Raw genomic sequence first — 47,671 nt, forward strand, 5'->3', positions numbered from 1 at the left:
GCAGGGGGGACCCTGTGGGAGAGTAGGACGCCGCCGAACAATTATTCAGAAAAGCCCCTGATCCACTCGGATCAGGGGCTTTTCGCATTTCCGGTGACGTATCGTCTGGGCATGGACGATCAGACAGCGGTCATTGCGGACGATGTGCTCCGGCCCGAGCAGCGCGACGGTTCCCTGCGTGTTCTGGCGGCGGCCCAGGCGGTGGACGGCCGGGCCGCCGTGTCCGAGCAGGGCCGGCTTCGGTTGCGGAACGCGGAGATCCCGCGGCCGGGTGTGATCCACCTCGTCGAGACCGGGACCGACACCGACACCGACACCGACACCAAGACCGAATCCGGGACCGGGAGCGGCGCCGTCCTCGGCTACGGCCAGCTCGAGGTGCCGGAGAACCCGGCGGCCAACCCCGCCGCCGAGCTGGTGGTCGACCCGGCCGCCCGCGGTCGCGGCCTGGCCCGCCCGCTGGTGGACGCGGTCCTGGAGCAGGCCCACCGGGCGGGGCGCGACGCGGTGGACTTCTGGGTGCACGGCGGCCACCCGGCGGCCCGGCACCTGGCCGGGGCGTACGGCGCCGAGCTGGTCCGCGAGCTGCGGCAGATGCGCCGCACCGGTCGGCAGACCGAGGAGGTGGCCGTTCCCGAGGGCATCGAGCTCCGGACCTTCCGCCCGGGGGAGGACGACGCCGAGTGGCTGCGGCTGAACGCCCTGGCCTTCGCCCACCACCCCGAGCAGGGCGCCTGGACCGGGCAGGACCTGGCCGAGCGGATCGCCGAGCCGTGGTTCGACCCGGCCGGCTTCTTCCTCGCGACCCGCGACGGCAGGGTGGTCGGCTTCCACTGGACCAAGGTGCACCCGGCCACCGCCACCGAGCCCGAGCTCGGCGAGGTGTACGTGGTCGGGGTGGACCCGGCCGAGCAGGGCAGCGGTCTCGGCCGTGCGCTGACCGCGGCGGGCCTGCGCCACCTGACCGGCACCGGCACCGGGGAGCGCGGGCTGGACACCGTGCTTCTCTACGTCGACGCCGACAATCCGGCCGCCGTGCGGGTATATGAACGATTGGGATTCGCCGTTCACGAGGTGGACCTCATGTACCGAGCCCAGTACCGGACGAACCGGTCGGCCTAGTCGGGCCCCCGGGGCGTCCGCGCACCGGACTCCCCGGTCCTCCGGCGGCGTCGAACGCGGCCGGGACGGCCCCGCGAGCGGTCGCGGGCGAGGGACGGGACGGCGACGCCCCTTGCTCCGACCGACTCAGCTTTCCTCCTGGCCATGCGGTGTTTACCGTGGATTCAATTGCTGCCGCGAAGATCACAGGATGAAGTCCGTAGTGTCTCGCTCGTGCAGAGTCGACCGCCACGCACCGGCCGGTCCTGTACGGACCGCACCGGGAGGGTGGGTGCTGTCCCCGGGTCCGGCCCGGGGCGAGGGCGACGGCCCGCAGAGCCATTCGCGTCCGGACGCCGTCCTGCTGCTGGAGGAGCTGGAGCCCATGAGCATCCCCCGCCCCGTCTCTGCCCCGCTGTCACCTACGGCCCGGATGTCCGGCGCGCTGGGTATTCCGCCGGAGCTGCCGGCCACGGACGAGGAGGAGTTCGAAGCACTGCCGCAGGGCCGCTTCCTGGACCGCGAGCGCAGTTGGCTGGCGTTCAACGAACGGGTCCTGGAACTGGCCGAGGACCCGGGCATCCCGTTGCTGGAGCGGGCGAAGTTCCTGGCGATCTTCGCGAGCAACCTGGACGAGTTCTTCATGGTCCGGGTGGCCGGCCTCAAGCGCCGGATCGCCACCGGAGTCGCCCAGCGCAGCGCGTCCGGCCTCCAGCCGCGCGAGGTGCTGGACCTGATCTGGACCCGCTCGCGCGAGCTGATGGCGCGCCACGCCGCGGCCTTCCAGCAGGAGGTGCTGCCGGACCTCGCCGGCGAGGGGATCGAGGTGGTCCGCTGGTCGGAGCTGGCGGAGAAGGAGCAAGCCCGGCTGCACACGCTGTTCCGGCAGAAGATCTTTCCCGTCCTGACCCCGCTGGCCGTCGACCCGGCGCACCCCTTCCCGTACATATCGGGACTCTCGCTCAACCTGGCCGTCGTGGTGCGCAACCCGGTGTCCGGCCACAAGCACTTCGCGCGCGTCAAGGTGCCGCAGTCGCTGGCCCGCTTCCTGGAGGCCTCGCCCCAGCGGTACGTCCCGCTGGAGGACGTCATGGGCGCCCACCTGGAGGAACTCTTCCCGGGGATGGAGGTGCTGGCCCACCACGCCTTCCGCGTCACCCGCAACGAGGACCTGGAGGTGGAGGAGGACGACACCGAGAACATCCTCAAGGCCCTGGAGAAGGAGCTGATGCGGCGGCGCTTCGGCCCGCCGGTCCGGCTGGAGGTCGAGGAGTCGATCGACCCGTACATCCTGGACCTGCTGGTGCGGGAGCTGAACATCACCGAGGCCGAGGTCTTCCCGCTGCCCGGGCCGCTGGACCTGACCGGGCTGTTCGGGATCGCCGAGCTGGACCGCCCGGAGCTCAAGTACCCGAAGTTCGTGGCCGGCACGGCCCGGGGGCTGACCGACGTCGAGTCGGCCTCCCAGCCGGACATCTTCGCCGCGATGCGCGAGCGCGACGTCCTGCTGCACCACCCCTACGACAGCTTCTCCACCTCGGTTCAGGCCTTCCTGGAGCAGGCCGCCGGGGACCCGGACGTGCTGGCGATCAAGCAGACCCTGTACCGCACCTCCGGCGACTCGCCGATCGTCGACGCGCTGATCGACGCGGCCGAGTCCGGCAAGCAGGTGCTGGTGCTGGTGGAGATCAAGGCGCGCTTCGACGAGCAGGCCAACATCAAGTGGGCCCGCAAGCTGGAGGAGGCCGGCTGTCACGTGGTGTACGGCCTGGTCGGGCTGAAGACGCACTGCAAGCTCTCGCTGGTGGTCCGGCAGGAGGGCGACACCCTGCGCCGCTACTCGCACGTCGGCACCGGCAACTACCACCCGAAGACGGCCCGGCTGTACGAGGACCTCGGCCTGCTCACCTCCGACCCGCAGGTCGGCGCGGACCTCTCGGACCTGTTCAACCGGCTCTCCGGCTACTCGCGCCGCGAGTCCTACCGCCGCCTGCTGACCGCCCCGCGCGGCCTGCGCGACGGGCTGGTCTCACGGATCCACAACGAGATCGCCCACCACCGGGCGGGCCGCCCGGCCTACGTGAAGCTCAAGGTCAACTCGATCGTCGACGAGGCCGTGATCGACGCGCTGTACCGGGCCTCCCAGGCCGGTGTGCCGGTGGACGTCTGGGTGCGCGGGATCTGCGCGATCCGCCCGGGCGTGCCGGGGCTGAGCGAGAACATCCGGGTCCGCAGCATCCTGGGCCGCTTCCTGGAGCACTCCCGGATCTTCGTGTTCGGCAACAACGGCGATCCGGAGGTCTGGATCGGCAGCGCCGACATGATGCACCGCAACCTGGACCGCCGGATCGAGGCGCTGATGCGGATCACCGATCCGGCGCACCGCGCCGAGCTGTCCGGGCTGATCGACCTCGGGGTGTCGGACGAGACCGAGTCCTGGCACCTGGGGCCGGACGGCGCGTGGACCCGCCACTCGCAGGACGTCGAGGACCGTCCGCTGCGACACGTCCAGGACCTGCTGATCGACTCGCGCCAGCGCCGCCGGGCCGCGACCTCGCGCTGACGCGTCCACTGATGCGAAGCCGCCGGGACGGCAAGGGGACCTGTCCCGGCGGTCGGCCACCAGCTCCGGGGGAGCACCTCGGAGGAACGGGGATCTACCACGCCATGACCGAAGCGCCGATGACGGCCCAGGCGGCCTCCACAGCGACCGCCGGGGACATCCTTTCCCACCACCTCACCGCCCAGGCCGGCGCCTTCCTGCGCGCGCTGCCGCTGGCGGTGGGCGAGGTCGGCGCCAGACCCGGGACGGCCTCGGTCGTCCCGTCGGCCGGCACCTCGGACCTGCTGCGGGCCGTCCGGCGGGTCGGCGGGCTGCTGCACACCTTCGGCTCGGTCTTCGAGCAGACCTGGGCGCAGGAGTCGCGCACCGAGCTGCGCTGGCTGCTCAACCTGCTGGCGCTGGAGCCCGGCTACGTCCGCCGCTCGGCCCGGCTGCTGGGCGCGCTGGACTCGCTGAGCGGCACCGACCCGGACGGGACGGGCATGCTGGCCGGCCACGTGGGCGCCCCCAAGGCGCGGGCGCTGCTGGACCGGCAGCTGACCCTGGCCCGGACCAGGGCGCACTCCACGGTGCTCCAGGAGCTCCGCTCCGCCCGGCTGCACGCGCTGGCGGACCGGATGACCCTGCTGGTCGGCGACGCCCCGCTGCTGGAGTCGGCGGGCGGCCGGGCCCCCGCGGTGCTGCTGCCGCAGGCCGCCGCCGCCTTCGCCGCGCTGACCGCGGGCGCCCAGCAGCTGCCGCTGCGGCGGGCCGCGACGCCGTACGGCGGGGACGGGCTGCGCCGGCTGGGCACGGTTCCGGCGTCCCGCGGGGCGACCGACGCGGACACCGCGCTGGCGGCCGACGACGCGCCCTGGGCCCGGATGCGGATCCTGGTGAAGCGGGCCCGGTACGCACTGGAGGTGTGCGGCCGCGCCTCCTCCGAGCTGGACGGGCTGGACCTGGTGCTGGCCCGGCAGCAGGAGGCGGCGGACGCCGCCGTCACCGCCGCCACCGCGGCGCGCACCCCGCGGATCACCCCGGCGACCGCGTACGTGCTGGGGGTGGTGCACGCCGACCAGCGGCTGGAGGTGGAGTCCGCGCGGTACGCCGTCGGCCTCCGCTGGCCCGACCTGCCGCCCGGCCCGGACGGCTGGCTGGAGCTCGTCCCGACCGACGCCTGGGGGCACTCCGCCGCGGCCGGGACGGTCTGAGATGGGCGAGCGCCCGCCCGCCGGCCGGGCGGCGACGGGGGCCGTGACCGGGGCGGGGCACGCCCCGGTGGTGCTGGCGGCGGGCGCGGTGCTGTGGCTGCCGGGACGGCCGAAGAAGAGCGGCCGGCTGGGGCGGCCGCGGATCGCGGTGATCCACCGGCCCAAGTACGACGACTGGAGCCTGCCGAAGGGCAAGCTCGAAGCCGGTGAGGGCGTGGTCGACGCGGCGCTGCGCGAGGTCCGGGAGGAGACCGGGTTCCGCTGCCTGCTGGGCCCGGAGCTGCCCACCCGGCACTACCGGGTGCAGGGCCGTCCCAAGGAGGTCCGCTACTGGGCGGCGGTGCCCTCCAGCGGCTCCTTCCGGCCCAACCGGGAGGTGGACCGGCTGGAGTGGCTGCCGGCCGGGAAGGCGCGGGCCCGGCTCACCCACGACCACGACCGGTCGCTGATCGACGCGCTGCTGGCGCTCCTGGGGGCGAAGCCGGTGCGGGCGGCCGGGGCGGCACCGGTGAAGGAACGGTGGAAGTGATCTTCCCGCGCCCTTGCCGTGACGCAACCGTTACTACCTGACGTAGTTTCCTGTCATCCGTTCGAGGTTCACTCCCCGTTCACTTGCGACCGGCTGTCGTGTCACTTACCCGGCCTAACTTCGGGACCACCGGAGGGCCGAACGGGCCCCGGACCACAGCAAAACCCGTGCTGGGCCGCCGTAGCCGTACGGCCCGCGCAAGGGCAATGCCACAGAAAGGGACACCCCTGTGAAGCTCCAGCGGAACGGCCGCTCCAAGGCCCTCGCGATCGGTGCCATGGCGCTCGTCAGCTCGCTGTCGCTCGCCGCCTGCGGGTCGGACAACAACAACAACACGACCGCGTCCGGTGGCTCCGGCGGTTCCGCCGCGCCCGCCGCCGCGATCAACTGTGGCAAGGCCGGTTCGCTGATCGCCGCCGGTTCGACCGCGCAGGGCGCGGCGATGGACGTCTGGAAGACCAGCTTCGCCGCCGCCTGCTCCGGCAGCACCATCAACTACCAGGGTGGCGGCTCCGGTGCCGGCATCCAGCAGTTCAACCAGGGCAAGATCCAGTTCGCCGGCTCCGACTCGGCCCTGAAGCCGGCCGAGGTCGACGCCTCCAAGGCGGTCTGCACCGGCGGCCAGGGCATCGACCTGCCGATGGTCGGCGGTCTGATCTCGCTGGTCTACAACGTCGACGGTGTCGACAACCTGGTCCTGGACGGCCCGACCTCCGCCAAGATCTTCGACTCGCAGATCACCAAGTGGAACGACCCGGCGATCGCGGCCCTGAACCCGGGCGCCAAGCTGCCGGACACCGAGATCCAGACCTTCCACCGCTCGGACGACGCCGGCACCACCGAGAACCTGACCAAGTACTTCGCCGCCGCCGGCGGCGGCGCCTGGTCCTACCCGGCCGGCAAGGCCTGGGCGGGCAAGGGCGGCCAGTCGGCCAACGGCAGCGCCGGTGTCTCGGCCCAGGTGAAGCAGGTCAAGAATTCGATCAGCTACGTCGAGCTGGCCTACGCCCAGACCAACAGCCTGAAGAGCGCCGCGATCAACACGGGCGCCGCCAAGCCGGTCGAGGCCACCGCCGAGAACGCCGCCTCCACGATCGCCAAGGCGCAGGCCGCCGGCACCGGCAGCGACCTCGCGCTGAAGCTCGACTACGCGACCAAGGAAGAGGGTTCCTACCCGCTGGTCCTGGTCACCTACGAGATCGTCTGCGACAAGGGCAACAAGGCCGAGACCCTCGACACCCTGAAGTCCTTCCTGACCTACACCGCCAGCGACGCGGGTCAGAAGGCCATCGGCGAGAAGGGCTACGTCCCGCTGCCGAAGGCCGTGACCGACAAGGTCAACGGCGTCATCGCCACTCTGGCCTGACCCGACAGGACCCCCGGTGGAGCGGCCCCGTGAGCGAGGGGGGCCGGGGCCGCCCCACCGGAACGGACCACACCCAGCACCACGTCCGGGGCACCGCCGCCATGGTGCCGTCCCCCTTCCGGGGCGGCACCACCAGACCGGAGTAGACCAATGACTTCATCCTCCCCTGCCGCCCCGCGAGGCAGGGAACGCCGGCCGCGCGACAGCCGGGTCGGCGACAAGATCTTCATGAACCTCGCCCGGGGCTCGGGCATCCTCCTGCTGGTCGTCATGGCCGCCATCGCCGCGTTCCTGACCTGGCGGTCGGTCCTGGCCCTGACCACCAACGAGGGCAACTTCCTCACCAGCTTCGAGTGGACGCCGGACGCCCCGAAGCCCGTCTTCGGCATCGCCGTCCTGGCCTTCGGCACCATCGTCAGTGCCGTCATCGCGATGGCGATCGCCGTCCCGGTGGCCATCGGGATCGCGCTGTTCATCTCGCACTACGCGCCGCGCAGGATCGCCCAGCCGTTCGCCTACCTGGTCGACCTGCTCGCCGCCGTCCCCAGCATCGTCTACGGCCTCTGGGGCGCGCTCTTCCTGGTCCCGCACATGGACGGCCTGACCAGCTGGCTCAACGAGTACCTGGGCTGGACGTACATCTTCGACCAGACCAGGACCGGCACCCCGCGCAACCTGTTCACCGTCGGCATCCTGCTGGCGATCATGGTCCTGCCGATCATCACCGCGGTCTCCCGCGAGGTGTTCCGCCAGGTGCCGCGGATGCACGAGGAGGCGGCGCTCGCCCTCGGCGCGACCCGCTGGGAGATGATCCGCACCGCGGTGCTGCCGTTCGGCCGCCCCGGCATCATCTCGGCCTCGATGCTCGGCCTCGGCCGCGCGCTCGGCGAGACCATCGCGGTCGCGGTGGTGCTCTCCGCCAGCAACGTCCTGTCGCCGCACATCCTCGACGCGGGCGGCGGCACCTTCGCGCAGAACATCGCGCTGAAGTTCGCCGAGGCCGGTGACAACGGCCGCAACGCGCTGATGGCCTCCGGCCTCGTCCTGTTCGTCATCACCCTGCTGGTGAACGGTGCCGCGCGACTGATCATCGCCCGCCGCAAGGAGTACTCGGGGGCCAACGCATGACCGTCACCGCCGTCATCGAGGACGCCCGGCCGGTCGGCCGTCCGCTGACCGCCAACCGACTGCCCAAGTGGGCCCCGGCCGCCGTGGCCGTCGGCTCGATCGCCCTCGGCTGCGGGATCGGCGCGGCCGGCGGGCTGGCCAGCCACCTCCAGTGGGGCCTGATCTCGGCCCTGCTCTTCGTCCTGATCAGCTACGTCCTCTCGGCCCGGGTCGAGGGCCGCCGGCAGGCCAAGGACCGCTTCGCCACCTCGGTGGTCTGGGTCGCCTTCATCCTGGCCGTCGTCCCCCTGGTCGCCCTGACCTTCTACACCGTCCAGCAGGGCATCGGGGTGGTCGACGGGAACTTCCTGAGCCACTCCATGAAGGGCGTGATCCAGTCCGGGCCCGGCGGCGGCATCTACCACGCGCTGATCGGCACCCTGGAGCAGGTCGCCCTGGCCACCGCGATCGCGGCCCCGATCGGGCTGCTGACCGCCGTCTACCTGGTCGAGTACGGCCGTGGCACGCTCGCCAAGGCGGTCACCTTCTTCGTCGACGTCATGACGGGCATCCCGTCGATCGTCGCCGGTCTGTTCATCCTCTCGCTCTGGAACCTCGCCCTGGGCTTCAGCTACTCCGGCTTCTCGGGCAGCCTCGCGCTGGCGATCCTGATGATGCCGGTCGTGGTCCGGTCCACCGAGGAGATGCTGAAGCTCGTCCCGAACGAGCTGCGCGAAGCCTCGTACGCGCTCGGCGTGCCGAAGTGGAAGACCATCCTGCGGATCGTCATCCCCACCGCGATCGGCGGCATCACCACCGGTGTGATGCTCGCGGTCGCCCGCATCACGGGCGAGACCGCCCCGGTGATGATGCTGGTGTTCGGCGCCGACTACATCAACAACAACCCGTTCGACGGACCGCAGCAGTCCCTGCCGATGTACATCTGGACCCAGTACTCGCAGGTCAACAACGACTTCGGCTACGCCCGTGCCTGGGGCGCGGCGCTGGTGCTGATCGCCTTCGTGATGGGGCTCAACCTCGTCGCCCGGGGCATCGCACGCTGGCGCTCGCCCAAGGGCGGGCACTGAGCGACCGACTGACGTACGAGACAGACGAGAGAAGCAACGATCATGGCCAAGCGCATCGACGTCAGCGGACTGTCGGCCTACTACGGCACCACCAAGGCCATCGAGGACATCTCGATGAGCATCGAGCCCCGCTCGGTGACCGCCTTCATCGGCCCGTCCGGCTGCGGCAAGTCCACCTTCCTCCGGACCCTGAACCGGATGCACGAGGTGATCCCGGGCGCCCGGGTCGAGGGCAAGGTCCTCCTGGACGACGAGAACCTCTACGCCTCCAACGTCGACCCGGTCGCCGTGCGCCGCTCGGTCGGCATGGTCTTCCAGCGCCCGAACCCCTTCCCGACCATGTCGATCTACGACAACGTGATCGCGGGTCTGCGGCTCTCCGGCGTGAAGAAGAAGTCCGTGCTGGACGAGGTGGTGGAGCGTTCGCTGAAGGGCGCCAACCTCTGGAAGGAGGTCCACAACCGGCTGAACAAGCCGGGGGCCGGCCTCTCCGGCGGTCAGCAGCAGCGCCTGTGCATCGCCCGCGCCATCGCGGTCGAGCCCCAGGTCCTGCTGATGGACGAGCCCTGCTCCGCGCTCGACCCGATCTCCACCCTCGCCATCGAGGACCTGATCGGCGAGCTCAAGGAGCAGTTCACCATCGTCATCGTGACCCACAACATGCAGCAGGCGGCCCGCGTCAGCGACCGCACCGCCTTCTTCAACCTGGCCGGCGTCGGCCAGCCGGGCAAGCTGGTCGAGCTGGACGACACCCAGCGGATCTTCTCCAACCCGCAGGTCCAGGCCACCGAGGACTACATCTCCGGCCGCTTCGGCTAGACCGGAGCCCCGTCACGGGCGGCGCCGAGGCGCCGGGACGCGTGACGGACCGCGAGCTGTCCCGCGGTGCTGCATGGCGGTGCCGCCGCGGGACATGGAAAAGGGCCCGCCCCCGAGATGTGGGGGCGGGCCCTGTCCGTTCGCGCGTCCTGCGGGGCCGTCAGCCCCAGAACAGGTGGACGAACCAGTACATCAGCGCTGCGACGACGGCGGCCGCCGGCATCGTGATGAACCAGCCGAGCACGATGTTCTTCGCGACGCCCCAGCGCACCGCGCGGATCCGCTTGGTGGCCCCCGCGCCCATGATCGCCGCGGTGATCACGTGGGTGGTGGAGATCGGCGCCTTGAAGACGAACGACGAGATGTACATGACCGTCGCGGAGGTGGCCTCGGCGGCGAAGCCCTGCGGCGGGTCCAGCTCGATGATCTTCCGGCCGAGCGTCCGCATGATCCGCCAGCCGCCCGCGTAGGTGCCCAGCGAGAGCATCGTCGCGCAGGAGATCTTCACCCAGACCGGAATGCCGTTGCCGGACTGGTGGCCGGAGATGGTCAGTGCCATGACCACGATGCCCATGGTCTTCTGGGCGTCCTGGAGGCCGTGCGCCAGGGCCATCGCGGCGGCCGAGGCGGTCTGGGCGACCCGGAAGTTGCGCTTGGCCCGGTGCGGGTTGGCCCGGCGGAAGATCCACAGGATCGCCAGCATCACCAGGAAGCCGCCGACCAGGCCGACCACCGGCGAGACGAACATCGGGATGACGATCTTGTCGAGGACCCCGCTCCAGATCACCTCGGTGCCGCCGGCCAGGGCCGCGCCCACCATGCCGCCGAACAGCGCGTGCGAGGAGGAGGACGGGAGGCCGAAGTACCAGGTGACCAGGTTCCAGGCGATCGCCCCGACCAGGGCCGCGAACAGGATCGCCATCCCCTGGTTGCCGGTGGGGGTCTCGATGATCCCCTGGGAGACGGTGTGCGCCACGCCGCTGCCGAGGAACGCGCCCGCCAGGTTCATCACCGCGGCCATCGCCAGCGCCGCCCGGGGAGTGAGCGCCCGGGTGGAGACCGACGTGGCGATCGCGTTCGCCGAGTCGTGGAAGCCGTTGGTGTACGTGAAGAAGAACGCAACGCCGATGACGGCGATGAGTGCTGCCATGTCCACGGGGGTCAGGACTCCTTGACGGCGATGGTCTCCACCGTGTTGGCGACGTGCTCGAACGCGTCCGCCGCCTCCTCAAGGACGTCCACGACCTGCTTGAGCTTGAGGACCTCGATGGCGTCGTACTGACCGGAGAACAGGTGGGCGAGCAGCTTGCGGTGGATCTGGTCGGCCTGGTTCTCCAGGCGGTTGACCTCGATCCAGTACTCGGTGAGGTTCGACATGCTGCGCAGGTTCGGCATCGCCTCGGCGGTGAGCTCCGCGGCGCGCGCCAGCACCTCGATCTGCTGCTCGACGCCCTTCGGCAGGGTCTGGATGTCGTAGAGGACGACCAGGTCGACGGCTTCCTCCATGAAGTCCATGATGTCGTCCAGCGACGAGGCGAGGCTGTAGATGTCCTCGCGGTCGAAGGGCGTGATGAAGGACGAGTTCAGCTGGTGGAAGACGGCATGGGTGGTGTCGTCCCCGGCGTGCTCGGCGGCGCGCATGCGCTCGACGATCTCCGCACGGGCCGACACGTCTGATCCCAGCAGCTCCAAAAGGAGCTTTGATCCGACGACAAGGTTCTCCGCCGCGGCGGCGAACATGTCGTAGAAGCTCGTCTCCTTCGGGGTCAGGCTAAAACGCACGGAAATCTCCGATGTGCGGGGTAGGGACTGAACGATGCTAGGTGCAACCGAACGCAATCACGCAAACGGGGTGTCGGGGAAGGAGCCGGAACCTCCCCTTCCGTTCGGCCGCCGCACCGGCTGATCCGGGCGCACCACCACACGTGGACGCGAGCCCCAGTCTGACGGAACCTCGCCCGGATTGTCCCCGTCGTGCGCACCGGAGAACGGGGCGCCGCTCAGACGGGTGAACCGCCGGGAGCCCCCTCCAGCGCCCCCGCGGCACATGCCGGGACGGCCGTCGGAACACCACGGAGGGCCCCGGTGTTGGACACTTGTGGCCGACGCAGCCACCAGGCACTGAGACGAAGGCGGGGCCGATGACCACGACGCAAGCGCGCAGCGAGCCGGAGCACGCGCAGGGGACCGAGCCGCCCGCCGGCCAGGCCCCGGCCGGGCACCACGGCCCGCACGGCTACAGCGCGCAGAAGGACGCCCACCTCAAGCGGCTGCGCCGGATCGAGGGCCAGATCCGCGGCCTCCAGCGCATGGTCGACGAGGACGTCTACTGCATCGACGTGCTCACCCAGGTCTCGGCCGGCACCAAGGCGCTGCAGTCCTTCGCGCTCTCCCTGCTGGAGGAGCACCTGCGGCACTGCGTCGCCGCGGCCGCCGAGGAGGGCGGCGCCGAACTGGACGCCAAGGTGGCGGAGGCCACCGCCGCGATCAGCCGCCTGCTGCGCAGCTGAGCCGCCGGGCCGACCGCTTCGCTCCGGGGGCGCGTCGCTCCCGGAGCGGGCCCGCCCGCGTCGCGCCCGGAGCCCGTGTCGCGCCCGGAGTCCGTGTCGCACCCGGAGCCCGCGTAGCGCCCGGAGCCCGCTAGCCGTCGGCCTCCCGGTCGCACTGCCCGGGTTCGGACCGGTCCAGCAGCACCTCGTCGATCCGCTCGGTCGGCAGCCGGTCGCCGGAGCTGGCCGTCGCGGCGATCATCAGCTCGCCGGCCAGATCGATCTCGTCGAGGGCCGCGTCGTCGTGGCCGCCGCTGCGGCCGCCCGTGGACGACACCACCTGCACCACCCCTTCAGTGCCTCGCCAGCCCGGGCGGCAGCCACCCGGAGTCCAGCCTAGGCACTTCGGGGCCCGTCCACATGGCACGGACGGGCCATCTCGGCGCCGCCGAAACGGGTGGCAGTCGCTCCCCGGACGGCCACCCGCCCCGGCGGCACCCCGTCTCGCCCCGGCGCCGGAGCGCTGCCCCGGCGGCCCGGGGCGTGTCGGACCAGCCCTACTTCGGGCTCTCCGTGGGCTTCATCCGGTAGATGTCCGAGGCCGAGGGCTCGGCCGCCTCCACCGGCTTGCCGAAGTCCGACAGCGAGGTCGTCGACGTCACCTTCACCTGGTCCTTGGGCTCCTTCGACCCGGCCACCCCGGCGAAGGTGAACACCTCGACCACCTTGCGCAGCCGGCCCTGGTCGTCCAGCCAGGCGTCGTACGGGACCTCCTTGACGGTGAAGGTCTGCGCGCCCGTCCGCAGGCCGTCCCCGCCCCTGCCGCCCGTCGCGTCGGCCGCCTTCACCAGGTCCAGGGTGCCCCGGAAATGGTGCAGCGCCACCCCGTCGACGGTCTCGGTGCCCACCGCCTCCGCCTTCTGCGCCCCGCGCAGCGCCCCCGCCGCCGAGGCCGGGTCGGTGGCCCCGCTGCTGACCAGGTTGCCGTCCGGCAGCTGGCGCACGTCCAGCTTGACCCACTTGCCCGCGGGGACCTTGGCACCGCTGTTCTGGAGGTAGACGGTGCCCGGCAGGACCACCTCGACGATCTTCCCGGTGGTCGCCGCACCCGGCGGCACCTGGACCTCCAGCCGGCCGATCCGCTTGACGTAGTCGTAGCCGCCGGTGCCGCTGAACGAGGCCTTCTTCTCGGTCGACTCGGTGACCAGCTCGGTCGCGGCGTGCGCGGAGCCGGTGCGGCCCGTGATGTCGGGGGCGTTGCGCACCGCCGTCAGCGCGTCCGCGGCGAGCTGGTCGGGGGCGCCCGACTGCTGGTCGGAGGAGCCGTCGACGGGGCCGCCGGAGCAGCCGGCGGCCCCCGCCGCCAGGACGGCGGCGAGCAGGGCGGCCCCGGCCGCCGAGCGCAGGTGCGGACCCGGACGGCGTGCCGACCGTCCGGTGCGCTGCTGGTCGGTCATCTTCATCCTCGCGACAACCCCCTCGGGCCCGACTGCCCCGCCGGCCACCACCGGGCGGGCAGAGCTCTTTCCGGGCAAACGAGTTGAGACGCCAAGGGTTACGGGGGCCGGCGCGGGCGCTACCGTGAACCACGTGCACAGTGAGCTGCCGACGGCACCCGGCACCGCCCGGATGCCCGAACACCGCCTCGCGGTCGGCGAGCGCGGATCCTTCGCCTTCGCGACCTGCAGCTGCGGCTGGTACTCCCCGGCCCGCCGCTCGCGCGATCTGGCCCGCCGCGAGGGGGCCGACCACCTCGCCGAGAACGGCGCCGGACCGGACTGATCCCACCGGGCCCGGGACACCTCCGCGGCGCCGGGCCCGGGACACTTGCGCGGCGCCGGGCCCTGGACACCTCCGCCGCGCCGGGCCCGGGAGACGGCGTCAGGCCGCGAGGTCGGACTCCGGCGGCTGCTCCCCGGCCCGCACCGCCCCGCGCCCGCGGCGACGGCCACGCGGACCGGCCCCGACGCGGGCCGCACCGCCGCGCTCGGGCGCCCGGATCAGCGGGGCGACCGCCGTGCGGCTCAGCGCGTGGCAGAACGGCACCAGCACCGCCATCGCGATCGGCGCCAGCAGCAGCACCACGGCGACGGCGAGCGCGAAGCCGCCGATCACGTCGGTCGGGTAGTGGACGCCCATGAACATCCGGCAGAAGCCCTGGAGGAGCGCCAGCCCGCCGGCGATCCAGCCCAGCCTGCGGTTCACCAGGAACAGCGCCACCGCGACACCCATGGTCATGGTCGAGTGGTCGCTGACGAAGGAGTGGGTGCCGGCCTTGCCGTCCACCAGCACCAGCAGCCCGGGATGGTCGACGAAGGGACGCGGGCGGTTCACGATCGCGGCGATCGGCAGGTTGGCCAGTTCGGCGACGGCCACCGAGAGCGGCACCCAGAGCAGCCCGGCCACCGCCACCGGCGCGTCCGGCCGGCGTCTGGCCTGGAGCCAGGCCACCAGACCGAGCATCGCCAGGCCGATCAGGATGCCGTACTCGCCGATCCACGAGACCAGGTGGTCCAGCCACTGCGGGGAGCGCTTGGCCAGGCCGTTGACGGCGTAGAGCAGGTCGAGGTCGGGGTTGGTCGTGTCGGCAAGCGGCGTCGACACGCCGCACCTCCTTCTGGTCCGCTGCACCTGTACGTTCCCGCCGGGGCCCGCCCGGCGCCGAAAGCTGACGAGGGACCACCGGACCCAACGTCATCACCGGGACACAGCGTTCCACGGAAACGCGCGGTTATGGAAACTTGACTCAGCGTCCACAGCGCGCACACAGCTCCCCGCCGTCCCGGCCCCACCGCACCTACCGACCCGCCCCGGCGGGAGCCGGCCCGGCAGGTGCGGGCGGGGCGGCGACGGCCGACCGGGCGGGGGTCGCCGGGGCGCTTCCCGGCGCGCCGCCCTGGGGGAGGCCCTGGGTGCCGCCCTGGTTCCCCGCGGGGGCGGTGGGCTCCGTCCCGCCCGGGCGGGACGGAGCGTTGACCGCGCCGTCGTTGTTGCGGGTCGGCAGCGCCTGGGCCCCGTCCGAGGTGACCCGGGTCGCGCCGATGTACTCCCGGGTGTCGATCTTGTCGTAGCGGATCACCGCGCCGGTGTGCGGGGCGTTGATCATGTACCCGCCGCCCACGTAGATCCCGACGTGGTGGATGCTCCGCGGATCGCTCAGGTCCGTCGCCCAGAACACCAGGTCGCCCGGCCGCAGCTGATCGCGCGACGGGTGCGGCCCGGCGTACCACTGGTCGTTGGCCACCCGGGGCAGGGTGATGCCCACACTGGCGAACGCGGCCTGGGTCAGGCCCGAACAGTCGAACCGCCCGCTCTGCGAGGGCAGGCCCTCACCGCCCCACAGGTACGGGGTGCCGAGCTTGGTCTGCGCGAAGTAGATCGCGGCCGACGACTGCGGGGACACCTCCAGCGGCGCGGTCGGCGAGGCGGGCGCCGTGAAGCTGCGGGCCATCGCCTGGATGTTCCGCACGTAGCCCTGGGTCTCCTTGTACGGCGGCACCCCGTTGTACTTCTCCACCGCGCCCTCGCCGGCGTTGTAGGCCGCCAGCAGGTTGGCCTGGGGGTCGCCCGGGACCTTCGCGACCCGCTTGGCGATCGCGCAGTCGTAGGTCGCCGCCGAGGCGATCGCGTCCAGCGGGTCCCAGACGTCCGCCCTGCCGTCCCCGTTGCCGTCGGTGGCGTAGTCGGGCCAGGTGCTGGGCATGAACTGCGCCATGCCCTGCGCCCCGACCCCGGAGCGCGCCCTGGGGTCGAAACCGCTCTCCTGGTACAGCTGCGCCGCGAGCATCGGAGGGGAGATCTCCGCGCAGAGCGCGCCCCACTTCTGGATCGGGTCCTGGTAGGCCGCGGGGACCGTTCCGGGGGAGAGGGCGGAACGATTCGCCGCCTGCTGCGGCGTCCCACTTGCCGCATAAGTCCCCATCGTCACCAGCCCGATGAACCCGAACGCAACAACTCCCGCAGCGGCGGCGGCCGTACCGGCCTTCCGGAGTACCATCAGCACCATCCCGACGAATCGTCAGTCGAAGTGTCCCGGAAGGCGTTGCTCACCGCAATCATCAGAGATACGAACAGTGAGCGCTATCCTTCGTACGGTGTACATCCTCGCGTACGTGTCCGATGCCTCACGACCGATTCGCGAGAAGTAGCCAAGTCGACATCAGATCTGGCCAAGAATAGGTACCGACCCTTCGCGCGGGCCGGGTCCGGGCCCTTGAATTTGCCTGATCGGGCGGTGAGATGGAAATGAACCTGAGCAGCGTGCACACCAATGCGGTCGGCCACCTGGCCGAGGACCCCCCCAAGAAGCCGAACATCGACACCATCATCGGCGGAATCGCCCCGGACTGGGGGCCGTTCGCGACCCTCGGGTCGGAGGCGCGGGTGATGGTCGAGGTCATCATGGCCGTCGCCATCCTCCTCTGCCTCGGCATCGCGGTCTGGGGCGCGGCCAAGCAGCGGATCGGTGCGACCGCGATGCGCGACAGCTTCGGCGCCGAACAGGGCAAGGGACTGATCGTCGCCGGACTGACCGGCGTGTTCATCATCGGATCACTGGGCACCCTGTTCACCATTGTCTACGGCATGGCGATCTGACGATCGGACAGCAGTAGTCCGACCTGCCTGAGACCGGGCCCCCGCCCGGACCCCCTCCGACAGCCGACCCGCCAGGAATCCACCCCCGTTCCCACCCCCCGTCCGCGCCCGCCCCCGGACGGAGGGCCCCCGGAGCCGCCCCGGCTCCCCGCACCAGGAGGGCCGCCGTGCCGTTGTCCGACGACCAGCCGCGCACCCGTACGCGCCTGCCGGTCGGCGAACAGTCCTCCCCCCCGTCGAACCACCGTCAGACCCGCCCGCTGCGCGCCCTGCTGGCCGTCCTGGCCGTCGTCACCCTGCTCGTGGTGGCCATCGCCGTCGCCAACCGCGTCGCACCCGGCACCGGTACCGGCAGCGACGGCTCCTCCGCCGACCGCGCCGGCGCCGGATCCGGCTCTGGCGCCGGCCCCGCCCCCAGCGGCGACCAGCCCGCCGGCACCACCGTCAACGGCATCCCGACCGGCTACCCGCACACCGAACCGGGCGCCCAGTCGGCCGCCACCAACTACGCGGTGGCGATCGGCTCCGCGGACATGTTCCGCACCGACAGCCGGCACGGCATCGTCGCCACCATCACCGACCCGGGCGCCCTGGCCGGGCTCCAGAGCCGGCTGGACCAGGGCTTCGGCGGCGACACCGCCACCCGCTACGGCCTCGAGGCCCAGGGCCGCGCGCCCAAGGGCCTCACCTTCGTCAGCCGCACCGTCCCGGTCGGCACCAAATCGACGGGCTACAGCGAGGGCGACGCCAAGATCGAGGTGTGGTGCACCGGCCTCACCGGCCTCGCCGGCGAACGCTCCGTCCAGCCGGTGACCACCAACTGGTTCACCCTCACGCTCTCGCTGCACTGGACGGGCAGCGACTGGAAGCTCACCGACTACACCAGCAGGCAGGGCCCCGCGCCGGTGCCCGCAGACCAGCAGGCCGCCACCGCCGATGAGATCACCGGCGCCGTCCAGCAGTTCGGGGGGTTCCGTTTTGCGCGTTGACCAGACCTCACGCCGTTCCGGCACACGGCGCCGTGTGGGCACCCTCGCCGGTGTGCTGGCCACCTTGCAGGTGGCGGCACTGTCGGCGGCCCAGCGGGTGTTCGCAGAGCCTTCGCCGACGGCCACTCCGACCTGTCAGAAGGTCGATCTTCCGATCCCCGGCAGTGATGCGGGCTGTGCCCCGGGGGGAGCAGTCGTCATCCCCGGGAGCGGCACCGTCGGGGCCGTGACCGACCCCCTCGGGTCGTTGGCCAAGAGCTGTGCGCAGGCCGCGGCGTGGGTGGTGCGGAAGTTGTCGGGGGCGATCGACGGGACGACGCAGGTGGACTTCACCAATGCGTCGTTCCTGCAGCAGTACGCCGTGGTGTTCGCCGTGTCGACGGTGATCACGCTGGTGCTGTGGCTGCTGGCGGTGGCGAAGCGGGCGGTGCGGGGGGCGCCGTTGACGACGGCGTTCTCGGAGGCGATCGGCTTCCTGTGGCTGACGGTGGTGGCGTCCGCGTTCACGCCGTTGATCCTGTTCACCGTGGTGAGCGTGACGGACGGGCTGACCAAGGCGATAGCGGTCGGGACGAAGACGGACACCGGGTCGTACCTGGGCGGGTTCGCCGACACGCTGGAGAAGGGTGACGTGGGCGGCGGTCCGCTGATCCTGGTGATCGTGTCGCTGGTCGCGGTGCTGGCGGCGGCGGTGCTCTGGATCGAGCTGCTGATCCGGGCGGCGATGCTGTACGTCGGCGCGCTGCTGGGGACGGCGGTGTACGCGGGGCTGGTGGACCGGCAGCTGTGGAAGCACGTGCGGCGCTGGGCGGGCGTGATGCTGGCGGTGGATCTGGCGAAGCCGATCATCGTGGTCATCCTGGGCCTGGCGGGGGCGGTGGCGACGGGGTCCGGGGCCGACGACGATTTCGCCCGGGTGCTGTCCGGGTTGGCGATCCTGTTCCTGTCGATCTTCGCGAGTGCCGCGGTGTACCGCTTCGTGCCGGGTTTCGGCGACGAGCTGCTGAATATGCGCGGGGCCCGGGCCAACGCCGTGCAGGCCGGTTCGGCGATGATCAACGGCACCGCGAACCTGATGAAGCAGGGCATCACCACCCACGGCGACCGCGGTCCGCAGGGGGCCGGCACGGGTGGCGGGGGTGCGGGCGGCGGTTCGGTCGCGCCGGGCATCGCCGCCCACGCGGGCCGGACGCCGGCCCCGCCGCCGCAGGGCGGGCCGCCGCAGGCCCCGGTTCCGATCCGCGACAGCAATCCAGCGAAGGGAGGGTGACGGGTAAGTGAGCAGTGAACCGCTCGGCCAGTACGGTGCCCAGTACGCCCAGCCGTACGTGCACCAGCGCCGCACCTACCTGATCGGCAAGGCCCGCCCGAACGCGCCGATCGGCCGGAACCGGGAGTCCGGCGAGATCGTGCTGATCATCTTCGGGGCCTTCCTCGGCATGCTCTGGGGCCTGCTGATGCCGGTCCTGCCGCTGCGGATCGGTGGTCTGGTCGGTCTGCCGGCGCTCGCCATCGCGGCGGTGTACGTGCCGTACCGCAAGAGGACGTTCTACAAGTGGGTGGAGATCAACCGCACCTACCGTCGGACGGTCCGCAGCGGGCGGGCGGTGTGGCGTTCGGACGTGATGGACGCCGGCACCCGGCTGGACGGCCGGGAGGTGGAGGTTGGCCCGCCGCCCGGGGTGGGGCGGCTGCGCTGGCTGGCGGCGCCGTTCGGGCCGGACGAGGTCGGGGTGCTGATGCACCTGGAGCGGCGTACGGTGACGGCCGCGATCGAGATCGAGGGCCCGGGCGTCGGTCTGCGCGACTCGGAGGACCAGGAGGCCCTGGTCGACCGGTTCGGGACGCTGCTGAAGCACGTCGCCAACGGGGACGGTTTCGTGACCCGGTTGCAGATCCTGGCCCGGACTCTGCCGGCGGACCCGGACGCGCACGCCAAGGACGTCGAGCGGCGCGGTGACCCGTCCTCGCCGCGCTGGCTGCAGGACTCGTACGACCAGCTCCAGTCGATGGTGTCGACCTCCTCGGAGCAGCACCGGGCGTACCTGGTGGCCTGCATGCACTACACCCGTGACCTGGCGGCCGAGGCGCACGCGATGGGCCGGACGGCCACCGGGCGGCGGGCGCGGGACGACGAGGGGCTGGCGGCCGTGATGGCGCGCGAGCTGACGGACATCTGCGCCCGGCTGGCCGAGGCGGACATCCGGGTGCGCCAGCCGCTGGGCCAGGCCCGGCTGTCCTCGCTGCTGCACTCGATGTACGACCCGGACCACCCGATCGACCACATCCAGGCGATGTCCCGGCGCAACGCCTGGCCGGCCGAGCTGGACGCGACCCAGCCGCAGTACCTGCAGGCGAAGACCCGCGAGTCGGCGACCCGGGAGCCGTGGTGCCACGCCACCGCGTGGATCAAGGAGTGGCCGCTCACCCCGGTGGGCGTCAACTTCCTGGCGCCGCTGCTGGTGCACACCCCGGACGTGATCCGGACGGTGGCGGTGACGATGGACCTGGAGCCCACCGACGTCGCGATCGAGCGGATGCTGACCGAGAAGACCAACGACGAGGCCGAGGCCAGCCGTGCGGCCAAGATGAACCGCACGGTGGACCCGCGCGACCTGGCCCACACCGGCCGGGTGGACCAGCGCGGCGACGACCTGGCCTCCGGCGCGGCCGGGGTGAACCTGGTCGGCTACATCACGGTCTCCTCGCGCAACCCCGACGCGCTGGCCCGCGACAAGCGGACCATCCGGGCCTCGGCCGGCAAGAGCTACCTCAAGCTGGAGTGGTGCGACCGCGAGCACCACCGGGCCTTCGTCAACACCCTCCCGTTCGCCACCGGCATCCGCCGCTGAGCGCACCGGCCGACCCGCGCACCCGCGCACCCGCAACCCGCGCACCCGCACGTCCGTCCACCGCTGACCCGTCAGGAGACCGCCCATGGCGCTCGGCAACCTCACCGATGCGTTCACCAGCCTGATGTTCGGCAAGGTGGAGACCACCCGCCTGCCGGTGCGCACCTCCACCGGCCAGGCGCAGGCCGTCTACCTGCCCACCGCCGCCCCGGGGCTGGGGGACTCGGGTGTGATCATCGGCCGCGAGGTGTACAGCGGCAAGGGGTACGTGTACGACCCCTTCCAGCTGTACGGGCAGCAGCTGCCCGCCCCGCACTGGCTGGTGCTCGGGGAGTCCGGCAACGGCAAGTCGGCGCTGGAGAAGACGTACGTGCTGCGGCAGCTGAGGTTCCGTGACCGCCAGGTCGTGGTGCTGGACGCGCAGGGCGAGGACGGCGTGGGCGAGTGGAACCTGATCGCCAACGCGCTGGGCATAAAGCCGGTCCGGCTGGACCCGATGGCGGCCCGGGACGGCGGGGTGAAGCTCAATCCGCTGGACCCGGCGATCACCCAGACCGGCCAGCTGTCGCTGCTGCGCACCATCGTCGAGGTGGCGATGGGGCGCGGGCTGGAGGAGCGGGCGGGCTTCGCGCTGAAGGCCGCGCACGCCCATGTGGTGGCCTCGGTGCAGGACCGCCAGCCGGTGCTGAACGACATCATCGACACCCTGCGCAGCCCCGAGCTGTCCTCGGTGGAGTCGCTGGGCGTGGCGGTGGACGAGGTGCAGTCCTGGGGCCTGGACGTGGCGCTGGTGCTGGACCGGCTGGTCGACGGTGACCTGCGCGGCATGTTCGACGGGTCGACCACCGACGGCATCGACCTGGACGCGCCGCTGATCGTCTTCGACCTCTCGCACATCGACCGCAACTCGATCGCGATGCCGATCCTGATGGCGATCGTCGGGGTGTGGCTGGAGCACACCTGGATCAGGCCGGACCGGAAGAAGCGCATCTTCCTGGTCGAGGAGGCCTGGCACATCATCAACAGCCCCTTCGTGGCCCAGCTGTTCCAGCGGCTGCTGAAGTTCGGCCGCCGGCTCGGCCTGTCCTTCGTGGCGGTGGTGCACCACCTGTCCGACGTGGTGGACGGCGCGGCCGCGAAGGAGGCCTCGGCGATCCTGAAGATGGCCTCCACCCGGACGATCTACATGCAGAAGGCCGAGGAGGCGCGGGCCACCGGCCGGGTGCTGGGCCTGCCGCGCTGGGCGGTGGAGATCATCCCCACCCTGTCGCCGGGCATCGCGGTCTGGGACGTCAACGGCAACGTCCAGGTGGTCAAGCACATCATCACCGAGGCCGAGCGTCCGCTGGTCTACACAGACCGCGCGATGACCGAGGACGCGGTGGCCGAACGGGTGCGTGCGGAAAGGCAGTTGGCTTCCGAGCCGGGAGTCTGAGCGGGGTCGTCGGGGCTCTTCCGCACGGTCTCCGCATCCGGCGGACGGCGACGGTTCGTCAGTAGGTAATCCTCTCGTTACGTTCGACGTCCTGACAGCTACGCGCGTTGACCCTAGGCTTCGCAGTCGCAACACATGTTCGAACGCCGATGCTGTCCACAGCCGGTGCTCCTTCCAAGGTGCAGGGGAACCCTTCATGCTCACCGTCAGATCCCGACGGACGGCGCTCGCCGTCGTCGCCGCCGCAGGTCTGTTCGGCACGGTGGTCGTGCCGACGGCCGCCCAGGCCGCCGACGCCGACGCCAAGCGCCACAAGACCGTCAACCTCCAGCTGCTGGCGATCAACGACTTCCACGGCAACCTGGAGCCCCCGGCCGGTTCGTCCGGCACGATCAAGGAGATCGACCCGGCCACCGGCAAGGAGGTCGCCACCCCGGCCGGCGGCATCGAGTACCTGGCCACCGAGCTGCGCAAGGCGCGCATCCCGGCCGACGACTCGATCACCGTCGCGGCCGGCGACATCCTCGGCGCCAGCCCGCTCACCTCGGCGCTCTTCCACGACGAGCCGACCATCGAGGCGATGGACAAGCTCGGCCTGGACGTCACCTCCGTGGGCAACCACGAGTTCGACGAGGGCGCGCAGGAGCTGCGCCGCATGCAGGACGGCGGCTGCCACCCGACCGACGGCTGCTACGAGCCCGGCCGCACCTTCAAGGGCGCCAACTTCAACTACCTGTCGGCCAACGTCACCGACGAGAAGACCGGCAAGCCGCTGCTGGCCCCGTACTGGATCACCAAGTCCCAGGGCGTGAAGGTCGGCTTCATCGGCGTCACCCTGGAGGGCACGCCGAACATCGTGACCGCCGAGGGCGTCAAGGGCCTGAAGTTCGCCAACGAGGTCACCACGATCAACAAGTACGCCGCCGAGCTCAAGGCCAAGGGCGTCAACTCGATCGTCGCGCTGATCCACGAGGGCGGGTACCCGGCCAGCAGCGTCTACAACTACGACTGCGGCGCGGCCGGCCAGGGCATCTCCGGCCCGATCGTCGACATCGCCAAGAAGATCGACCCGGCGGTCGGCGCCATCGTCACCGGCCACACCCACAACGCGTACGCCTGCAGCATCCCCGACCCCAACGGCGTCCCGCGCTCGGTGACCAGTGCCGCCTCCTTCGGCCGGCTCTTCACCGAGATCGACATGAAGCTGGACAAGACCACCGGCGAGATCGTGCGCCCCTCGGTCAAGGCCGAGAACCACGTGGTGCGCCGCACGGTCGAGAAGGCGCCCGACATGACGGCGCTGGTCGACCGCTACTCCAAGCTGGCCGCCCCGATCGCCAACCGTCCGATCGGCTACATCGCCTCGGACATCAACGGCCGCGGCAACAGCGACCTGGAGAAGCCGCTCGGTGACGTGATCGCCGACGCGCAGCTCGCCGGGCTCGCCCCGGCCGACAAGGGCGGCGCGCAGGTCGCCTTCATGAACCCCGGCGGCATCCGCTCCGACCTGGTCTACAAGGCCTCCGGCGGCGAGGGCGACGGCGTGGTGACCTACGGCGAGGCGTTCACCGTCCAGCCGTTCACCAACATGATGCAGGTCAAGACGCTGACCGGCGCCCAGCTGATCCAGCTGCTCCAGCAGCAGGTGAGCGGCTCCAACACCGCCGCGCCGAAGGTCCTCCAGGTGTCCTCGAACCTGCACTACACCCTGGACATGCGCAAGACCGGCGCGGACCGGGTGGTCCTGGACTCGGTCCGGCTGAACGGCGCCCCGGTCGACCCGGCCGCCACCTACCGGGTCGCGGCCAACGAGTTCCTGGCCGGCGGCGGCGACGGCTTCCCGGCCTTCGCGGCCGGCACCGACAAGCTGGTCGGCGCCTCGGACCTGGACCTCTTCGCGACCTACCTGAGCGCCCACAGCTCGGCGGCCTCGCCGCTCCAGGCCCCGGCGCAGGACCGGATCAAGATCATCGGCCCGGGCAGCGACATCGACTGACCGTGAGCCGGCCCGGGAGGGGCGGGGCCGCCGGGCAGCCGGACGGTGGCCAGCGCGCCCGGGCCGCCGTCGGCCGCCGGACCGAGGGTGACCTCGCCGCCCGCCTCCCGGACGCTCTGAGCGACGATCGACAGCCCGAGGCCGGAGCCGGGCAGCTGGCGTGAGGAGGGCGAGCGCCAGAACCGGTCGAAGACGTACTGGAGCTCGTCCGGAGGGATCCCGGGGCCGTGGTCGCGGACGGTCAGCACGCCCTGGTGCAGCCGGACCTCGATGGTGCCGCCGGGCGGGCTGTACTTGACCGCGTTGTCCAACAGGTTGATCACCGCGCGTTCCAGCCCGGCCGCGTCGCCGTGCACGTACCAGGGCTCGGTGTCGGTCTCGAACACCAGCCCCGGGCCGCGCAGTTCGGCCCGCTCGACGGCCCGTCCGGCGATCTCGTGCAGGGCGACCACGGTGAGGGCCGGGCCGCTCTTCGGCGTGTCCGGGCGGGAGAGCTGGAGCAGGTCGCCGATCAGCAGGGTGAGCTCCTGCATCTGCGCCTTCATGTTGCCGAGCAGCTTGGTCTTGGTCGCGGCGGGCAGCGGGCGGCCGGTGTCGTTGCTGCGGATCAGCAGGTCGACGTTGGTGCGCAGGGAGGTCAGCGGGGTGCGGAGCTCGTGCCCGGCGTCGGCTATCAGCCGGGTCTGCCGCTCGCGGGAGTTGGCGAGGGCGGTGCTCATCGAGTTGAAGGAGGTGGAGAGCCGGGCGATCTCGTCGTCCCCGTGGACCGGGATGGTGGTGCCGACCTCCTCGGTCCGGGCGATGTGCTCGACGGCGTCGGTGAGCTGGTCGACGGGCTTCAGGGCGGAGCGGGCGACCAGGCGGCCGGCCACGGCGGCGAGCAGGATGCCGCCGACGGAGACCGAGCCGAGGAGGATGGCGAGGCCCTGGAGGGAGTCCTCGACGGGCTGGGTGGAGGTGGCCACCATGACGACGACCGGCACGGTGTACCTGGGGTCCATCGTCAGCCGGACCAGCGCGGGATCCCCGTTGGTGTACTGGCCTTCCCGGATGATCGACTGGCCGGGTTTGAGTGTGAAGGCCACCGAGTCCTTGGGCTCGGTCACGATCGCCTTGGTCGCGGTGGGAGGCAGACAGACCCCCTTGCCGAGCGCGAGGAACTGGGTGTCCCGAGTGGCGGCTCCGCTGGTCTCCGGCAGTCCGCTGACGGGTTGGCGCTCCAGCGCGTGTTCCGGGGTGTCGTAGCAGGTGAGGTTCCTTCCGACCATGCCCGGGGGCGCGCTCGCCAGGTCGGCCCGTACCTGCCCGTACAGCTGCTTCTCCACGATGAACCAGCACGCCAGTGCCGACAGCGCGATCGCCACCGCCACCGCCGCCGCGCTCAGGAAGATGAGGCGGCTGCGCAGGGAGCGGGAGCGGAACCAGTGGAGGAGGCGCTGTCGGCGGTCGGGCGTGCGGGTCCGGGCCTGCGGAGGGGTCAGCGGAGGGGGCGGAACGTTGTTCACGCGCTCGTGCCGGCGGCCTGGCGCAGGGCGTAGCCGACGCCGCGCACGGTCTGGATCAGGCGGGGCATGCCGCCCTGCTCGGTCTTGCGGCGCAGGTACATCACGTACACGTCCAGGGAGTTGGAGGAGGGCTCGAAGTCGAAGCCCCAGACCGCCTTGAGGATCTGTTCGCGGGTGAGGACCTGGCGGGGGTGGGCGAGGAACATCTCCAGCAGCATGAACTCGGTGCGGGTGAGCTCGATCGGCTTGCCGGCCCGGGTGACCTCGCGGGTGGCGGTGTTCATCCGCAGGTCGGCGAAGGAGAGGACCTCGCTCTCGTCCTCGACGGCGGCGCGGGCGGCGGCCTCGGCGGCGAGGGCGTTGCGGCGCAGCAGGGCGCGGACGCGGGCGAGCAGTTCGTCGAGCTCGAAGGGCTTGGCGAGGTAGTCGTCGGCGCCGACGTCGAGGCCGGTGACGCGGTCGCCGACGGCGTCGCGGGCGGTCAGCATCAGGACCGGGACGGTGTCGCCGCGCGAGCGCATCCGGCGGACGGCGGTGAGGCCGTCCATCCGGGGCATCATGATGTCCAGCAGGACGAGGTCGGGCCGGTCGCGTTCGACGGATTCCAGGGCCTCGTAGCCGTCGGTGGCGGTGGCGACCTCGTACCCCTCGAAGGCGAGGCTGCTCTCCAGGGCGTCCCGGAGGGCGGGTTCGTCGTCGACCACGAGGAGCCGGGCGGAGGGGTGGCCGGCCTCGGCGGTGGTGCGGTCGTCGGCGGACGGGGTCATGGGCGGGTGCCCTTTCTCGTCGGGTGGAGGGCCTGCTGGGAGCAATTGTCCGTCTCAGCGAGTGTGGCTCACAGGTTCTGGCCGGCTTCGAGTTTCGGCAGGACCTGCTTGATGTCGTTGATCGGGATGGCGAAGCCGAGGCCGACGCTGCCGGCCGAGCCGCCGCCGGAGGAGCCGGAGCCGCCGGGCGCGTACATCGCCGAGTTGACGGCGATGACCTGGCCGTTGGCGTTGATCAGCGGGCCGCCGGAGTTTCCGGGGTTGAGCGCGGCGTCGGTCTGGAAGGCCTTGTAGGTGGTGCTGCTGCCGCCGGTGGGCTGCGGGGTGGTGCCGCGCAGGCCGGGGACGCCGGGGAGGAAGGGGAGGCCGAAGCCGCCGTTGTTGCTGGTGCTGCCCTCGTCGAGCTGGACGGTGACGTCGCGGTTCTCGGCGCTGATGATGCCGGAGGTGACGGTGCCGGTGAGTCCGTCGGGGTTGCCGATGGCGACGACCGGGTCGCCGACGGCCACGGCGGAGGAGTCGCCGAGGACGGCGGGGGTGAGGTTCTTGGCGCCGGTCGCGGTGATCACGGCGACGTCGAGGGCCTTGTCGGTGCCGGTGACGGTGGCCTGGGCGGTGGAGCCGTCCTTGAAGGTGACGGTGATCCGGCCGCCGGCGGTCGCGGTGTCGATCACGTGGTAGTTGGTGAGGATCCGGCCGTCGGTGTCGAGGACGACGCCGGTGCCGGTGGCGGTGCCGTTGCCGTTCTTGACGGTGATCTGGACGGTGCTGGGCGAGACGGCGGCGGCGATGGCGGCCACGTCGGCGCTGCCGTCGGAGCGGGCGGAGACCGGGCTGGCGACGGTGCCGACGCGGTTGTCGGCACCCTGCCGGTCACCGGCGACCAGGCCGCCGGTGACCCCGCCGAGGACGGCGGCGATCGCGGCGACGGCGGTGACCAGGGCGAGCCGCCCGCGCAGCAGTCCGCGCCGGGCCCGGTTGCCGTGGTCGCCGGGGCCCTCGGGGGAGCCCGGCCCGAGGATCGTGGGCGGCTCGGGCGGGGTGGGCGGGGGCGGCGGCGGGCCGTCGAAGACGCCGCCGGAGTGGTCCTCGCGGTAGCCGTACCCGGCCGGGCCGGTGGTGCCGTGGGCGTCGGCGGTCCGGCCGGCGCCGAGCACGGTGCCCTCGATCACCCGGGGTTCCGGGGCCCGGTCCGGGCCCTGCTGCTCGTACTGGCCGTACGGGCCGTACTGCTCGTACTGGCCGTACTGGTCGTGCTGCGGGTGGGACGCGTGGGGCTCGTACGGGCCGTACTGCTCGCCGGGGTACCGCTGCTGTTCGCTCATGCCGACCAAGCTCGTCCCGCTGCATGAGGAGTGCATGAGAACCGGCTCAGAACGGGGAGAGAAGCCCGTTGGGTTCTCATAAAGCCTGGTCAGGCGGCCTGCCGAGCGGAATCGGCTACTCCGGTACGGATCGGCCCGGGGCGGAGCCGCCGCAGCCGCAGGAGCGGCGGATGACCAGCCGGGACGGGAAGGTGCGGACCCGCTCGGTGTCCGAGCCGGGCACCATCAGCGAGTCGTCCAGCACCAGGTCCACGGCGGCCCGGGCCATCGCGTCGCGGTCGGAGGCGACGGTGGTCAGCGGCGGGTCGGCGAGCGCGGCCTCCGGCACGTCGTCGAAGCCGGCCACCGCGAGGTCCTCCGGGACCCGCAGGCCGACCTCGCGGGCGGCCCGCAGCACGCCGATCGCCTGGTCGTCGGTGGAGCAGAAGATCGCCCGCGGCCGGTCCGGCGAGCGGAGCAGGCCGAGCGCGACGTCGTAGGCGCCGTAGCGGTGGAAGGGCGCGTCGATCAGGTGCGGCTCGGTGGGGATGCCGTGCGCGTCCATGGCGCGCTGCCAGCCCTCGACGTGGTCGATGACCGGGTCGCCGGGGGCGGGGGACTCGACCGGGCCGCCGAAGCAGGCCACGTACGGGTGCCCGTGCACCTCCAGCAGGTGGCGCACCACGGCCTCGGCGCCCGCCACGTCGTCGGTGACCACCGCGACGTCGTCGATCGCCTCGGGCCGGCGGTGCAGCAGCACCACCTTGGCGCCCTCCATCGCGGCGAACTCCTCGGCGGCGCGCTGCGAGGGGCCCTGGCTGACCAGGATCAGACCGGAGACGCGCATCCCGAGGAACGCGCGGACGTAGTGCACCTCGCGGTCGTCCACGTAGTCGGAGTTGCCGATCAGCACGAGCTTGCCGCGGTCGGAGGCGGCCCGTTCCACGGCGTGCGCCATCTCGGCGAAGAAGGGCTGGCGGGCGTCCGGGACGACCATGCCGATCAGGTTGGTGCGGCGGGAGGCCATCGCCTGGGCGACGCTGTTCGGCCGGTAGCCGAGCTGATCGATCGCCGCGAGGACCTTCTCCCGGGTCGCGGGCGCGACCGGGCGCGGCCCGTTGTTGATGACGTAGCTGACGACCGCGGTCGAGGTACCAGCCAGCCGGGCTACATCGTCGCGCGTCACTTTGGCCACGGGGGGAGTCTACGCGTGTGGCCTCCGGGGCGGCAGTGGGGTCCGGGGCCTTGTTCGGCAGGCCGACGGGCCTCTCCGGGAGGAACCGGACAAGCCGGGCGGGGCGCGGCCCGCCCGGCTCCGGAGCGGTGTCCGGGCGGGCCCGGCTCAGGCGTCCAGGGGGGTGGCGGGGCGCTGGGCGAGCTCCGGCCGCTCGCCCTTGTCGGGTTTCTCCGGGACGACGAAGCGGTAGCCGACGTTGCGCACGGTGCCGATCAGCTGCTCGTGCTCCACGCCGAGCTTGGCGCGCAGCCGCCGGACGTGCACGTCCACGGTCCGGGTGCCGCCGAAGTAGTCGTAGCCCCAGACCTCCTGGAGCAGCTGCGCCCGGGTGAAGACCCGGCCGGGGTGCTGCGCGAGGTACTTGATCAGCTCGAACTCCTTGAAGGTGAGGTCGAGCGCCCGGCCCTTGAGCTTGGCGGAGTAGGTGGCCTCGTCGACCGAGAGGTCGCCGTTGCGGATCTCCATCGGGCTGTCGTCGGTGACGACCTGGAGGCGGCCGAGGGCGAGCCGCAGCCGGGCCTCGACCTCGGCCGGGCCTGCGGTGTCCAGCAGGACGTCGTCGATGCCCCACTCGGCGGTGACGGCGGCCAGGCCGCCCTCGGTCACCACCAGGATCAGCGGGCAGCCGATGCCGGTGGAGCGCAGCAACTGGCAGAGGCTGCGGATCTGCGGCAGGTCACGCCGGCCGTCGACCAGGATGACGTCCGCGCTGGGGGTGTCCACCAGGGCCGCGCCCTCGGCGGGCGCCACCCGGACGTTGTGGAGCAGCAGTCCGAGGGCGGGCAGCACCTCGGCGGAGGGTTGCAGCGCATTGGTGAGGAGGAGGAGAGAACTCATGCCCGGTGGTCCCCTTTCCGGGTCGTCGCGGTCGCGTTACGGCTGCCGCCACAGCCGGATGGCGCACGTGCTGAGGGGGAGGGGAGGACGACGGTCGGCCGCGGCGAACCGGGGGAGCGGACGGCGAGCAGGGCGCGACGGCGGGTCGGCCGGGGGTCCCGCAACCCCTGGCGCACCGTTTCTGCCCTGTTCATCACCGCGAACCCTCCGGTCTGGTCCGGTGCCGGGTGGCGGCCCGGTGCCGGTGGCGGTGCCCCGGCCGGCCGGGGCACGTCGTTGTGCCGCGTCAGGCGGGGCGGTTCCTGCTGCGCGCCGGGGGTGGGCCGACGAATCGCAAGAACGTCCGTACTGGCGTCCTGAAAGCACAAAAGGACCCGGGGGCGACTCTGCCCGGATCCCTCTTGGTGGTCGAGGATAGCCGACCGCCCCCTCCACCGGGAGTGCGGGAATCCGGCGGTTCGCCCAATTCGGGCGTGCGCCGGGTGAGGCTGGACACAGCTTCGAGCGCCGGTCCGGCGCGCCCCGGTGGCGCTCAGGTGCGTTTCTCCGTGCCGGCCCGGCCAGGGCGATTGCCGCTCGTGGCGGCGGACACGCCATCATGGGACGCGCATCGAAGTCGCTGTTCGGGTCCATCGTTCGGGTGGTCGGGCGGCCGTTGAGGTGTCGAGCCGGACCGGGACACCGGCACCGGGCGAGGACGACGAGAAGGGGTGGCCCGATGGGCGTGACCACCGAGCCCGCGAGCGGCGCCCGGGCGCGCGGGACGATCCGCTACTGGGCGGCGGCGAAGTCCGAGGCCGGGCTGGCCGAGGAGCCGTACGAGGCGGCGACCCTGGCGGAGGCGCTGACGGCGGCCAGGGAACGGCACGCCGACCGGCCGAAGCTCGTCCGGCTGCTCGGGCACTGCTCGTACCTGGTCGACGGGGCCCAGGTGGGCGGCCGCGACCACGCGACCGTCGCCCTGACCGAGGGCGGGACGGTGGAGGTCCTCCCCCCGTTCGCGGGAGGCTGAGCGGCGTGACGGACATGAACAACCCGAACGACCCGAACCGCGGCGGCTACGGCGGATGGCCGCAGCAGCCCCACCAACCGCAGCAGCCGTACCCGCCCCGGGCGCAGCAGCAGCACCCGCAGCAGCAGCACCCGCAGCAGCAGCACCCGCACCCGCAGCAGCACCCGCGCCCGCAGCAGTCGCACGTCCCGCCGCAGCAGCCGGGCCAGCCGTCGCCGTACGGCTTCCCGGTGGACGACGCGGCGGCGACCACGGTGATGCCGCCGGTGCCCGCGTTCGACGACGCGGCCGCGACCACGGTGATGCCGCCGGTGCCGGCCGTGGACGACGCCGAGGTGACGGCGCTGCTTCCGCCGGTGGTGGTGTCCGGTTCGGTGCCGGTCGCGCCGCCGCCCCGGTCGCACCAGCCCCACCAGCCGCACCAGCAGCAGTTCCAGCCGCAGCCCCGGCCCCAGCAGCCGCAACAGCCCCGGCCGTACCAGCAGCCGCAGCCCCACCAGCCCCACCAGTTCCAGCAGCCGCAGCCGCAGCAGCAGCAGTCGAGGCAGCAGCGGCGCCGGCAGTCGGAGCAGCCGGAGCAGCCCCAGCCGGACCCGACGATCCAGCTCCAGCTCCAGCAGCCGCGGGGGCCGCGGGCCCGGCACGCGGCCCCCGCGGCGCAGCCGGCTCCCGCGCCGCAGCCGGCGGAGGCCTTCGATCCGCCGACCATGACGCTCAAGCGCCCGACCGCCCCCGGCGTGCCGGGTCCGGCCGGGGCCCCCGGCCCGCTGGGCGTCCCCGCCGCGGCGCCGTTCCCGGCCGTCCCACCGCAGTCCGCGCCGCCCGCGGGCCCGCGCGGCCGGACCGGCTCGCCGATCATCGACCCGGGCCTGCAGCCGGCCCTGATCACCGCCGGTGCGGCCGCGCTGCTGGCCGGCGGTGCCGCGCTCGGGCAGGTCGCGCTGGCCCTGGTGGTCGCGCTGCTCCAGCTGCTGACGGCGGCCGGCTGGTTCCGGCTGAACGGCATGTGGCCGGCCCGGCAGGGCATCCTGCTCGCCGCGCTGGCCGGTTTCACGGCGGACGTGGCGGTGCTGCTGGCGGACTCCGACGGCGGCGTGGCGGCGGTGGTGGGCACCCTGGGCGGGTTCTTCCTGCTCGTCCTGGTGCTGCAGACGTTCCGTCCGTCGGACCCGAAGGAGCGGTTCTACGCGCTGACCGTGCTCGGCTCGGCCACCGTGGTGACCGCGCTGTGCACCATGCTGCTGCTGGCCGACTGGGTGCCGGCCGCGGTGGGCGCGGTGGCGCTGGCCACCCTGCTGGCCGCGGCGCCGCTGCCCGGACCGAAGCAGCTGGGCCCGGTGCTGGGTCTGGCCGCGGCGGTGGTGCTGGGCCTGCTGGTCGGGGCGCCGGTGGCGCTGGGTGCGCTGGCCGGGCTGGGTGCGCTGGTCGGCCGTCGGGTCGCGGCGTACGACTTCCCGTCCCGCTTCGTGCACATGACGGCGGGGGTGGCGCTGCCGCTGGCGGTGGCCGCGCCGCTGATCTGGATCGCCACCGAGCTGCTGGCCTGATCCTCCCGTCCGCTGCGCGCAGGGTCGGATTCCGGCTCCGGAACCATGTTCCGGAGCCGGACGTCGTACGGTCGTGCGAGGGCGGACGTGTCCCGCGTCCGCCGCGGAACGACGAACGACCCACTGCGAACGACCCACTGCGAACGATTTCAGCGACGAACGACCACAGCGAGCGGCGACGACGGGGGACACGATGCGCGGATGGCTGAAGGCCACGATCGGCCTGGCGGTGCTCTCCGGCCTGCTGCTGGGGGCCGACCGGATCGCGGTGGGCGTGGCCGAGGACGAGGCCGCCGACCGGATCGTGAAGAGCGGCCGGATGAGCCAGCGCCCGGACGTCTCGATCGAGGGCTTCCCGTTCCTCACCCAGGTGGTGTCGATGAAGCTGGACGACGTCCGGATCTCCTCCGACGGCCTGACCGTCGGGGACGGCAGTCACCAGGTGGCGCTGCACTCGTTCAAGGCGCAGCTCTCCGGCGTCAAGGTCAGCGACAGCATGAGCAGTGCCACGGTGGACAGCGGCACCGGCAGCGGGGTGATCTCGTACCCGGACCTCGCGCAGTTGCTGCCGCCGGCCTCCCAGCTGCTGCACGGGGCCAAGCTGCCGGTGGGCGGCAACTCGCGGCTGACGCTGTCCTACGCCGGTCCGGGCAAGGTCAAGGCCTCGCTGGGGCCGATCGCGATCGGCGAGGGCACCGTGCACAACAAGGGGAACACCGTCACGGTGGACGGCTTCCGGCTGAGCTCGCTGGCGGGGTTGGTGGCCGGTGCCACCAACCAGCAGCTGGAGCCGATGAGCTTCACCCTGGACTCGCTGCCGGCCGGGCTGAAGCTGGCCGACAAGGACGGCGGCAGCGGGGTGACGCCGTTGCCGGAGGGCCTCCAGCTGACCTTCGACGGCAAGGGCGTCAAGCTGCTGGGCTGATCCCCGGCCCGGTCCTGGTTTCCATCCCGGTCCCCGTCCCGGTCCCCGTCCCGGTCCCCGTCCCGGTCCCCGTCCCGGTCTCGGTCCCCCGAAACGTTCCGCTCCGCGAGACGCGCTGTCCAGCGCGGACCGTGGAGCGGTGCCGTTTCCGCCCCGCGCATGCGTTCGGACGGCTTTGATTCGGGCTCCCGCGGGCCCGTCCGGGGCAAAATCCCATCATGCGGTCGTTTCGATCCCACCATTCGATACGCTGATGACAGCGGGCCTCCGGTGTCCCTAGCATCGTCGGCATGAAGCGACAGACGGACCTCACGAAGCGGCGGGCGGTAGACCTGTGCCGCGTGTCCGCCTGTCTGTGTCGAATGCGCTGATTCGGCGCTCCGGCTGGGCAGTTGAAGCCCGCCGCCGATCTTTCCGGTGACCGCGTCCGGCTCTGTGAGCGGGCGGTCGCCGAGGTACTCCGCAGTTCACTGCCCGGCCGCGCCGGTCCGCCCCCTCGTCCCGGTATTCGGACAGGATTTCGGACCGCACCCACTCGGGCACCCTGCAGCACCCTCCTGAGCAGCACCTTCCGTACAACCGCCCTCGGATGGAGAACCCACCATGAGCCGCAGCGACGTCCTGGTCGACGCCGACTGGGTCCAGGCCCGCCTGGACGACCCGAAGGTCGTGATCGTCGAGGTCGACGAGGACACCTCCGCGTACGACAAGAACCACATCCGCAACGCCGTCCGGATCGACTGGAAGCAGGACCTCCAGGACCCGGTCCGCCGCGACTTCATCGACCAGGCCGGCTTCGAGGCGCTGCTCAGCGCCAAGGGCATCGCCAACGACGACACCGTCGTCCTGTACGGCGGCAACAACAACTGGTTCGCCTCGTACGCCTACTGGTACTTCAAGCTGTACGGCCACGGCGACGTCCGCCTGCTGGACGGCGGCCGCAAGAAGTGGGAGCTGGACTCCCGCGACCTGGTCGCCGAGGTGCCGGCCCGCCCCGCCACCGAGTACACGGCGCAGGCCGTCGACTCCTCGATCCGCGCCTTCCGCGACGACGTGCTCGCCGCCATCGGCACCCTGAACCTGGTCGACGTCCGCTCGCCCGACGAGTTCTCCGGCAAGCTGCTGGCCCCGGCCCACCTCCCGCAGGAGCAGTCGCAGCGCCCCGGCCACGTGCCGAGCGCCCGCAACATCCCGTGGGCCAAGAACGCCAACGACGACGGCACCTTCAAGAGCGACGACGAGCTCAAGGCGCTGTACGAGGCCGAGGGCATCGACCTGGCCAAGGACACCATCGCCTACTGCCGCATCGGCGAGCGCTCCGCGCTCACCTGGTTCGTGCTGCACGAGCTGCTCGGCCAGGAGAACGTCAAGAACTACGACGGCTCGTGGACCGAGTACGGCAGCCTGGTCGGCGTGCCGATCGAGCTCGGCAACTGAGCCCAGGCCCGACCCGTAAGTCAGAAGGCCAGTAAGTCAGAAGGTAGGCAGACATGTGCGGTGCGAAGGCCGGCGGCCCGGACCTGGCAGGAGTTGACGTGGCGAACGAGACGATCATCCAGGGTTCGGTGACCCGCGACGGTGAGCCGGTCAACGGCTACGTCCGGCTGCTGGACGAGGGCGGTGAGTTCACGGCCGAGGTGCCCACCTCGGCGACCGGCCAGTTCCGGTTCTTCGCCCGCCCGGGCAAGTGGACCCTGCGCGCGCTGGTGCCGGGCCAGACCGTGGACCGCCAGGTGGTGGCCTCCCAGGGCACCGCCGTCGAGGTCGCGATCGCGGTCTGACCGGAGCCGCGACGTTCCCGGATCACCCCGAGGGCCCCTGCCGTGCAGGGGCCCTCGGTCGTACCGTGGAGGGGTGCAGGCAAGGCGGCGGCGTCGCTACTACTTCGCCATGATGGGCGTGTGCCTGGGGCTGTTCGTCATGGCCTGGGGCGTGGTGCGGTTCTTCTCGGTCGGCGCGGCGATCGGCATGTGCGTGGTCGCGATGGTCATCCCGCCCGCCGCCGCGGTGTTCGCCAACAAGCGGGACCCGGACGACGACTGGTGGGACGACCCGCGCTGGGACGACCCGAAGTGGGACGAGCCCGGCCACGACCGGGACCGCCCCGACCACGAGGAGCACCCGTAGGGCCCGGGGGAGGCGTCAGTACACGAGCGCCTGGACGCCGTCCGCCATGATCTCGCTGACGAAGACCTGGGCGCCCGCGATGCGGACACCCTCGACGGTGTCCTTCTGCTCGATGCCGCGCCGGGCCGCGCACTGGGTGCACAGCGTCACCGAGCCGGCCGCCAGGATCGACTCCAGCAGGTCCGGAAGCGGTGCCGCGTGCGGCAGTTCGAACTCCGCCGCCCGGTCCGGCAGCGCGAACCAGGAGGACTCCCCGGTCAGCCAGAGCGAGACGTCGATCCCGCTGGCGACGGCCACCGCCGCCACCGTGAACGCCTGCGAGCACCGCTCCGGCGCGTCCGCCCCTGCGGTGACCTTGATGACCAGTTTCTTCGACATGGCGCCACCATAGAGGTCGGGCCGCCCCCGCCGTCCGGCATCCCCGGAACCCTTGGGCAAAGCTTGGGCAGCCGCGGGAAGGCGGCGCGAACCGCGACGTGGTGGGGCTCACCGCGACCGGCCGGAACCCGGCGGATAGAGTGAGCCGAGCACAATCCACCACACTGTCGCCGCCTGGGAGCCACCCGTGTCCGGTCTGGAAATCTTCTTCGACGGTCTGCTGGCCCTCATGGCCGTGCTGATCACCTGGTTCGCCATCTTCTCGGTGATGAAGCTGTACCAGGGCCAGCGCTGAGCCTGCCGTACGGTTGAGGCAGGCCCACACCGACGAGAACAGCGACCAGGAACATGATCGAGATCCCTTCCGACCTCCACAAGGACGTCGTCCCGCTCGCCTTCCTCCTCGGCACCTGGGAGGGCGCGGGCGTCTACGCCCCTCTGCCGGGTGACGGGGGCCCGGGCGCGGAGAAGTGCAACTTCGGCCAGGAGATCGTGATCCGCCACGACGGCCGCCCCTTCCTGGAGTTCCGCTCCCGCACCTGGGTGCTGAACGAGGAGGGCGAGAAGGTCCGTCCGCTGGAGAACGAGCACGCGTTCTGGCGCATCACCAGCAACCACGACGGCACCAGCGGCGCCCGGGGGATCGAGATCTCCTCCGTGCGCGACGACGGCACGGTCGAGATCTGGTACGGCGAGCTGGCCGACGGCAAGCCGCAGGTCGACGTCTCCACCGACGCGGTCGCCCGGATCGAGGGCTCCCCGGAGTACTCGGGCGGCAAGCGGCTGTACGGCTTCGTCAACGGCGAGCTGCTCTGGGTCGGCGAGAAGGCCGCCCCGAACGTGCCGCTGCGCCCGTACATGTCCGCGCAGCTGAAGAAGGTGCTCAGCCCGGCCCAGCTGATCAAGGACATCAACGACCTGCCGGACGACGGCATCGCGTTCTTCAAGTAGGCCGATGGCGCAGGCCGGTCGCACGACCGGCACTTCCGTGCACGAGGTAGGGACCGGCCCGCGGCCGGTCCCTACACTTGCCCCAGGACCCCCGACCATTGGCAGGGACGAGTACCGTGGCGGACACCGGCACCACCGACTGGCAGCTCTCCGGCGACTGGAAGGCCGACCTGCGCGAACGCGGGTACCGGCTCACCCCGCAGCGCCAGCTCGTGCTGGAGGCCGTCGACGAACTCGACCACGCCACCCCCGACGACATCCTCTGCCACGTCCGCCGGACCGCCAGCGGCGTCAACATCTCCACCGTCTACCGGACCCTGGAGCTGCTGGAGGAGCTGGGGCTGGTGTCGCACGCCCACCTCGGCCACGGCGCCCCGACCTACCACCTGGCCGGCCGCCACCACCACCTGCACCTGGTCTGCCGGGACTGCGAGCAGGTCACCGAGACCAGTACCGAGATCGCCCAGCCGCTGATCGACAGCCTGCGCGAGCGGCACGGCTTCGACACCGACCTCAAGCACTTCGCCATCTTCGGCCGCTGTGCCGACTGCACCGCCAAGGTCGCCGGGGAGCAGCCGTAAGCTGGCCGGTATGACCGGTGTGAAGAGCCCGCTGCTTTCCCTGCCCGGAGCCGTCCCCGCCGAGGGGGCCGACGAGGGTGTCGCCGCCCACTACGGCGACATCTTCCGCGAGCAACGCAACCTGTCGCAGGGCGCCGGCTTCGTCGACCTCTCGCACCGCGGCGTGGTCACCGTGACCGGCCCGGACCGGCTCTCCTGGCTGCACCTGCTGCTCACCCAGCACGTCAGCGAGCTGCCGCCGCAGCAGGCCGCCGAGGCGCTGGTGCTCTCCCCGAACGGGCACGTCGAGCACGCGCTCTACCTCGTGGACGACGGCACCACCACCTGGGCGCACGTCGAGCCGGGCACCCAGGAGGCGCTGGTCGCCTACCTGGACGGCATGCGGTTCTTCTACCGGGTGGAGGTCGCCGACGCGACCGCCGAGTACGCCGTGGTCCACCTGCCGGCGGGCTCCACCGCCTCCGTGGAGGGCGCCGCCGCCGTCCGCGAACTCCCGTACGGGCGTGACCTGTTCGTGCCGCGCGGCGAGCTGGGGCGGCTCACCGCCGGGTACGGCCCGGCGGCCGGGGTCTGGGCGTACGAGGCGCTGCGGATCGAGGGCCACCGGCCGCGGCTGGGCTTCGAGACCGACCACCGGACCATCCCGCACGAGGTGGACTGGCTGCGCACCGCCGTCCACCTGCAGAAGGGCTGCTACCGCGGCCAGGAGACCGTCGCCCGGGTGCACAACCTGGGCCGGCCGCCGCGCCGGCTGGTCTTCCTGCACCTGGACGGCACCGAGGAGTCGCTGCCCCCGCACGGCACCGAGGTGCGGCTGGCCACCGACCCGGACGGGCGGGCGCTGGGCTTCGTGACCTCCTCGGCCCGGCACCACGAGCTGGGGCCGATCGCGCTGGCGATCGTCAAGCGGAACGTCCCGGTGGACGCCGTGCTGCTGGCCGGGACGGTGCCCGGCACCCAGGACGTGATCGTCCCGCAGTAGGGGCCGCTCAGACCTCGACGAGGACGGTGAACGGGCCGTCGTTCACCAGCGCCACCTGCATGTCGGCGCCGAACCGGCCCGTCTCCACCTTGGCGCCCAGCGCCCGCAGCTGCGCCACCACCTCGTCCACCAGCGGTTCGGCGACCGGGCCGGGGGCGGCGGCGTTCCAGGTGGGGCGGCGGCCCTTGCGGGCGTCGCCGTAGAGCGTGAACTGGCTGATCACCAGCAGCGGGGCGCCGAGGTCCGAGCAGCTCTGCTCGACGCCCTCGTCGTTCGCGGGCAGCAGCCGCAGCGTCCAGAGCTTGCGGGCCAGCTGGGCGGCCTTCGCGGGGGTGTCGTCGTGGGTGACGCCGACCAGGACGCAGAGCCCCGGTCCCTCGATCGCGCCGACGGTCTCACCGGCCACGGTCACCCGGGCCTCGGTCACTCGCTGCACCACTGCTCGCATGCCGCCATTGTGCCGGAGCGCCGTACGGCCCCCGGAGGGCCCCCGGTGGCCCCCGGTGGCCGTGGGGGCCTCCCCGCGCATCGGCCCGTGCGTCCGTTGCCGCCGCGTCGGACGCCGTGCGCCCACCGCCCCACCGCCCCCGCGCCCCCGTCGTGCCTCCGGGCCCGTGCCGCACCCTTCCCGTGCGCCCCGGCTGCCTCCCCAGGGCGCACACCAGGGGCGCGTGAAGCGGCTCTGCGTGCCCCTGGGTGCGCGCCTGCGCCGAATCGGGCGCTGCTCTTCCTGCGGAAAGGACCGGTCATATCAGCCACCCCTGTTCGCCAGGGGGCCGTTCGGGTGCACGGGCGGTGCGCGTGCGCCGGGCGGGGTGGCACGCTGGTGGACCGTACGAAGGGTCCGGGGCGCCAGGAGGTCCGCCGCGCCGGGCCGGGTTCGGCCTGGCGGTCGAGCCGGTAGGTCAGGCGTCTGGCGGTGCCGCCCCGGTGGGCGGTCGCGGCCGGGGACCGGAGCCTCCGGGGGTTCCCGGGCGTGCCGGTGGACGGGACGTGCGGCCCGTCGGGGGACGGGCCGGACCGGCGGCAGGGACGGGGTGCCGCGAGCGGGCGGGATCGGACGACGTCAGGTGGTTGGGTGATGGACGCGAGCAGCGCGGCGCGGGACCGGTCCGGGCCGGTGGTGCGGCCCCCCGGGGGCCCGCACGGCCCGGCGGCGGGCGCGGGGGACGAACCCGACCTGGAGCGGCTGGGCCTGGAGCAGCTGCGGGTGCTGCGCCGGGAGACCCTGGAGCAGGAGGCCGACCTGTCGTACCTGCGGCGGTTGCTGCACGGGCGGATGGACATCCTGCGCGCCGAACTCGACCGGCGGCCCGGCGCGGGCCCGGTCCCTACCGCCGGCCCGTCCGGCCCCGAGCCGGCCCCCGGCGACCTGCTGGACCGGCTGCCGGCCATCCTGACCGACGCGCCCTCCACCGTGCGGCGCTCGGCCCGGCACGTCACCCTCGGCCCGCCGCGCACCCGGGAGTCCGGGCTGGAGGCGGACGCCCTGATGGGCGACGTCCAGCTCGCCGACCTGGCCGCGCACCCGGCCGAGGAACTGCTGGCCGCGCTGGAGCGGCTGCGGGCGCACGAGCGGGAGGTGTCCGGACGGCGCCAGCGGCTGCTGCGCACGGCCGACGGTTGCAATGCCGAGATCACCCGCAGGTACCGTGATGGGGAAGCACGGGTCGACGACCTGCTCGCAGGGGGGCCGCTCTGACCGGGTGAGTCGCCGCGGGCGGTGGGCCCGGCTCCCGCCCGGCCCACCCTCGCCCCGGAAGGCTCACCCGCCATGTCCCTGCCCGCCACCACGCCCGTTCTCGCCGAGGTCGTGCGCTCCGGTTTCGTCGAGGGCCGCCACCGCGGCTCCCTGGTGCTGCTCGCGGCCGACGGCTCGGTCGAGTTCGCGCTCGGCGACCCGGACGCCCCGGTCTTCCCGCGGTCGACCGCCAAGCCGTTCCAGGCGGTGGCCACGCTGCGGGCCGGGCTGGCGATCGAGGGCGAGCTGCTGGCGCTGGCGGCCTCCAGCCACTCCGCAGAATCGTTTCACCTTGATGGTGTGCGGAGCATCCTCGGCTCCGCCGGGCTCGACGAGTCGGCCCTGCGCACCCCGGCCGACCTGCCGCTGGACGAGACCGAGGCGGAGCTGCTGCTCGCCGCCGGCGGCGAGCGCGCCCCGATCCTGATGGACTGCTCCGGCAAGCACGCCGGCTGGCTGGCCGCCTGCACGGCCAACGGCTGGGACACCGCGAGCTACCTCGACCCGGCCCACCCGATCCAGCGACTGGCCCGCGAAGCCCTGGAGGAGGCCACCGGCGAGACCGCCGCGCACGCCGGGGTGGACGGCTGCGGCGCGCCGCTGCTGGCCGTGTCGCTGACCGGGCTGGCCCGCGGCTACCGCGGCCTCGTGCTGGCCGCCGAGGGCACCGAGCCGCGTCGCGTCGCCGACGCGATGCGCGCCCACCCCGAGTACGTGGCCGGCACCCGCCGGGCCGACACCCGGCTGATGCGGGCGGTGCCGGGAGCGCTGTCCAAGATGGGCGCCGAGGCCGTCCAGGTGGTCGCGCTGCCGGACGGGCGGGCGCTGGCCTTCAAGATCGAGGACGGCGGCGAGCGGGCCCGCGGCCCGGTGCTGGCGGCGGCGCTGCGCCGGCTCGGGGTGACGGGGGCGGACGCGACCGTCGAGTGGATCGGCGCCGCCCCGCTGCTCGGCGGCGGCGTGCCGGTCGGCGAGGTGCGGGCGGCGTTCTAGGGCGTTTCGGGCGGTCGGCGGCCGACCCGTCCGGGTGCGGGCGGACCCGGGCCGGTGCACGGTGGACCGGGGGCCGTCGCACAGCTGAGGAGTCCGCCATGACCGACCATGTGTACCGGGTGACCGAGATCGTCGGGTCCTCGACCGAGAGCGTCGACGCCGCGATCCGCAACGGGGTGGAGCGCGCCTCCCGGACGCTGCGCAACCTCGACTGGTTCGAGGTCTCGCAGGTCCGGGGACACCTGGAGGAGGGCCGGATCAAGCACTACCAGGTGTGCATCAAGGTCGGCTTCCGGCTGGAGGACTGACCGGGCCCGGAAGCCCGACCGAGCCCGACCGGGCCCGGCCCGGCAGGACCGGCCCGGTTCAGCCGCGTTCCGGCAGCACCAGCGGCACCCCGGTGCGCGGGTGCGCCAGCACCTCCACGGGGTGCCCGTACACCTCGCTGAGCAGCGGGGCCCGCAGCACCTCGGCGACCGGCCCGTCCGCGACCGTCGCCCCGTCCGTCAGCAGGACCACCCGGTCCGCGTAGGCCGCCGCCAGGGACAGGTCGTGCAGCACCACGACCACCCCGTCCCCGGCCGCGGCCCGGGCCCGGGCGACCCGCAGCACCAGCTCCTGGTGGCGCAGGTCGAGGGCGGCGGTCGGTTCGTCCAGCAGCAGCAGCGGGGTGCGCTGGGCCAGTACCCGGGCCAGCGCCACCCGGGCCCGCTCGCCGCCGGACAGGGCGGTGAACGGGCGCCCGGCGAAGGCGGTGGACTCGGTGGCGGCCATCGCCTCGGCCACGGCCGCCGCGTCCTCGGCGGCCGCCGCCGTGCCCGCCCACGGCGCGCGGCCCATCCGGACCACCTCGTCGGCCGGGAACGGGAAGGACAGTGCGGCGGACTGCGGCAACAGCGCCCGGTGCAGGGCGAGTTCGGCGGCGTCGTAGTCGCTCGGCGGACGGCCGCGCAGGGTGACCCCGCCGCTGTCCGGCCGGAGGTCGCCGGCCAGTACGGACAGCAGGGTGGACTTGCCCGCACCGTTCGGCCCGAGCAGGGCGACCACCTCGCCGGCCGCCACCCGGGCGGCGGCGCCGGCCAGCAGCGGGCGTCCGCCGACCTCCAGCCGGACGGCCTCGGCGGCGAGCAACTCGGTGCCGGGTACGGGTCGTTCGGGGATCTCCCGGTGGCGGCGCAGCTTCACGCCCAGCCTCCCTGCCTGGTCCTGGTCCGGCGCAGCAGCCAGAAGAAGAACGGGCTGCCGATCAGTGCGGTGAGCACCCCGAGCGGCAGTTCGGCCGGCTCGGCGAGGGTGCGGGCGGCGAGGTCGGCGACGACCAGCACCAGCGCGCCGCCGAGCGCGGAGGCGGGCAGCAGGAAGCGGTGGCCGGGGCCGGCGAGCATCCGCAGCAGGTGCGGGACGACCAGGCCGACGAAGCCGATGATCCCGCTGACCGCGACGGCCGCGGCGGTGAGCAGCGCGACGACGGTGATCAGCACCAGCCGCATCCGCTCGACGTCCACCCCGAGGTGGTGGGCCGGGCGCTCGCCGAGGGCCAGCAGGTCCAGCTTGCGGGCGTACAGCGGGGCGACGGCGAGGCCGGCCAGCGCGAACGGCAGGACGGCCAGCACCTTGCCCCAGGTGGCCTGGGCGAGCGAGCCGAGCTGCCAGAAGGTGACCTGGCTGATCGCGGCGGAGTCGGCGGTGAACAGCAGGATGCCGATCAGGGCGCCGCAGAAGGCGTTCACGGCGACGCCGGTGAGGATCAGCGTGACCACCTCGGTGCGCCCGCCGGAGCGGGCCATGGCGTACACCGCGAAGACCGTCAGCAGGCCGCTCGCGAAGGCGAAGGCGGTGACCGTCCAGCTGCCCAGGGCGTCCAGGCCGAGCACGATGCAGGCCACCGCGCCGACCGCGCCGCCCGAGGAGACGCCGATCACGGCGGGCTCGGCGAGCGGGTTGCCGAACACGCCCTGCATCAGCGCGCCGGCGCAGCCCAGCGAACCGCCGACCAGCAGGGCGAGCACCACTCGCGGCAGCCGGACGTTCCAGAGCACCGACTCCGGTACCCGGTCCAGGGCGTGGCCGCCGAGGCCGAGGCGGTGGGCGGTGGAGGCGAGGATGTCGCCGAGCGGGATGCGGTAGGCGCCGACCCCGGCCGCGAGCAGGGCGCAGAGGACCAGGGCGGCGGTGAGCCCGGCGGTGAGCAGGGTGGTGCGGCGGACGGTCGGGAGGGCCTTCCGGCTCGCGGCGAGGGTCACTTGGCGTCCGCCGGGTAGAGCTGGGCGGCGATGTCCCGCAGCACCTGCGGGGTGCGCGGGCCGTAGCTGAGCAGTCGGCCGTCCTCGATCGAGACGATCCGGCGGTCGAGCCCGGCCGGGGTCTGGGCGACGCCGGGCAGTTTGAGCAGGCCGTCCACGCCGCCGACCGAGTCCAGCCCCTTGCTCATCACCAGGATCGCGTCGGGCGCGGCCTTGACCAGGGCCTCGCTGGTGAGCGGGGTGAAGTCGCCGGTGAGGCCGGCGGCGGTGCCGGCGTCCTCGCCGCCGACCGCCTCGATCAGCGAGCCGGCGCCGGAGGCGGGGCCGCCGAGCAGGTAGACGGAGGCGCTGCCGCGCAGGTAGAGGAAGGCGACCCTGGGGTGGCGGCCGGCGGCCGGGACGGCGGCCGTGGCCTCGTCGATCCGCTGTGCGGTGCGTTCCTTCAACTGCTGTCCGGCGTCGGGGACTCCGAGGGCTGCGGCGACGGTGTCGATGCGCGGGCCGACGTCGGCCAGCCGCTTGGCGTCGTCCAGGACGATCAGCGGGACGCCGGCCGCCCGGATCTGTGCGATCGCCTCGGCCGGGCCGGTGGAGCGGTCGGCGAGGACGACGGTGGGGTGCAGCGAGAGCACGCCCTCGGCGGAGACGTCGTGGGCCTGGGTGATCACCGGGAGCGCGGCGGCCTGCTGGAAGGTGGTGGAGACGTCCCGGGCGACCACCTTGGGGCCGAGGCCGAGGCTGAACACCAGCTCGGCGAGGCTGCCGTTGAGCGGGATGATCCGTTCGGCGCTGGTGACGGTGACCTGGCGGCCGTCGGCGGAGGCGGTGGTGGCCGGAAGGTGCGGGACGGGTTCGGTGGCGGGCGGCTCGACCGTGTCGGGTGCCCGGGAGGCGGTTGCCGTGACCGTTCCCCCGGCGGTGCCGCAGGCGGTGAGGGCGAGCAGCAGGCCGAGGGCGAGCAGCAGGAGGACGGGCCCGCGGGCCGCCCTGGATCGGATCGTACTGCTGCTCAACCTGGTTCCCTTCACGGGGAGTTGGTGCCGTGCTGCCCGGGGTGGGGGAGCGGGGCGGCGGGGGCTCTTGACTCATATATTAGGTTAGCCTTACCTCAGTTCCGCAAGGGGGTGGCCGTTGCCTGCCCCCCTGCGCCATCCCCCCGTGCCCCCCGAGGAGTGATCCGCCGTGCCCCTGTCCAGCCGGCTCCGCCGTCTGGCCGCCACCCTGGTGGCCGCCCTCGCCGCCCTGCTGGCGGTGGGCCTGTCACCGGGACCGGCGTCGGCCGCCGAGGGCAGGGTCTCCGGCGGGCGACTGGACTGGGGGATCAAGCAGTCCTTCCTGACCTACGTCACCGGGCCCATCGCCCAGGGGAGTTGGTCGCTGACCGGCGGCGCGGCCACGGTCGGCGGCAGCACCTTCCGGTTCCACTCCGCGAACGGCACCTACGACCCGGCGGCGGGTGCGCTGACCGCCGCCTTCTCCGGCGGCGTCCGGTTCACGGGGCACCGGGAGAACGGCGCCGACGCGCTCGACCTGAGCGTCGGCCGGCTCACCTTCAGGGCCGTCCAGGGCGGCGCGGCCGGGCTGTACGCGGACGTCAGCAGCAAGTCCAGGGAGACCGGCCAGGTGAGCAGCGCGAGCCAGGCCAGGCTGGCCGACCTCTCGCTGGCCGGCGTCGACCTGCGCGGCGCGGCCGGCACCCTGACGCTGAGCGGCGTCCCGGCGACCCTCACCGACGCCGGGGCGAAGGCCTTCGGCGGCTTCTACCAGGCCGGTACGGCCCTCGACCCGCTCACGCTGTCGGTCAACCTGCCCGCCGCCCAGGAGAAGCCCGCGGCGCCCGCGCCGGCCGCCACCCCGGCGCCCACCGCCGCTCCCGCGACCACGCCGACGCCGGTTCCGACCACCGGGCCGGCGTCCGGGCCGACGTCCGGGCCGACCGCCCAGGCCCCGGCCCGCACCGGGTTCGCCGACGGCGCCCTCGACTGGGGGGTCCGCCGCACCTTCCGGGACTACGTCACCGGCGCGGTCGCCCAAGGCCGTTGGGAGCTCGGCGGCGGGGCGGCGGACGGTGGCGCGTTCTTCCGCTGGACCCCGGCCAAGGGCGGGTACGACCCGGCCACCGGCGAGCTGACCGCGGCCTTCACCGGCACCGTCCGCTTCACCGGAATGCGCGCCGGCGACGGCTACGGCCTGGACCTCACCCTCGCCAACCCCGGCGTCACCGTCTCCGGCGGCCGGGGCCGACTGCTCGCCGACGTCTCCGGCCGGACCCCGGACGGCGGCACCCGGCAGCTCCCCGGTGTCGAGCTGGCGACCTTCGACCCGGCCGGCCTCAAGGCCGAGGGCGGCCTGCTGCGGGCCGTCGAACTGCCGCTGGAACTCACCGAGGGCGGCGCCGAGGCCTTCGGCGGGCTGTACCCGGCGGGCACCGGGATGGACCCGCTGAGCTTCGCCGTCGCCCTCGACCCGGCCGCCGCGCTTCCCCCGCTGCCCGACCTCGGCAGCGCTCCGGTCACCCCGCCGGGCGCCGCCGCGAGCCCCGCCGTCCCCCCGGCCGCCGCGCCCGTCGCCGCCTCCTCCTCGGACGGTGTCCCGGTGGCCGCCGTGGCCGGTGGCGCGGTGCTGGTGGCGGCCCTCGCCACCACCGGCGGCCTGCTCGTCCGCCGCCGTCGGGCGGCCGCCGCGGCCGGGGCCCCGGCCGCCGGGCCCGACGCCGACGAAGCGGCCTGACCCCTCCCGGGAGCGTCCCCCCGCTCCCTCCCCCATCCGAACGGAGTACCCAGCATGTCCCGCAACCGCACCCGGCCGGCCGCCCTCGCGGCCGTCACCGCCGGTCTCGGCCTGACCGCCCTCGGTGCCCCCGCACTGGCCTTCGGCGCGGGCGGCCCGAGCAGCGTCACGTACGACACCGGCGCGCTGGACTGGGGCGTGAAGGCGAGCTTCCGCTCCTACATCGAGGGCCCGGCCTCCCAGGGCGGCGCGATCGAGCTGACCGGCGGTGCGACCCGCAACGCCGACGGCACCTTCCACTTCGGCCTGGCGAACGCGGCGTACGACCTCACCACGCACGCGCTCAGCTCCTCCTTCACCGGCGGCGTGCACTTCACCGCCCACCACGGCGCCCTGGACGTCGCGCTCAGCGATCTGCGGATCACCACCTCCGGCACCACCGGCACGCTGACCGCCGACACCGCCTCCAAGGAGTCGACGGGCGCCACCGAGGTCACCCGCCGGGACGACGTGCCGCTGGTGACGTTCACCGTCGCGCGGGACACCACCAACGGGGTGCCCGCCGCGGCCGAGCTGACCGAGCAGGGGGCCCGGGCCTTCGCCGGCTTCTACCCGGCGGGGGCGGACATGGACCCGCTGTCGCTGCTGCTGAAGCAGGGCCCGGCCACGCCCTCGCCGACCGCGACGGCCACCACCGCGCCGTCCGCCACCTCCTCGCCGAGCGCGAGCACGAGCGCGAGTCCGACCGGAAGCCCGAGCGCGACCGGAAGCCCCACCGCCACGCCCACCGCCGTGCCGACCTCGACCCCGTCCGGCACGCCCTCGGCCACCTCCTCGCCCTCGGCCGGCCAGTCGCCGAGCGCCACCCCGTCCGCGGGCGGCAGCCCCGGCACGGTCCCGTCCGGCCTGCCGGTGCTGAAGGGGGCGCTGGAGTGGAAGGTCAAGGAGAGCTTCCGCGCCTACCTGGCGTCGCCGATGGCCGCCGGGAAGGTCGAGTTCGGCGGCGGCGCGGCCGACTACCGCTTCGGCGGCGCCACCGGCGCGTACAACACCGCCGACCACTCGCTGACCGCCGCCTTCGACGGCTCGGTCCGCTTCCTCGGGCACCCCGGCAAGGACGGCTGGGCGCTGGACACCACGCTGTCCAAGCTGGGCCTGACGATCGGCCGGGACGGAGCGTTCCTGACCGCCGACGTCAACGGCAGGTCCCCGGACGGCGCGTCGACCTCGCTGCGCGGTGCCAGGATCGCCAGGCTGGACGTTCCGGCCTCCGCCCTGAAGCCGGTCGGCGGCGTGGTCACGCTGGCGAACGTCCCGGCCACCCTCACGGCCGAGGGCGTGCCGGCGTTCTCCAACTACCCGGCCGGTACGGCCCTGGACCCGGTCAGCGCCACGCTCGCCTTCGACAAGGACGCCGAGCTGCCGACCGCCCCGCCCGCCGGTTCCACCGGCGGCGGCTCGGCGGCCGGCGGCGGCCGGGGCGCCGGCAACGGTAGGTCCGGTGGCGCCTCGCTGACCACGAGCGGCCTGACCGGTACGGGCGGCGGCTCGCTGGCCGCCACCGGTGCGGACACCCCGGTGGTCCCGTTGCTGGCCACCGCGGCCGGGCTGCTGCTGGTCGGCGGCAGCGCCACCGTGCTGGTGCGCAACCGCCGCGGTGCCGCCCGGGCCTGACGGCGGGCGGAGAC

The 47,671-nt window shown here is 72.9% G+C and carries 47 protein-coding genes; 31 read left to right on the forward strand and 16 right to left on the reverse strand.

Annotation, left to right across the window (positions count from 1 at the left end; all coding sequences use genetic code 11):
* Positions 1-111 precede the first annotated feature (111 nt).
* From mshD to pstB, 8 genes are all read left to right on the forward strand, one after another.
* Entirely contained in the window at positions 112-1,122 is a 1,011-nt protein-coding gene (gene mshD / locus ACFVHV_RS27685) for a mycothiol synthase (protein ID WP_359914151.1), read from the forward strand.
* A gap of 271 nt (positions 1,123-1,393) precedes the next feature.
* Positions 1,394-3,664 (forward strand): RNA degradosome polyphosphate kinase, encoded by a 2,271-nt coding sequence (locus ACFVHV_RS27690; RefSeq protein ID WP_380354384.1) that lies wholly within the window; start codon positions 1,394-1,396, stop codon positions 3,662-3,664.
* Positions 3,665-3,768: 104 nt separating this feature from the next.
* On the forward strand, positions 3,769-4,857 hold the full coding sequence (locus ACFVHV_RS27695) for a CHAD domain-containing protein (RefSeq protein WP_359914154.1): 1,089 nt from the start codon (positions 3,769-3,771) through the stop codon (positions 4,855-4,857).
* A 1-nt stretch (position 4,858) separates the two neighbouring features.
* On the forward strand, positions 4,859-5,386 hold the full coding sequence (locus ACFVHV_RS27700; protein ID WP_359914157.1) for an NUDIX hydrolase: 528 nt from the start codon (positions 4,859-4,861) through the stop codon (positions 5,384-5,386).
* A gap of 229 nt (positions 5,387-5,615) precedes the next feature.
* A complete protein-coding gene (pstS, locus tag ACFVHV_RS27705; protein ID WP_359914160.1) occupies positions 5,616-6,752 on the forward strand; it encodes a phosphate ABC transporter substrate-binding protein PstS in 1,137 nt (378 codons plus the stop codon).
* Positions 6,753-6,902: 150 nt separating this feature from the next.
* Positions 6,903-7,880, forward strand: a complete 978-nt coding sequence (gene pstC, locus ACFVHV_RS27710; RefSeq protein WP_359914163.1) for a phosphate ABC transporter permease subunit PstC — start codon at positions 6,903-6,905, stop codon at positions 7,878-7,880.
* Positions 7,877-8,947 carry a phosphate ABC transporter permease PstA gene (gene pstA, locus ACFVHV_RS27715; protein WP_359914166.1) on the forward strand — a complete coding sequence of 357 codons (1,071 nt, stop codon included), beginning with the start codon at positions 7,877-7,879 and terminating at the stop codon, positions 8,945-8,947. The genes pstC and pstA overlap by 4 nt, the downstream gene beginning before the upstream one ends.
* 42 nt (positions 8,948-8,989) lie before the next feature.
* Positions 8,990-9,766, forward strand: coding sequence for a phosphate ABC transporter ATP-binding protein PstB (gene pstB, locus ACFVHV_RS27720; protein WP_359914169.1), 777 nt, complete (start codon positions 8,990-8,992; stop codon positions 9,764-9,766).
* Between the two features lie 160 nt (positions 9,767-9,926).
* On the opposite strand, the gene ACFVHV_RS27725 is transcribed toward pstB, so the two are convergent.
* Both ACFVHV_RS27725 and ACFVHV_RS27730 read right to left on the reverse strand, forming a co-directional pair.
* Positions 9,927-10,922 carry an inorganic phosphate transporter gene (locus ACFVHV_RS27725; protein ID WP_359914171.1) on the reverse strand — a complete coding sequence of 332 codons (996 nt, stop codon included), beginning with the start codon at positions 10,920-10,922 and terminating at the stop codon, positions 9,927-9,929.
* Between the two features lie 5 nt (positions 10,923-10,927).
* Positions 10,928-11,548 carry a DUF47 family protein gene (locus ACFVHV_RS27730; protein ID WP_359914173.1) on the reverse strand — a complete coding sequence of 207 codons (621 nt, stop codon included), beginning with the start codon at positions 11,546-11,548 and terminating at the stop codon, positions 10,928-10,930.
* Between the two features lie 359 nt (positions 11,549-11,907).
* Between ACFVHV_RS27730 and ACFVHV_RS27735 the strand changes: the two genes are divergently transcribed.
* Positions 11,908-12,276 (forward strand): metal-sensitive transcriptional regulator, encoded by a 369-nt coding sequence (locus tag ACFVHV_RS27735; protein WP_359914176.1) that lies wholly within the window; start codon positions 11,908-11,910, stop codon positions 12,274-12,276.
* Between the two features lie 130 nt (positions 12,277-12,406).
* On the opposite strand, the gene ACFVHV_RS27740 is transcribed toward ACFVHV_RS27735, so the two are convergent.
* Positions 12,407-12,595 carry a hypothetical protein gene (locus ACFVHV_RS27740; RefSeq protein WP_359914178.1) on the reverse strand — a complete coding sequence of 63 codons (189 nt, stop codon included), beginning with the start codon at positions 12,593-12,595 and terminating at the stop codon, positions 12,407-12,409.
* Between the two features lie 217 nt (positions 12,596-12,812).
* A complete protein-coding gene (locus ACFVHV_RS27745) occupies positions 12,813-13,712 on the reverse strand; it encodes a hypothetical protein (protein ID WP_359914181.1) in 900 nt (299 codons plus the stop codon).
* Positions 13,713-13,845: 133 nt separating this feature from the next.
* On the opposite strand from ACFVHV_RS27745, the gene ACFVHV_RS27750 reads away from it, so the two are divergent.
* Positions 13,846-14,037: a hypothetical protein gene (locus ACFVHV_RS27750; protein WP_359914184.1), complete on the forward strand. Its 192-nt coding sequence runs from the start codon at positions 13,846-13,848 to the stop codon at positions 14,035-14,037.
* 99 nt (positions 14,038-14,136) lie between these two features.
* On the opposite strand, the gene ACFVHV_RS27755 is transcribed toward ACFVHV_RS27750, so the two are convergent.
* Together ACFVHV_RS27755 and ACFVHV_RS27760 are read right to left on the reverse strand one after the other, a co-directional pair.
* The gene (locus ACFVHV_RS27755) at positions 14,137-14,859 is read right to left on the reverse strand and encodes a phosphatase PAP2 family protein (RefSeq protein WP_359914186.1); all 723 of its coding nucleotides are present in this window, start codon (positions 14,857-14,859) and stop codon (positions 14,137-14,139) included.
* A gap of 193 nt (positions 14,860-15,052) precedes the next feature.
* Positions 15,053-16,252 carry an NlpC/P60 family protein gene (locus tag ACFVHV_RS27760; protein ID WP_380354392.1) on the reverse strand — a complete coding sequence of 400 codons (1,200 nt, stop codon included), beginning with the start codon at positions 16,250-16,252 and terminating at the stop codon, positions 15,053-15,055.
* A gap of 248 nt (positions 16,253-16,500) precedes the next feature.
* Between ACFVHV_RS27760 and ACFVHV_RS27765 the strand changes: the two genes are divergently transcribed.
* The 6 genes from ACFVHV_RS27765 to ACFVHV_RS27790 all read left to right on the forward strand — a co-directional run bounded on the left by ACFVHV_RS27765 (position 16,501) and on the right by ACFVHV_RS27790 (position 24,123).
* The gene (locus ACFVHV_RS27765) at positions 16,501-16,851 is read left to right on the forward strand and encodes a hypothetical protein (RefSeq protein WP_359914191.1); all 351 of its coding nucleotides are present in this window, start codon (positions 16,501-16,503) and stop codon (positions 16,849-16,851) included.
* 167 nt (positions 16,852-17,018) lie between these two features.
* Positions 17,019-17,840 (forward strand): hypothetical protein, encoded by an 822-nt coding sequence (locus ACFVHV_RS27770; protein ID WP_380354395.1) that lies wholly within the window; start codon positions 17,019-17,021, stop codon positions 17,838-17,840.
* Positions 17,841-17,874: 34 nt separating this feature from the next.
* Positions 17,875-19,110 (forward strand): hypothetical protein, encoded by a 1,236-nt coding sequence (locus ACFVHV_RS27775; RefSeq protein ID WP_380354397.1) that lies wholly within the window; start codon positions 17,875-17,877, stop codon positions 19,108-19,110.
* 7 nt (positions 19,111-19,117) lie between these two features.
* Entirely contained in the window at positions 19,118-20,692 is a 1,575-nt protein-coding gene (locus tag ACFVHV_RS27780; protein ID WP_359915077.1) for an SCO6880 family protein, read from the forward strand.
* An 85-nt stretch (positions 20,693-20,777) separates the two neighbouring features.
* On the forward strand, positions 20,778-22,127 hold the full coding sequence (locus tag ACFVHV_RS27785) for an ATP-binding protein (RefSeq protein ID WP_359915075.1): 1,350 nt from the start codon (positions 20,778-20,780) through the stop codon (positions 22,125-22,127).
* A 196-nt stretch (positions 22,128-22,323) separates the two neighbouring features.
* Positions 22,324-24,123 carry a bifunctional metallophosphatase/5'-nucleotidase gene (locus ACFVHV_RS27790; RefSeq protein WP_380354400.1) on the forward strand — a complete coding sequence of 600 codons (1,800 nt, stop codon included), beginning with the start codon at positions 22,324-22,326 and terminating at the stop codon, positions 24,121-24,123.
* Here ACFVHV_RS27790 and ACFVHV_RS27795 read toward each other — a convergent pair.
* From ACFVHV_RS27795 to ACFVHV_RS27815, 5 genes are all read right to left on the reverse strand, one after another.
* On the reverse strand, positions 24,030-25,628 hold the full coding sequence (locus ACFVHV_RS27795) for an ATP-binding protein (RefSeq protein WP_380354402.1): 1,599 nt from the start codon (positions 25,626-25,628) through the stop codon (positions 24,030-24,032). The genes ACFVHV_RS27790 and ACFVHV_RS27795 overlap by 94 nt on opposite strands.
* Entirely contained in the window at positions 25,625-26,395 is a 771-nt protein-coding gene (locus ACFVHV_RS27800; protein ID WP_359915066.1) for a response regulator transcription factor, read from the reverse strand. Before ACFVHV_RS27800 ends, ACFVHV_RS27795 begins: the two co-directional genes overlap by 4 nt.
* 68 nt (positions 26,396-26,463) lie before the next feature.
* Positions 26,464-27,720, reverse strand: a complete 1,257-nt coding sequence (locus tag ACFVHV_RS27805; RefSeq protein ID WP_380354405.1) for a S1C family serine protease — start codon at positions 27,718-27,720, stop codon at positions 26,464-26,466.
* Positions 27,721-27,835: 115 nt separating this feature from the next.
* The gene (locus ACFVHV_RS27810; RefSeq protein ID WP_359915062.1) at positions 27,836-28,894 is read right to left on the reverse strand and encodes a LacI family DNA-binding transcriptional regulator; all 1,059 of its coding nucleotides are present in this window, start codon (positions 28,892-28,894) and stop codon (positions 27,836-27,838) included.
* A gap of 147 nt (positions 28,895-29,041) precedes the next feature.
* Positions 29,042-29,773, reverse strand: coding sequence for a response regulator transcription factor (locus ACFVHV_RS27815; RefSeq protein ID WP_359915060.1), 732 nt, complete (start codon positions 29,771-29,773; stop codon positions 29,042-29,044).
* 718 nt (positions 29,774-30,491) lie between these two features.
* Between ACFVHV_RS27815 and ACFVHV_RS27820 the strand changes: the two genes are divergently transcribed.
* The 7 genes from ACFVHV_RS27820 to ACFVHV_RS27850 all read left to right on the forward strand — a co-directional run bounded on the left by ACFVHV_RS27820 (position 30,492) and on the right by ACFVHV_RS27850 (position 35,384).
* The gene (locus ACFVHV_RS27820) at positions 30,492-30,785 is read left to right on the forward strand and encodes a MoaD/ThiS family protein (RefSeq protein ID WP_380354408.1); all 294 of its coding nucleotides are present in this window, start codon (positions 30,492-30,494) and stop codon (positions 30,783-30,785) included.
* A gap of 5 nt (positions 30,786-30,790) precedes the next feature.
* Positions 30,791-32,332 (forward strand): hypothetical protein, encoded by a 1,542-nt coding sequence (locus ACFVHV_RS27825; RefSeq protein WP_380354411.1) that lies wholly within the window; start codon positions 30,791-30,793, stop codon positions 32,330-32,332.
* A gap of 193 nt (positions 32,333-32,525) precedes the next feature.
* Entirely contained in the window at positions 32,526-33,257 is a 732-nt protein-coding gene (locus tag ACFVHV_RS27830) for a DUF2993 domain-containing protein (protein ID WP_359909419.1), read from the forward strand.
* Between the two features lie 290 nt (positions 33,258-33,547).
* A complete protein-coding gene (locus ACFVHV_RS27835; protein WP_353652343.1) occupies positions 33,548-33,628 on the forward strand; it encodes an Ms5788A family Cys-rich leader peptide in 81 nt (26 codons plus the stop codon).
* A gap of 232 nt (positions 33,629-33,860) precedes the next feature.
* A complete protein-coding gene (locus tag ACFVHV_RS27840; protein WP_380354414.1) occupies positions 33,861-34,694 on the forward strand; it encodes a sulfurtransferase in 834 nt (277 codons plus the stop codon).
* A 53-nt stretch (positions 34,695-34,747) separates the two neighbouring features.
* Entirely contained in the window at positions 34,748-35,038 is a 291-nt protein-coding gene (locus ACFVHV_RS27845) for a DUF1416 domain-containing protein (RefSeq protein ID WP_030059605.1), read from the forward strand.
* Between the two features lie 73 nt (positions 35,039-35,111).
* On the forward strand, positions 35,112-35,384 hold the full coding sequence (locus ACFVHV_RS27850) for a DUF3099 domain-containing protein (RefSeq protein ID WP_359909413.1): 273 nt from the start codon (positions 35,112-35,114) through the stop codon (positions 35,382-35,384).
* A 15-nt stretch (positions 35,385-35,399) separates the two neighbouring features.
* Here ACFVHV_RS27850 and ACFVHV_RS27855 read toward each other — a convergent pair whose 3' ends face one another.
* Positions 35,400-35,762, reverse strand: coding sequence for a DsrE family protein (locus ACFVHV_RS27855; protein ID WP_359909410.1), 363 nt, complete (start codon positions 35,760-35,762; stop codon positions 35,400-35,402).
* A 348-nt stretch (positions 35,763-36,110) separates the two neighbouring features.
* Between ACFVHV_RS27855 and ACFVHV_RS27860 the strand changes: the two genes are divergently transcribed.
* The 3 genes from ACFVHV_RS27860 (at position 36,111) to ACFVHV_RS27870 (ending at position 38,276) form a co-directional block, all read left to right on the forward strand.
* A complete protein-coding gene (locus ACFVHV_RS27860) occupies positions 36,111-36,713 on the forward strand; it encodes an FABP family protein (protein ID WP_359909407.1) in 603 nt (200 codons plus the stop codon).
* 116 nt (positions 36,714-36,829) lie between these two features.
* Entirely contained in the window at positions 36,830-37,294 is a 465-nt protein-coding gene (locus tag ACFVHV_RS27865) for a Fur family transcriptional regulator (RefSeq protein WP_359909404.1), read from the forward strand.
* Positions 37,295-37,313: 19 nt separating this feature from the next.
* The gene (locus tag ACFVHV_RS27870) at positions 37,314-38,276 is read left to right on the forward strand and encodes a folate-binding protein (RefSeq protein WP_359909431.1); all 963 of its coding nucleotides are present in this window, start codon (positions 37,314-37,316) and stop codon (positions 38,274-38,276) included.
* A gap of 7 nt (positions 38,277-38,283) precedes the next feature.
* On the opposite strand, the gene dtd is transcribed toward ACFVHV_RS27870, so the two are convergent.
* Positions 38,284-38,724: a D-aminoacyl-tRNA deacylase gene (dtd, locus tag ACFVHV_RS27875; protein WP_224283110.1), complete on the reverse strand. Its 441-nt coding sequence runs from the start codon at positions 38,722-38,724 to the stop codon at positions 38,284-38,286.
* Between the two features lie 633 nt (positions 38,725-39,357).
* Here dtd and ACFVHV_RS27880 point away from each other — a divergent pair.
* The 3 genes from ACFVHV_RS27880 to ACFVHV_RS27890 all read left to right on the forward strand — a co-directional run bounded on the left by ACFVHV_RS27880 (position 39,358) and on the right by ACFVHV_RS27890 (position 41,318).
* Positions 39,358-39,978, forward strand: coding sequence for an ABC transporter substrate-binding protein (locus tag ACFVHV_RS27880; RefSeq protein ID WP_359909401.1), 621 nt, complete (start codon positions 39,358-39,360; stop codon positions 39,976-39,978).
* Between the two features lie 72 nt (positions 39,979-40,050).
* Entirely contained in the window at positions 40,051-41,010 is a 960-nt protein-coding gene (locus tag ACFVHV_RS27885) for an asparaginase (protein ID WP_380354420.1), read from the forward strand.
* A 98-nt stretch (positions 41,011-41,108) separates the two neighbouring features.
* Entirely contained in the window at positions 41,109-41,318 is a 210-nt protein-coding gene (locus ACFVHV_RS27890; protein WP_359909395.1) for a dodecin, read from the forward strand.
* A gap of 58 nt (positions 41,319-41,376) precedes the next feature.
* Here the strand turns inward: ACFVHV_RS27890 and ACFVHV_RS27895 are convergent, their stop codons facing one another.
* Genes ACFVHV_RS27895 through ACFVHV_RS27905 form a run of 3 tightly spaced genes read right to left on the reverse strand, consistent with a single transcriptional unit; the run spans position 41,377 to position 44,266 of the window.
* Positions 41,377-42,201: a heme ABC transporter ATP-binding protein gene (locus ACFVHV_RS27895; protein ID WP_380354432.1), complete on the reverse strand. Its 825-nt coding sequence runs from the start codon at positions 42,199-42,201 to the stop codon at positions 41,377-41,379.
* The gene (locus tag ACFVHV_RS27900; RefSeq protein WP_359909393.1) at positions 42,192-43,253 is read right to left on the reverse strand and encodes an iron ABC transporter permease; all 1,062 of its coding nucleotides are present in this window, start codon (positions 43,251-43,253) and stop codon (positions 42,192-42,194) included. The genes ACFVHV_RS27895 and ACFVHV_RS27900 overlap by 10 nt, the downstream gene beginning before the upstream one ends.
* Entirely contained in the window at positions 43,250-44,266 is a 1,017-nt protein-coding gene (locus ACFVHV_RS27905) for a hemin ABC transporter substrate-binding protein (protein WP_380354424.1), read from the reverse strand. The genes ACFVHV_RS27900 and ACFVHV_RS27905 overlap by 4 nt, the downstream gene beginning before the upstream one ends.
* 169 nt (positions 44,267-44,435) lie before the next feature.
* On the opposite strand from ACFVHV_RS27905, the gene ACFVHV_RS27910 reads away from it, so the two are divergent.
* The gene (locus ACFVHV_RS27910; RefSeq protein ID WP_380354426.1) at positions 44,436-45,983 is read left to right on the forward strand and encodes an HtaA domain-containing protein; all 1,548 of its coding nucleotides are present in this window, start codon (positions 44,436-44,438) and stop codon (positions 45,981-45,983) included.
* A gap of 54 nt (positions 45,984-46,037) precedes the next feature.
* Positions 46,038-47,657 carry an HtaA domain-containing protein gene (locus ACFVHV_RS27915; protein ID WP_380354429.1) on the forward strand — a complete coding sequence of 540 codons (1,620 nt, stop codon included), beginning with the start codon at positions 46,038-46,040 and terminating at the stop codon, positions 47,655-47,657.
* Positions 47,658-47,671: the final 14 nt, after the last annotated feature.

This window comes from Kitasatospora sp. NPDC127116 (assembly GCF_042677365.1).
GTDB lineage: Bacteria > Actinomycetota > Actinomycetes > Streptomycetales > Streptomycetaceae > Kitasatospora > Kitasatospora lactacystinica.

Excerpts from the sequence above, each read along its gene's own strand:
- mshD (WP_359914151.1), top strand. The coding sequence starts at position 112 with ATGGACGATCAGACAGCGGTCATTGCGGACGATGTGCTCCGGCCCGAG.
- ACFVHV_RS27695 (WP_359914154.1), top strand. The coding sequence starts at position 3,769 with ATGACCGAAGCGCCGATGACGGCCCAGGCGGCCTCCACAGCGACCGCC.
- ACFVHV_RS27700 (WP_359914157.1), top strand. The coding sequence starts at position 4,859 with ATGGGCGAGCGCCCGCCCGCCGGCCGGGCGGCGACGGGGGCCGTGACC.
- pstC (WP_359914163.1), top strand. The coding sequence starts at position 6,903 with ATGACTTCATCCTCCCCTGCCGCCCCGCGAGGCAGGGAACGCCGGCCG.
- pstA (WP_359914166.1), top strand. The coding sequence starts at position 7,877 with ATGACCGTCACCGCCGTCATCGAGGACGCCCGGCCGGTCGGCCGTCCG.
- pstB (WP_359914169.1), top strand. The coding sequence starts at position 8,990 with ATGGCCAAGCGCATCGACGTCAGCGGACTGTCGGCCTACTACGGCACC.
- ACFVHV_RS27735 (WP_359914176.1), top strand. The coding sequence starts at position 11,908 with ATGACCACGACGCAAGCGCGCAGCGAGCCGGAGCACGCGCAGGGGACC.
- ACFVHV_RS27745 (WP_359914181.1), bottom strand. The coding sequence starts at position 13,712 with ATGACCGACCAGCAGCGCACCGGACGGTCGGCACGCCGTCCGGGTCCG.
- ACFVHV_RS27760 (WP_380354392.1), bottom strand. The coding sequence starts at position 16,252 with ATGGTACTCCGGAAGGCCGGTACGGCCGCCGCCGCTGCGGGAGTTGTT.
- ACFVHV_RS27765 (WP_359914191.1), top strand. The coding sequence starts at position 16,501 with ATGAACCTGAGCAGCGTGCACACCAATGCGGTCGGCCACCTGGCCGAG.
- ACFVHV_RS27785 (WP_359915075.1), top strand. The coding sequence starts at position 20,778 with ATGGCGCTCGGCAACCTCACCGATGCGTTCACCAGCCTGATGTTCGGC.
- ACFVHV_RS27790 (WP_380354400.1), top strand. The coding sequence starts at position 22,324 with ATGCTCACCGTCAGATCCCGACGGACGGCGCTCGCCGTCGTCGCCGCC.
- ACFVHV_RS27800 (WP_359915066.1), bottom strand. The coding sequence starts at position 26,395 with ATGACCCCGTCCGCCGACGACCGCACCACCGCCGAGGCCGGCCACCCC.
- ACFVHV_RS27805 (WP_380354405.1), bottom strand. The coding sequence starts at position 27,720 with ATGAGCGAACAGCAGCGGTACCCCGGCGAGCAGTACGGCCCGTACGAG.
- ACFVHV_RS27815 (WP_359915060.1), bottom strand. The coding sequence starts at position 29,773 with ATGAGTTCTCTCCTCCTCCTCACCAATGCGCTGCAACCCTCCGCCGAG.
- ACFVHV_RS27820 (WP_380354408.1), top strand. The coding sequence starts at position 30,492 with ATGGGCGTGACCACCGAGCCCGCGAGCGGCGCCCGGGCGCGCGGGACG.
- ACFVHV_RS27830 (WP_359909419.1), top strand. The coding sequence starts at position 32,526 with ATGCGCGGATGGCTGAAGGCCACGATCGGCCTGGCGGTGCTCTCCGGC.
- ACFVHV_RS27835 (WP_353652343.1), top strand. The coding sequence starts at position 33,548 with ATGAAGCGACAGACGGACCTCACGAAGCGGCGGGCGGTAGACCTGTGC.
- ACFVHV_RS27840 (WP_380354414.1), top strand. The coding sequence starts at position 33,861 with ATGAGCCGCAGCGACGTCCTGGTCGACGCCGACTGGGTCCAGGCCCGC.
- ACFVHV_RS27845 (WP_030059605.1), top strand. The coding sequence starts at position 34,748 with ATGTGCGGTGCGAAGGCCGGCGGCCCGGACCTGGCAGGAGTTGACGTG.
- ACFVHV_RS27855 (WP_359909410.1), bottom strand. The coding sequence starts at position 35,762 with ATGTCGAAGAAACTGGTCATCAAGGTCACCGCAGGGGCGGACGCGCCG.
- ACFVHV_RS27860 (WP_359909407.1), top strand. The coding sequence starts at position 36,111 with ATGATCGAGATCCCTTCCGACCTCCACAAGGACGTCGTCCCGCTCGCC.
- dtd (WP_224283110.1), bottom strand. The coding sequence starts at position 38,724 with ATGCGAGCAGTGGTGCAGCGAGTGACCGAGGCCCGGGTGACCGTGGCC.
- ACFVHV_RS27880 (WP_359909401.1), top strand. The coding sequence starts at position 39,358 with ATGGACGCGAGCAGCGCGGCGCGGGACCGGTCCGGGCCGGTGGTGCGG.
- ACFVHV_RS27885 (WP_380354420.1), top strand. The coding sequence starts at position 40,051 with ATGTCCCTGCCCGCCACCACGCCCGTTCTCGCCGAGGTCGTGCGCTCC.
- ACFVHV_RS27890 (WP_359909395.1), top strand. The coding sequence starts at position 41,109 with ATGACCGACCATGTGTACCGGGTGACCGAGATCGTCGGGTCCTCGACC.
- ACFVHV_RS27915 (WP_380354429.1), top strand. The coding sequence starts at position 46,038 with ATGTCCCGCAACCGCACCCGGCCGGCCGCCCTCGCGGCCGTCACCGCC.